Here is a 56,784-nt window from a genome sequence, read left to right as displayed (position 1 = left end):
TCCTCGATCATCGCGATACAGGCCACCTCGCGCGCCTGCGCGTCCATGTGGTCGGTGAACCCCACGCTGCCGTAGTCGCCGGCCCGCGTCGTGTTGGCGAAGCCCCGGCTGCCGGGGCGATAGCGGCAATGCGCCACGATGGCCTCGGCCGTCTGCCGGTCGGCCACATGCGGCACCAGAACCCCCGCCGCGCCCGCGTCCAAGACCGACTGGATCGCCGCCGCGCTGCCCTCGGCCACGCGCACCACGCCGGCCACGTTCGCCGCCCGCGCGGCCAGGATCATCGTGTCTACCGCGCCCAGGTCGATGGCGGCATGCTCCATGTCGAAGACCACGAAATCGAAGCCCAGAAGCCCCAGTTGCTCGGTCGCGTGGGCCGTCGGGGTCTTGACGAAGGTGCCCACCAGGTGCTCGCCCCGTCGCAGCCGCGCCGCGAACGCCCTGTATCCCGCTGTTTCGGACAAGATGCCGCCTCCTCGTTTCCGGTCCGAGCGTTACCCGATGCGGCCGGCGCCGCGCGAACCGGACGACCTTGTTTCTCCAAGTGAAATTCCGGCATCGTCGGGTTGGGCACGACGCGCGTTTCCGCAGAGTCGCGTAGGCAAAGCCGGAGGAGCGCATGGCCGCCAGAAACGACAAGATCATCATCACCTGCGCCGTCACCGGCGCGATCCACACGCCGACGATGTCGGACGCCCTGCCGGTGACGCCCGACGACATCGCCACCCAGGCGATCGCCGCCGCCGAGGCCGGCGCGGCGATCCTGCACCTGCACGCCCGCGACCCGGCCACCGGCGAGCCGACGCCCGACCCGGAGGTCTTCAGGCAGTTCCTGCCGCGCATCCGGCAGGGCACCGACGCGGTCGTCAACATCACCACCGGCGGCGGGCTGACCATGACGGTCGAGGAGCGGCTGGCGGGCCCGCTGGAGCTGAAGCCCGAGATGTGCTCGCTCAACATGGGTTCGATGAACTTCGCGATCTTCCCGATGGCCGAGCGCTACCAGGGCTGGAAGCACGACTGGGAGCTGCCCTACCTCCGGCGCACCGACGACCACATCTTCCGCAACACCTTCCGCGACATCGACCATATCCTGCGCGAGCTGGGCGAGGGCTGCGGCACCCGGTTCGAGCACGAATGCTACGATGTCGGCCACCTCTACAACCTGGCGCATTTCGTCGACCGCGGCGCGATCGAGCCGCCGTTCTTCGTGCAGATGATCTTCGGCATCCTGGGCGGCATCGGCGTCGACATGCGCCACCTGATCCACATGAAGGAAACCGCCGACCGGCTGTTCGGCGACGCCTATCGCTGGTCGGTGCTGGCCGGCGGGCGCCACCAGATGAATTTCTGCACCCAGGCCGCGATGATGGGCGGCAACGTGCGGGTCGGGCTGGAGGATTCGCTCTGGATCGGCCGGGGCGAGCTGGCGGCGTCGAATGCCCAGCAGGTCGCCAAGATCCGCCGCATCGTGGAAGAGCTGGGCCACGAGATCGCCACCCCGGACGAGGCGCGCGAGATGCTGGCGCTGAAGGGCGCGGGCCAGGTCGGGTTCTGACGATGCGGCTGTCGGCCAATCTGGGCTTTCTGTTCACCGACCTGCCGCTGACGCAGGCGGTGGCGGCGGCGGCCGGCGCGGGCTTCGGCGCGGTCGAGTGCCACTGGCCCTACGACACGCCGCGCGAGGCGCTGAGGGCCGCCTGCACCGAGGCCGGCGTCGCCCTGCTCGGCCTGAACACCCGCAAGGGAGGCGAGGGCGAATTCGGCCTCGCCGCCCTGCCCGGCCGCGAGCCGGCGGCGCAGACCGAGATCGACCTGGCGATCCGGTACGCGCGCGCCGCGGGCGGCACGGCGGTGCATGTCATGGCCGGCCTCGGCGGCGACGCGCGGGTCTTCGCCGACAACCTCGCCTATGCCGCCCAGGCCCGCGACCTGACGATCCTGATCGAGCCGATCAACACGCGCGACGTGCCCGGCTATCACCTGGCCTCGACGCGGGACGCGATGGCGCTGCAGGACCGGGTCGGCGCCGACAACCTGAAGATCATGTTCGACTGCTACCACCAGCAGATCATAGAGGGCGACCTTTTCACCCGCGCGACGTCGATGCTCGACCGGATCGGCCACATCCAGATCGCCGCGGTCCCGGATCGCGGCGAGCCGGATGCCGGCGAGGTGAACTACCCGTGGCTCCTGCCCGCGCTCTGCGACGCCGGCTATGCCGGCTGGTTCGGCGCGGAGTACCGGCCGCGCGCGGGGGGAACCGCCCCGGGCCTCGGCTGGCTGGACAGGTTCGCCTGACGCTCATCGCGCTGACCGCGCTCTTCGCGAGGAAGGGCCGCAGGGCCTGACGAGCGCCCGGTCACACCCGGAACCGCGACCAGGCGATGTGCCGGACCCCGCCATTCAGCTGCACCGGGTCGTCCGCCCGGTTGAAGTAATAGACCGCCAACAGCTCCCCCGGCGCGGGCTCCGTCACCCGGGGATAGCCCAGATCCCAGCTGCCGCCGTCGTCGCGCAGGATCCATTCGCGCCCCCAGGTCGCGCCGTCGTCCTCCGACAGCCGCATCCGCACCCCGTAGGGCGGCATCCGGCAGCCGTAGACGCAGGCGATCCGCCCGTCCGCCATGCGGCACAAATCCCCCGGCGCGCCCCAGTCGTTCACCCGGCTGAGAAAGCCCCATGTCCGCCCGCCGTCGTCGCTGGCATAGAGCTCGGTCCAGAAGACGGAGGTCGGATCGCGCTGGGCCCGCAGCGAACACAGGATCCGCCCCGAGGGCAGCCAGATCGGCCGGGGATAGAAGTAGCGATGCCCCGAGAACCGGATCGGCAGCGAGCGGTCGTGATCCGCCGCCCCGTCGTCAAAGGGCGAGGTGATGTAGGACATGAAGGCCCAGTTCGACCCGTCCTCCTTGGCGCGGAACACCGCCGGCCGCCGCGTCCAGCCGTCATCCGTCACCACCGTCATGAACAGCAGATGCACCCCGTCCGGCCGCACCAGCGGCGAGCCGCCCCCCGTGACCGACGGCAGCCCGTGCTGCTCGGCCAGGATCGGCGGCCGCCAGCTTTCGCCGCCATCGGTCGACACGCGGATCCAGGCCCGGCTGTCCGGCCGGAAGTAATCGGGCGTCCCGCCGGTCGCGACCAGCACGTCGCGGTCGGTCCAGTCCACCGCCCCGTACCCCGCATAGTCCCCCGGCCCGTCGCCCAGCAGCGCCGCCTGATCCGCCGAGAGGTCGTAGAGCAGCTGCAGGCTCTCCGCGTCCCATGTGCGCCCGCGGTCGCGCGAGCGGATGGTCAGGATCCGCGGCCCGTGCAGCGCCACCTCGTCGTGGTTGATCGCCGCCGGGTCGGTGTAGTCGGCCGGCTTTTTCTGGAACGCCACCAGGTAGTCGCCCGCCGCCGTCTCCCAGAACCCGTTGACGAAGGGCCAGCCGCAGAACGCCTGTTCGTCGCGATGCACGATGCCGTGCGCGATGCCCTCGATCCGGGCGGGGGGAAGAAAGGAATTCGCCATGTCACTCGCTCGTTGCTGCCGGACCGCCCGGTTATAGCGCGCCCCGCCCCGAAGCCGCATCTCCGGGCCGGCAATTTCGGCTTCCGAAATCCGGGCGCCGCCCGCGGCCCCCGCCCGCGCCTCGGCCCCGCGCTTTCGCCCCGGCCCGCGTGCCACGGGCGCCCGGCCCGCCGCGGCCCGCTCCCTGACGATTTTCGTCTCGCGAAACACGCCGCCGCCGCCGCTGCCGCCGCGTCATCCGGGCCTTAGGGTCGCGGCAGGCCGGTCACCGCACCCGGCGGGCTCGGCCCCCGAAACCCAGGGAGGAGCTCCATGTCTCACACGATAAACCTAACCCGCCGCGCCGCCATCGCGCTTGCCGCCGGGCTTGCCGCGCTGGCCGCCCCGGCCGCCGCGCAGGACTGGCCCGAGCGGCCCGTGACGCTGGTCGTGCCCTACGGCCCCGGCGCCAGCAACGACACCTTCACCCGGGCGCTGGCCGATATCCTGACCCAGACCAAGGACCAGCCCTTCGTGGTCGAGAACCGCGCCGGCGCGGGCGGCTTCACCGGCGCCAAGTCGGTGGTCGATGCCGAGCCCGACGGCTACACCTTCCTCGAGATCCCCAACAGCGTCGTCGGCTTCAAGCCGCTGATGAAGGTCGATCTCGACCCGCTGGAGGATCTCAAGCCCGTCGGCCTTCTGGCACGCGCGCCCACCGCGATGGTGGTGCCGGCGAGCCTGGGCGTGGACACGGTGGCCGAGTTCATCGAGCATGCCAAGGCCAACCCCGACTCGACCTTCTACGGCGCCGCCGGCATCGGCACGACGCAGCAGCAGCACGCCGAACTCTTCAACCAGAACACCGGGCTGAGCCTGTTGCCGGTGAACTACAAAAGCTCCTCGGACGCGCAGACCGACCTGATCGCCGGGCGCCTCGACGTGATGTTCGTCACCGTCGCCTCGACGCTGGGGCAGATCGAATCGGGGCAGCTGAAGCTTCTGGCCTATTCCGACGACAACTATCCCGACAGCGCCCCCGACGCGCCGACCCTGGCCGAGGAAGGGGTCGAGGGCATGGACATCGCCCAGATCTTCTGGGCCGTCTTCGCCCCCGCCGGCACGCCCGACGAGATCGTGGGCGCGATGAACGACGCGATCAACGAGGCGCTGCAGGACGAGGACTATGCCGACCTGATGGCCAAGTCCGGCGCCACGCCCGCGCCCGGCGAGCCCGAGGCGCTGACACAGGTGCTGATGGACGAGAAGAAGCTGGTGGAGGATTTCCTGAAGCTCGGGCTGATGGAATAACGCCCGCACTACGGGCGGGAACCGAGGGACCGGCGGAGCGATCCGCCGGCCCTTTTCTTTGCGCCAGATGTTTCGCGCGCGAAACATTTTCCATTTATTGACAGTGTGTTAACCCATCGCCCGGCGGTCACCTTCGGCCATGGAAGGCATAACCGGAGCCTCGCGTGAAGAGGGCGTGCCGCGCCACCGGCGCGGCGGGACCGAGGAACGCGCCGCCCTACTCCTCCTCGATGAATATCTCCTCGCGCCGCCGCGAAATCGCCGGCAGCGCGATCAGCGCCAGCACCACCACCGCCACGCCCAGGAGCGTCGCGCTGATCGGATGCGTCAGGAACACCATCGGGTCGCCGCGCGAGAACACCATCGCCCGGCGCAGATGCTCCTCCAGCAGGCTGCCCAGGACGAAGCCCATCAGGAACGGCGCCGGTTCGCAGCCGACCTTGTGCAGCAGGTAGCCGATCAGCCCGAAGGCCGCGAGGATCTGCACGTCGAAGCCCGAGTTCTTCACCGTGAACACGCCGATGGTCGAGAAGGTCACGATGGCCGGGATCATCAGCTTGTAGGGCACCCGCAGCATCGCCACCCAGAGCCCGACCAGCGGCAGGTTCAACACCACCAGCATCGCGTTGCCGATCCACATCGAGGCGATGATGCCCCAGAACAGCCCCGGCTGCGTGTGCACCACGTTCGGCCCCGGCGTGATCCCCTGGATCAGCAGCGCCCCCATCATCAGCGCCATCAGCGGATGCGACGGGATGCCCAGCGTCAGAAGCGGCACGAAGGAGGTCTGCGCGCCGGCATTGTTGGCCGATTCCGGCCCCGCGACGCCCTCGATGGCGCCCTTGCCGAAGCGCTCGGGATGCTTCGAGATGCGCTTTTCGATCATGTAGGAGGTAAAGGCCGACAGGATCGACCCGCCGCCCGGCAGCGTGCCCAGCAGCGAACCGACGACAGAGCCCCGCGCCACCGGCCCGGCGGCGGCGCGCAGGTCCTTGCGCGTCGGCATCAGGCTGGTGATCTTCGCCGTCTCGACGATCTCGCCGGTCTTGTTCTCCAGGTTCTTCAGCACCTCGACGATGCCGAAGATGCCCAGCGCCACGGCCACCACCGACAGCCCGTCGATCAGCTCGACGATGCCCAGCGTGAAGCGGTAGGCGCCGGTGTCCACGTCCGTGCCCACGATGCCGAACAGCATCCCCGCGATGATCATCGCGATGGCCCGCAGGACCGAGCCGTGGGCCAGCGCCGTCGACGTCACCAGCCCCAGCAGGATCAGCGCGAAATACTCCGCCGAGCCGAATTTCAGCGCAATGGCCGAGAGCGGGATGGCGACGACGGCGATCAGGAAGGTGGCGAAGGTGCCGGCGCAGAACGAGCCGATGGCGGCGATGGCCAGCGCCTTGCCGGCCTCGCCCTGCCGCGCCATCTGGTAGCCGTCGATGGCGGTGACCGAGGACGACACCTCGCCCGGCAGGTTCACCAGGATCGCCGTGGTCGAGCCGCCGTATTGCGAGCCGTAATAGATGCCCGCCAGCATGATCAGCGACGCCTCGGGCGACAGGTAGTAGGTGACCGGCAGCAGCATCGCGACGGTCGCCGTCGGCCCCAGCCCGGGCAGCACACCGATGAAGGTGCCCAGCAGCGCGCCGGCGAAGCAATAGAACAGGTTGGCCGGCGTCAGCGCGGTGTCGAAGCCGATGGCGAGATTGGCGATCAGGTCCATGGTGTCACCTCACCCGCCCAGCCAGCGGCCGATGATCGGATAGGGCAGCCCCAGCGCCTCGACGAAGACGCCGATGGAGAACGCCGTCAGCACCGCCGCGACCGCTGCGGCCATACGCCAGCCCATCCGCCCCGAGGACAGGCCGGCCATGAAGACGCACAGAAACAGCGACGGGCCGAAGCCCAGCCCGCGCACCGTGGCGCCGAAGACCACGATGGCCCCGATCACCAGCGCGATGCCGCGCCACGAGACCTCGCCGAACCCCTCGGCCGGCTTGCCGATTCCCTCGGCCGCGATGGCGATGCCCAGAAGGACCAGGATCGCGCCCAGCACGACCGGGAAGAAGCCCGGCCCCATGTTCAGCGTGGACCCCATCCGCAGCGTCAGCGCCGCGTTGCCGGCGAAGAAGCCGCCGATGGCGACGAACACCGCCCCGGCCGCCAGGTCCTTGGGGTTGATCTTCACTTGGTCGTCCTCCTGTGCTGCGTTGCGGCAAAGCCGGAGCCTCGGCCGGTGGGGGCCGAACGGTCGCCCCGCGCCGCCGTTTCTAGAGCAGGCGGCGCCGCTTCGACTACGTCGCCACAGCCAGTTTCGCGCAACGAAATCGGCCCGCGCGCCGGGGCAAGGCGCCCGGGGCGCCCGGAGCGCCCGGCCTCACTCCCACTCCACGTCGAAGCTGCGCACGATGTCCTGCACCTGCGCCTCGCTCAGAAGCTGCGGGCGCAGGCCGCGGGTCAGCAGCGTCAGCTTCGCCGTCTCCTCCAGCTCTTCCGTCGCGTAGACCGCCGCCTGCAACGTCTTGGCCGCGACGACCGGCCCGTGATTGGCCAGCAGCACCGCCGAATGCCGCCCCGCCAGCCCGCGCACCGCCGCGCCCATGGCCGGGTCGCCGGGGCGGAAGTACGGCAGGAGCTTCACCTTGCCGAGCTGCATCACCGAATAGGCGGTGAGCGGCGGCAGCACGCTGTCCGGGTCGGTCTCGGGCAGCACCGACAGCGCCACGGAATGGGTCGAATGCAGATGCACCACGGCGCCGGCCCTGGCGCCGCGCGTGTCGTAGAAGGCGCTGTGCAGCGGCATCTCCTTGGTCGGCCCGTCGCCGCCCGTCTGCCGGCCGTCCGCGTCGAACCGCGCCAGCCGGCCCGGGTCGAGCGTGGCAAAGGACGACCCCGTGGGCGTGACCAGCAGCCCGCCGTCCTCCGTGCGCACCGAGATGTTGCCCGACGCACCATGCGTCAGCCCCCGCGCGTGGATCGAGGCGGCGAAGCGGCAGATCGCCTCGCGCAGCGCCGCGTCGCTCATCGCCCCAGCCTTTCCGCCGCCTTCGCGAAGAAATCCTCCGCCCCGAAATTCCCCGATTTCAGCGCCAGCCCAAGCGGCTGGCCCCGTGCCTCGGTCCGCATCGCCGGCACGCCCGGGTCGATCTCCGGCCCGATCTCCAGCGCCTCCAGCCCCAGCGCCGTCACCACCGCGCCCGAGGTCTCGCCCCCGGCGACCACCAGCCGCCGCGTCCCGTCCGCCACGGCCAGCCGGGCGAGCTCGGCGAAGAACCCCTCGAACGCCGCCGAGAGCGCCGCCTGGTCGCGGCCTTCGCGGGCGGCGGCCACCGCGTCTGGCGCCGCCGAGGTGGACACGAGCGGCAGGCCCTCGCGATGCGCCGCGATCCAGTCCATCGCCGCCGCCGGCGTCATCCGCCCCTGCAAGAGATCGTCCAGTGACACCTGCAGCACCGGATGGTCGCGCTCGTGCCGCGCCACCTGCGCCCGCGTCGCCGTCGAGCACGACCCCGACAGCGCCACGCAAGGCCCCGCCACCGGCCGCCACGGCGCCGCGCCGCCCCGGATCGCGCCCGCCGCCCGGAAATTCTCCGGCAGGCCCAGCGCGATGCCCGAGCCGCCGGTCAGCAACACGCGGTCCGCCGCCGCCGCGCCCAGTTCCACCAGATCCGCGTCCGCCACCGTGTCGCAGACCACCAGCGGCGCCGGGTCCGCCGCCAGCTCCGCCAGCCGCGCGCGGATCGCCTCGCGCCCCGCGGCCACCACCGCCTGCGGCAGATGCGCCACCGGCGCGCCGCCCTGGCGGTCCAGCCAGCGGCGGATGTCGGGGTCGGTCATGGGATTCAGCGGATGCGCCTCCATCCCCGATTCCGAGAGCAGCCGGTCGCCGACGAACAGGTGCCCCTGGTAGACGCTGCGCCCCAGCGCCGGAAAGGCCGGCGCCACCGGCACCGCGCGGGCGTCCAGCGCCCTGGCCAGCGCCCGCGCGACGGGGGCGATATTGCCCTCGGGCGTGGAATCGAAGGTCGAGCAATACTTGAAGAGGTATTGCCGGCAGCCCTGCGCCCGGAGCCAGGCCAGCGCGCGGAGCGACGCCGCCACCGCCTCGGCCGCCGGCACCGAGCGGGTCTTCAGCGCCACGATCCCCGCCTCGCAGCCCTCGGGCGCCGGGCCGTCCGGCACGCCGCAGAACTGCACGCAGGCCATGCCGCCGCGGGCCAGGGTGTTGGCCAGGTCGGACGAGCCGGTGAAGTCGTCCCCTATGCAGCCCAGAAGGATCAGCCCGCTCCCGGCAGGGCCACGCCCGCTTGCCGCGCGAAGACCTTGGCGACGGCCGCGTCGTCCTCGCGCCCGAGCCCCTCGGCCTGCGCCGCACGGAACGCCGCGGCCGCGGTTTCCGCCAGCGCCGGAGAGAACCCCGCCGCCCCCGCCGCCTCCAGCACGATGCCCAGATCCTTCACGAAGATGTCCACCGCCGACAGCGGCGCGTAGTCCCCGGCCACGATATGCGGCACCCGGTTCTCGAACATCCAGCTGGTGCCGGCGCAGCGCGAGATCACTTCGAGGGTCTTCGCGGGGTCGATCCCCTGGGTGATCCCGAAGACGACCGCCTCGGCGGCGCTGGCGATGTGGATGCCGGCGAGATGCTGGTTGACCACCTTCATCGCCGCCGCCGCGCCGGGGGCGTCGCCCAGCCGGAACACCGTCTCGGCCACCGCGTCCAGCACCGGTTCGGCCGCCGCGAACGCCGCGCCCGCGCCGCTCGCCATCACGGTCAGCGCGCCCTCGGTCGCCTTCGCCGCCCCGCCGGAGATCGGCGCGTCGAGGTAGAGAAGCCCCGCCTCGCCGGCGCGCACCGCGAGGTCGCGGGCGTCGTCGGGGCTCATCGTGGGACAGGCGATCACCAGCGCGCCGGCGGGCAGCGCCGCCGCCAGCCCGCCCGCGCCGAACAGCACGTCGCGCGCCTGCGCGGCCGTCACGGTCACCAGCACGGCGATGTCGAGGTCGCCGGCCGCGTCTAGCGACCCGCCCTGCCCGCCCGCGGCGACAAAGGCCTCGACCCGGTCGGGCGCCACGTCGAACCCCCGCACGGGCAGCCCGGCCCGCAGGGCGGAGAGCGCAATGCCCATCCCCATCGAGCCGAGGCCTATCACGCCGACAGTCGGCATCGCCCCGCCCTCAGCCCGGCTTCTGCCAGCTCAGAAGCGTGCCGCCGGTCTTCGCCTCGCCCGGCTCGGCGCCTTCGGGCAGCGGGTACTCGTCCTCGTTCAGGCAGAAACCGGGCTTCAGCGCAAAGTCGAGCCGCGGCGGGCAGAAGATGTCGTAGAGCGAACTCTCCGGTCCGTCCGGGCCGATGTCGCGGCTGGTGTGGATGGCGCGGGCCGGGATGATGATGACCGAGGGCGTGCCCATCTCGCCATGGTCGTCCGGCACCCATTGCGACAGGTCGGCGCCCCAGTTGTAGCGCATGTGGTGGATCCAGCGGCCCTTGAGCGTCAGCGACGCCTGCTCGAAGTCGTCGTGCCAGTGCGGGCTGAGCCCCGTCGTCTCGCGCCGGGTCGTGTAATAGCCGAACAGGTTCACCAGCATGTTGGTCGACCGGAAACAGCGCGGCTGGATGCGCGGGCCGTCCGGGTCGATATGTTGCGCGAGCGGATAATGGCGCAGCCTGTAGCCGCCGACGGGTTCGGGCCAGAGATCGACGGGCGCCAGTTCCGGGCCGCCGTCGGCGTAGACGTCGGCATTGATCGCCTTCGCCATCACGTCGGCGTTGGCCTTCGACACGATGCGGGCGATCACCCCCTTGGTCCTGGCGGTGATCTTCGAGGGGCCGGGCGGCACGATGGTCAGGGAGTCGGCGCCGGCCTCGACGGTCTCGCCGCCGGCCTCGAAGGTCGCCTCGGTGCCGTCAGGCGGCAGGATCGCCATGTATTCCTCGGGGCTGTCCAGCTCCAGCACCGCGCCCGGCTCGACCTCGGAGTAGCACACGGCGAAGTTGCCGCCCCGGGTGATCCAGGTGCGCGACAGGCCGTCGGCGCCGGTCTCCTGCGGCGGCTGTTCCGGGAAAACCGATTTCGAGGCCAGTCTCAGGGATAGATCGCTCATGGGGTCACTCCGCGTCGTGCTGCCGGGCGGCGGGAGACCGCCCGTTGTCCACGCCGAGTGTGAAATCGGGCGGGGCGGCGAACCACGCGCAACAAGGGCGTTTTCATGCTGCGAAATTGCGGGCGGGCGGTTTCGGACCGCTGCGCGGTCCGACCCGCGCGGCGGGCTGCGCCCGCCGCGCGATCGGGTCTCCGGGCCCGGGCGGTGTGCGGGATGGCGATTGCCGGAATTGCGTATTTGGAACGAGAAGAAGCAGGGGGGCGTGCCTCGGGGGTCAGGAGGGCTCGCTGGCCGGGTCCGGCAGCGGCAGGCGCAGGCCGAGGGCAGCGCCGGCGCACATCAGCACGGCGGCGGCGACCAGGGCGGTGGCGGTGCCCTGCGCCTCGGCCACCAGCCCCCAGGCCCAGGCGCCCAGCGCCATGCCGCCGAAGATGCCGGTATAGTGGACCGAGAGCGCACGGCCGACGATGGCCTCGGGCGCCATCAGCTGGATCGTCACGTTGAACAGCGCATTGGCCGTCACCCAGCAGGTCCCCGCCAGCAGCGCGCCCGCGAAGGCGGCCCAGGCGGCGCCGGAGACCAGGAGCAGGCAGGCGGCGGCCATGGCGGCAAAGGCGAGGCGGACGATCGCCTCGTTCGACATCCGCGCGCGGAGCGGCGGGTTCAGTATGGCGCCCAGCACGGCGCCGGCGCCGAAACTGGCCAGGAGCGTGCCGAAGAGCGCCGCATCGCCCGCCAGGAGCCGCGCCGCGACCACCGGCAGCAGGGCGAGGACCGCGACGCCGCTGGCGCAGAAGACGGCGCCGCGCAGCATGATCCTGAGAAGCGCCGGCGTGCCGGCCGCCTGCCGCAGACCGTCGGTCAGCGCGCGGTGCAGCGGGCCGGCAGGGGGCGGGCCGGCGCGGGGTCCGGGGCGCCAGGCCAGGAGCGCGGCGACCGGGGCGAGGTAGGTGAGCGCGTTGGCCGCGAAGACCGCCGCCGCGCCGGTCGCGGCCAGGAGCGCGCCGCCCACCGCCGGGCCGACGCTGCGCATCACGTTGAACCCCATGCTGTTCAGCGCCACCGCCTGCGCCAGCTCGCGCCGGCCGACGATGTCGCGCACCGAGGCGTGCCAGGCCGGGATATGCACCGCGCCGCCGCAGCCGATCAGGAAGGTGAAGAGCAGCACCCGCCCCGGCGTCAGCGCGTCCGCGAAGGCCAGCCCTGCCAGGACTGCCGAGACGAGCCCCATGACGCCCTGCGCCGCCAGCATGATCCGGCGCCGGTCGTAGACATCCGCCAGCACCCCCGCGATCAGCGAGAAGGCGACGAGCGGCAGGGTGATGCAGGACTGCACGAAGGCCACCATGGCGGGCGAGCCCGTCATCTCCATCATCAGCCAGGCCGCCGCCACCGCCTGCATCATGCCGCCCAGCGTCGCCGTCAGATAGGCCGCCCAGAGCCGCAGGAAGACGGCATTGGCGAGCGGGGCGAGGAGCCGGCGCACCGGGGCGCTAGCCGAAGTAGAACCGCAGCGCGGTCTCGTCGATCCGCCGCCGCACCGCCGCATCCGGCACCAGCGCGCGGTAATCGGCGAGCGCGCGGGCATAGTCCACCGACCCCTCGAAGGCCGCGAACGGCCAGTCGGAGCCCCAGAGCACGCGCTCGGTCCCCGCGACGCGCAGGATCTCCTCGGCATAGGCGCGCGCGGCGTCATGCGCGTCGATGCGGAACGCGCCGGAGATCTTCACCCAGGTGTTGCCGCGCTCCACCGCCGCCAGGATCGCGCGGAAGCCGTCGTTGTCCACGCCGCCGGGCATGGCCAGGTCGCCCACCCCCATGTGGTCGATGACCAGCGGCGCACCGGCGGCCTCGACCGCGGCGATGCCGTCGGCGATGCGGTCGTGCCGGTCGATCAGGTGGACGTGCCAGCCGAGCTCGGCCACCCGGCGCAGGAACATCCGCTCGTCGCCGCCCATCGGCGCCGGGGCCGCGTCGAAGGCGCGCATCAGGCGGACGCCGACAAAGCCCTCGGCCGCCATCCGCTCCATCCGGTAGATGTCGGTCGTGGGGGCCAGAACGGCGGTGGCGCGCAGCCGCCGATGCGCCTGCAGCGCGGCGCGGACGTAATCGGCATACTCGCCGTGGATACTCGCCGCGGCCACCACCGCGAAGATCACCCCGTGGCGGTCCAGCTCGGCCAGGCAGGCCCCGACCGAGGCATCGGCGGGCGGCGCGTGCCACGCCCTGTCGGTCAGCGGATCGTCCCGCCGCCACAGGTGCAGATGGCTGTCGATGATCGGCGCCTCGTCGTCGCGCATGGTCCCTCCCGGCACGGTTTTTGCTGCATGCGCACCTGCTTAGCGCGCCGCATCGTGGGCAGTCTACCACGCGCGCGCGGCCCGCGCGCGGGTCCGCCCCGCCGCATTTTCGCCCGCCGAAATAGACCGAGCGCCGCCGCCGGCGGCCGCGCCGCCGCCGTTACGGTGGCACATGTTCGGCCCCGAACACGGGCCGCAAGACCCAAGGGAGGATACCATGACCGACTTTCGCCCGAGCCGCCGCGCCGCGCTCTGGGGGGCCGCCGCGCTGGCCGCGCTGGCCGCGCTGACCGGCGCCGCCCAGGCCGCCGACTGCCCCGAAGGCTTCCCCGAGAAACCGATCACCTTCATGGTCGGCTTCGGCGCCGGCGGCGGCACCGACGCGATCGGCCGCTCGATCGCCGCCGCCATCGAGGAGCAGCAGGGCTGGGACATCGTCGTCGAGAACCGCCCCGGCGCCTCCGGCGGCGTGATGGCCGCCGCGCTGATGGAGATGCCGCCCGACGGCTATACCATCGGCATGGCCGGCACCGACACGGTGACGGTCAACCCCTACGAGACGGCCGATAGCCCCTATACCCACGCGGACTTCGACTATCTCGGCTCGGCGATGCAGATCAACTTCGGCCTCGTCGCGCTCGAGGAGAAGCCCTACGACACGCTGGAGGAGTTCATCGAATACGCCCGCGAGCAGGGCCGCGCCACCGTCTCGGTCGCCGGCGTCAGCCAGACCGTCGCGGTGCGCCAGATGGCCGAGCATTTCGACGTCAACCTCGTCCCCGTCCCCGGCAAGGGCGCGGCCGACGCGCTGCAGCAGGCGCTCGGCGGCCATGTCGACGCCACCACGCAGGGCTCGCAGCATGTCCAGCAGATCAAGGCCGGCAACATGGTCCAGCTCGCCTCGCTGATCGGCAAGCGGGTGCCCTACGCGCCCGACTCCAAGACGCTGATCGAAAGCGGCATGGATGTCAGCCTGGAGGCGCATACGACCTTCCTGGTGCCCAAGGGGATGGACGCGGAGATCAAGACCTGCCTCGCCGAAGCCATCGACGAGGCGACCCAGTCCGAGGGCTATGCCGAGCTGATGGAGAAGTTCCAGAATCGGGCGCTGAACCTCGGCCCCGAGGGCGTCGAGGAGGTCGTCGCGCGGATGGCGGCCTTCTACGAAGAGGCCCTGTCGGACTAGGCGCGGGACGGACGGAGCCGGAGATGACGGTCAATCGCCTTCTGGGAGCCATCGTGGTCGCCTTCGGCGCGACGCTCCTGCTCTGGCTCATCCCGGCCAACGTGTCGGCGGCGCCGGGGTCCGTGATGGACCCGGCGCTGTTCCCGCGCCTGGCCGCCTGGCTGTTGATCGGGCTGGGCACGCTGCAGCTGATCGTGCCGTCCGAAGCGCCGCAGGTGCCGCCCCTGTGGGAGGTCCTGCGCCTCGCCGGGGTCGCGGCCCTCACGCTCGCCGCGGTCCTGCTGATGCCCGAGACGGGGTACATCCTGACCTCGGTCGTGCTGATGGCGGCGCTGGCGGTCCTCGTCCACGAGCGCCGCATCCACTGGCTGGCGGTGATCGTCGCGGGGCTGCCCGTCGCGATCTGGCTGCTGTTCGAGATCGTCCTGCAACGCCCCCTGCCCTAAGAAAGACCGACCCAAGTGCCCGAACTCGCCACCGTCCTCGCCGGCCTGACCGACGCCTTCACGCTGCACAACCTGCTGTTCGTGCTGGCCGGCGTCACCATCGGCCAGATCGTCGGCGCGATCCCGGGGCTGAACATCCTGATGGCGCTGGCCATCGCGATCCCGCTGACGCTGACGCTCGACACGCTGACCGCGGTGGCCTTCCTGATCGGCGTGAACAAGGGCGGCACGGTGGGCGGCGCGATTCCGGCGATCCTGCTGAACACGCCCGGCACGCCGGAAAGCGCCGCGACGGCGCTCGACGGCCACCCGATGGCGAAAAAGGGCCGGCCGCTGAAGGCGATGAAATACGGGCTGTATTACTCGGTCTTCGGCGATATCTCGTCGGACATCGTGCTGATCACCGTCTCGGTCCCGCTGGCGATGGTCGCGCTGAAGATGGGGCCGGTCGAGATCCTCTGCCTGATGATCTTCGCCTTCACCATCATCACCGGGCTGGTGGGCAACTCGATGGTCAAGGGGCTGATCGCGGCGACGCTGGGCTTTCTGCTGGCCGCCATCGGGCTGGAGCCGGCGCAGGGCACGCCGCGCTTCACCTTCGGGATGCTGGAGCTCTACGACGGGCTGCCGCTGTCGGCGATGGCGGTGGGCTTTCTGGCGGTGTCCGAGATCTTCCACCAGATCGCCCGCTCGACGCGCGCGCAGTCCGGCGCGGCCACGGTCTCGATGCGCTCGACCGACCCCGCGGACCGGCGCGTGACGCTGCGCGAGGTTCTGGCGAACAAGTACGTCGCGCTGCGCGCCTTCCTGATCGGCACCGTGATCGGCGCGATCCCCGGCCTGGGCTCGGCCACGGCGGGGTTTCTGAGCTATTCCATCACCAAGCAGGCCGCCAAGGATCCCGAGAGCTTCGGCACCGGCGACCCGCGCGGCATCGCCGCCTCGGAATCGGCGAATTCCGCCGTGGTGGGCGCCAACCTGATCCCGCTTCTGACGCTGGGCATCCCCGGCAACATCGCCGCGGCGCTGCTGGTCTCGGCCTTCATCATCCACGGCATCCAGCCCGGCCCGCTGCTGTTCGAGCAGCAGGGCCAGCTGATCTACGGGCTGTTCGGCGCGATGCTGATGGCGAATCTCTGCAACCTCGGGGTCGGCCAGATCGGCATGCGGCTCTGGGCCTTCGTGGTCGGCGCGCCGAACACGGTGATCTATCCCGGCGCGCTACTGCTTTGCGTGACCGGCATCTACTTCACCGAGGGCGGGCTGTTCGGCGTGATCGTCATGCTGGTCTCCGCCGTCTTCGGCTACCTGATGAAGACCTTCGGCTACTCGGTGGTCGCCTTCATCATCGGCTTCGTGCTGATGGCACAGCTGGAGCGGTCGCTTCTGCAGACCATGCTGATCACCGACTCGAACCTCTGGGTGGTGTTCCAGCACCCCATCGCCGTGGTGCTGCTGGTGCTGTCGGCGGTGTCGGTCCTCTATCTCGGCCCGAAGCGGAAGGGCGCCCCGCGCGCCGGCTCGGAAGCGGAGGTCGAGTGACCCGCGTTCATCGGGCCGTCGCCGCGCCCCGGGCGCGACGCGCCCTCTTCACGCCCCCCGGCCGCCGCGCGGACACCCACGGACAGGGCACGGCCAGTTAGCGCTATCTGCAGCGATTTCAGCTACTTGACACCCTGTCCAACCTCGGACACCTGCCGCCGCCGGCCGAAGTCCAGCACTTTCGCCCCGATCTCGCCGGCGCATTCCCAGCCGGCGCAGACCCGGCCGCCGGCCAGGTCGTGCGCCTCCGCCAGCCTTTCGCCCAGCGCCGCGACGATCTCCGGCAGCCGCTCGCGGAAATAGAACCGCTCCGTGGTGAACAGCTGCACCGGGTGCCGCGCGGCCCGCAGCCCCTCCAGCATCGGATACTGCGCCAGCGCCGTCAGCGCCTGCCACCGGTTGCGCCCGCACTCGATCTGGGCCCGGTTCACCCGGTCCATCCAGTCCACCGTCGGGTGCAGCGGCGCGTGCTTGGGATCGTTCTCCAGCATCCACTCCACCGTCCGGAGCGCGCCGAAGCCCGAGGGGTCCGCGGGCCGGTATCCGGCCTTGAACGGCGCCAGGATTTCTTCCGGCGTGCCCCGGTTCACCGGGCAGTTCACCAGCGCGATCCAGTCGACGCGCTCCGGCCAGCCCTTCGATATCTCCAAGGCCACCGCCGCCCCCGTCGCCTCGCCCAGCACCGCCGCGCGGGCCACCCCGGCGGCGTCCATCACCTCGACGACGGCCCGCGCGTAGTCGGCGATCGTCGGCTGCCAGTCGATGTGATCCGAGGCGCCGTGGCTCGGATAGTCCGGCGCGACCGCCCGCATCCCCGGCGCCAGCGCCGCCATCATCTCCAGCCACAGGGCCGAGCTCTGCTGGTTCGCGTGCAGCAGCACGACGGGCGGCCCGGCCCCGGCCTCGCGCCAGTGGAGGTGACCGAAGGAGGTCTCGGACAGGTGCCGCCGGACCCGCAGCGCCTCAGCGGAGGAATTCATCCATCCGCTCCAGCAGCGCGTCGCGCCCCCGCTCGGGCCGGTCCAGCAGGATGTAGTGGGTCGTGTCGGGCGGGTTCCAGTAGACCACCGCCTCGGCATTCACCAGGTCGTCGATGAACGCCTCCATGTCGGCGGGGCGCGAGAGCTTGTCGTACTCGCCGCGCACGATCATCACCTTGCAATAGACCTGCGTCGCGCTGAACAGCGTCTCCACCCGCGCGGCCATGGTGTAGAGATCCTCCAGCATGCCGTTGGGGCTGCGATACATCGGCGGGTCCATCTCGGCGCCCTTCGGGTCGCCGTCGATCAGCGCCTGGCGGAACGCCTGGAACATCGCCGGGTCGCGCCAGGCGTCCTTGTCCGCGATGGGGATCTGCTCGTTCCAGTGCCGGTCCAGAAGCTCCAGCCCGTTCCAGGCGTAGTTGCCGAAATCCTTCTTGTTGAACCGTCCGGGATGCTCGGGGTCGTCCCATTTCGAGCCGATGTGGAATTCCGGATGCCCCGACGCGCCGCCGTAGATCATCATGTAGGGCACGATATGGCTGACCTTCTCGGGCCAGAGCGCGGCATACATCGCCACGATGGTGCCGCCCACGCCCCAGCCCAGAAGCCCCACCTTCGCCTGCCCGGTGGCCGCGATCAGGTGATCGGCGGCGGCGTCCACGTCGCGGGTGATCTCGATGGAGCGCGCCAGCGACTTCGCGTAAGGTGCCGGCGGTTCGTCCATCTCGGCCGGGCGTTCGGACCGGCCGAAGCCGCGGGCGTCGAGGATGTAGACCACGTGCCCCTTCGCGGCGAGATCGGCGGCGAGCGAGCCGTTCGGGACGTTAAGGTCGAACTCGCTGAGCCCCGGAATGCGGGTGCCGTGCAGCAGGATCATCGGCACCCGGTCGGCGGGGCCGTCCGGCCGGACCTCGCGGATCGCCACCTTCACCCCGTCCACGCAGTCGACGTGGAAATCCTTGCGCGTTATCGCCGTCATTCGCGGTTCTCCCCAAGATTGCCGGGCGAGCCTAGCAGCCGCTGCCGCGCGCCCCGCGGCACGCGGCGCGGTATTTCAGGGACTGAAATCCGGGGCCGGTGCGGCGTCGAGCGTCAGCGTCGTGGTCCAGAAACAGACCCCGCCATCCGCCTCGAAGGCATGCCGGTTCAGGAGGCTCAGCCGCCCGTCCCCGCCGATCCCGAAGACCGCGAGGCCGGGCGGCACGCGCCGCACCGCGCCGTCCGAGCGGATCCAGAACGGCTCCTGATTGCCGACGACCAGCGCCCGTCCCGCGGCGTCCATGCCGAAGGTGCGGGGAAAGATTCCGCCCGTGTCGACCTGCTGGATCGGGCGCGGTTCGCCGGTCTCCGGGTCCAGCGCGAAGGCCGCGACGGTGTTGGCGCCGCCGACGAAGACGGCGCGGTCGCCGTCGGGCTCGGTCTCCCAGGCCCGGTTGGTGACATAGAGAAAGCGGCCGCCGGGATGCACATGCACCGCGCTCGCCAGCTGCCGCGACCGGCCCGTCGGCGCCTCCGCCAGCGTGCCGGCGACGTGGCGCGGGCGCGGGCCCGGCAGGCCACCCGCGATGTCGTAAAGCTGCACCTCGTTCTGCGCCTCCAGTACCAGGTACATCCACGGCCGCGTCGGGTGGAACGCGACATGCCGCGCCGCGAAGCCCTGCGCCCCGTTGCGCACCCCCCGCCAGGCGGGTGCGCGCGCCGGGTCTGCGCCGATCCGCCCGCGCGGCGACAGCCGCCCGGCGGCATAGCCGAACAGGTCGAGGCAGCCGGCGGGAATGCCCGCGGGGTCGTGCGCGCAGGCCGGCACGAAGGCCACGTCGCCGCGCGGCGACACGCGCACCTGATGCACCGTCGTGCCGAAATAGAGCGGATCCTGCGGCACCTCCTCGGCAACCGCGCCGGCGGCGTCGAGCCGGTGGACCGTCACGTCCGACGGCGCGTTGTAGGCGATCAGCAGGAACGCCTCCCCGGCGTCGAGCGTCGCGAAGAGCGGCCGGTTGCGCAGGCGCACCGGCTCTTGCAGCGGGGTCAGCCGGCCGTCGGTGCCGATGGCATAGGCGCGGACGAAATGGTCGGGCCGCTTCGGCGCCGTCATCGGGCCGGAGCCGCTCGTCACCACGTAGAGCCGGCTGCGCGCCCGGTTGGCCCAGCCGTGCTGCACGACCTCGTCGCAGTGCAGCTCCTGCCGCCGGGTCAGGGCGCCGGTGCCGGTGTCGAGCCCGAAGACCCGCAGCAGCGGCCCGAGCGAGGCGTAGACGACATCGCGGCCCGCCATCACGCGCCCCCGTCCGCCCAGGCGCGGAAAGCGTCGCGCATCGCCACGGTTTCGGTCAGCACGTCCTCGGTATAGCCGTGCGGGCCGACCGGGTGCAGGTACTCGATGGCCAGCGCGCCGTCGTAGCCCGCCTGGCGCAGCGCCGCGAAGAACGCGGGAAAGTCGATCGTGCCCTCGGCCATCCGCGCCTGCAGCGCGCCCGGGCGGGCCTGCCGCAGATGGACATGGGCGGCATGGGCCGCCAGCGGCTCGATCGTCTCCTGCGGATGGCCCAGGCAGATCAGGTGCGACGGGTCCAGCGCCAGCCGCACGCCGGTCCGGTCGACCAGCGCGCGGACGGCCGCGGGGCTGTCGGCGACGGAATGGACGACGGGCTCGATGCAGAGCTCCGCCGCGAAATCCCGCGCCACCGCCAGCAGCGCCGAGAGGCTGTCGGCCGCCGCCTCCAGCGCCTCGGCCCGCGACTGGCCCGGATTGACGCGGCCGGGCAGGACGAAGACCGTGCCGATCCCGGCCGCGTCGCAGAAGGTCAGCACCTGCGCCAGATCGCGCGCATTGGCCTCCACGCTGCCCGGCAGCGCGAGGTTGCGGTCGGCGTGATCGGCGCCGAAATGGTGGAAATAGTTCGGGCAGGCCACGCCCAGCCGCCGCACCCGGTCGGCCGCCGCCCGCGGGTCGGCAAGGATCTCGGCCTTGTCGAGCCCCGGGCGCCCCTTGGTACTGATGTCCAGCGCGCCGATGCCCAGCGCAAGCGCCACCTCCGCCGCCTCCGGCAGCGTCAGGCGGGGGACCGACCAGGAGGCGAGCGACAGGCGCACGGCCCCTACGCCTCGTCCCTTGCCGGCGCCGCACCGCGGTCCGGCGGGTCGCGCCGGTCGCCCTTGGCACGCCGGCGCGGGCCGAGATAGAGGATCGACACGATCGACAGCGCGAACAACGCCAGCGCGATCGGGTGGTTCAGAAGCTCCGACCACTCGCCGTTGGTCAGCAGGATCGTCTGGTTGATCGAGCGCTCCAGCATCGGCGTCAGCACGAAGGCGACGATGAAGGCGATGATCGAGTAGCCGAAGACCCGCATCGCGTAGCCGAAGACGGAGGCCACGATCATGATGACGATGCCCAGCGTGCCGCCGGTGGCGAAATACATCCCCGTCGCGCACATCAGAAGCGCCCCGGGATAGACCACCGAGGCCGGCGCCGACACCACCCGCGCCCAGAGCCGCATGCCGAACTGCCCGACCGCGAGGTTGCAGAAATTGGCGATCAGCATCGCGCCGAACAGCCCGTAGATCAGCTGGCCCTGCTGCTGGAACAGAAGCGGCCCCGGCTGTACCCCGTGGATGATGAAGGCCGACACCAAGAGCGCCGCGGCGATGTTGCCGGGAATGCCCAGCGTCAGAAGCGGGATCATGTTGGCGCCCACGACCGAGGAATTGGCCGCCTCGGAGGCGGCGATGCCGCGCGGATCGCCGGTGCCCAGTTTCTCGGGATCCTTCGCGGACTGCTTGGTGATGGAATAGCTCAGGAACCCGGCCGTGGTGGAGCCGAGCCCCGGGATCGCGCCGATGACCGTGCCGATCAGGAAGGCGCGGAAGGCCACGTAGCGGTTGGCCAGCAGCTCGCGCAGCGTCAGCCGCTGGCTGCCCTTGTCGCGGAAGGTCAGCGCCGCGCCGACCACGTCCTGCCCGCTCTGCGCGCCGCGCTCGGACAGCCGGATGAAGATCTCCGACACCGCCAGCATCCCGATCGTCAGCGCCGTCAGCGGCAGGCCGTCCAGCATCTCGACCGAGCCGAAGGTGAAGCGGGCCGAGCCCATCGCCGGGTCGATCCCGACCGAGGCCAGCAGGAAGCCCAGCGCGACCGAGATCAGCCCCTTGATCATCGACTCGCCCACCAGCCCGACGATCACCGTGAAGGCCAGCATCATCAGGAAGGTCACCTCGATCGGCCCCATCTTCAGCGCCACCAGCGCCAGCGGCGCGGAGACGGTGATCAGCACGATGTCCGACGAGATGTCGCCGAAGACCGAGTAGTAGAGCGAATATTTCATCGCCTTGCCGCCATAGCCCTTGCGGGCCATCGGGTGGCCGTCGAGCGCCGTCGCGGCGCTTTCCGGCGTGCCGGGCGTGTTCAGCAGGATCGCGGGGATCGCCCCGCCGACCGTGCCGCCCTTGTTGACCGAGATCAGGAAGGCGACCGCGGTCAGCGTGTCCAGCGTGAAGGTCAAGGGGATCGCGATGGCCAGCGCCATCAGGATCGACAGCCCCGGGATCGCGCCGGCCAGCTGGCCCACGGCCACGCCCAGCACGATGTACATCAGGTTGGTCAGCGTGAAGACGTCGGCGAACCCGGCGAGGATGACGGACAGCTCGGGCATGTCTCGGCGTTCTCCTTTCAGGGAAGCGGGCGCTGCAGCACCTGCTCGAACAGAAGCCAGGTCCCCACCGGCAGAACGACGATCACGACGCCCAGCCACAGCGGCCGCCGCTCGCCGGTGATCAGGCAGACGGCGGCCATCAGACCGATGGAGACGGGCAGATAGCTGAGCTCGTCGATCAGCAGCATCGCGACCAGCGTCGCCGCGGCCGCCGCCGCGAACAGGCCCAGCTTCTTCCCGCCGGGCAGCTCGGACCTGGTCTTCACCAGCACCATCTGCAGCACGCCCAGCAGGATCAGCAGGCCCGCCGCGATCTGCGGAAACAGCGCCGGGTTGGGAAAGACCAGCAGCCCCGGCACCGTCTGCACGTTCGCCGGGATCGCGTAGGCGAGGAGGAATATTCCGAAAAGCGCGAATATCCCTCCCAGCAACCGGTCAATGGTCATGACTGGCCCGCCCGCCCGATCACTCGGAATACAGCGCGTCGTAATACTCCGCGCCCTTCTTGATGAAGGCCACCGCGCCCTCGGGGCCGAGGTTCAGCGCCTCGTTGTTGAAGTTCTTCATCAGCGCCGCGTAGCCCTCGGACTGCATCCCCTCGTCGATCGCCTGCTGCAGGCAGGTGCGGATCGCCGGGTCGACGCCCTTGGGCAGCGCGAACAGCACATGCGCGCCGGCGACGACGTCCAGCCCGTATTCCGTCAGCGTCTTGGCGTCCGGCGCATAGGGCACCCGCTTGTTGGTCAGCGTGGCGAGCTGCACCATGTTGCCGGCCTGGATCTGCTGGATGTGCTGGCTGCCCTGGATCGTCGCATCGACATGGCCGCCCAGCGCGGATTGCAGCGCGTCCGACGCGCCGCCGCCCGGCACCGGGATCAGGGTCACGCCGTAATGCTCGCCGATCTGCCTGACCACGTTCTCCAGGTGGATGGCCGAGGTCGAGATCGTCGCGCGCCCGTTCTCGCGCGCGTAGTCGATGAACTCTTCCAGGTCGTCATAGGGCGCGCTTTCCAGTGCGACGAGGCCGAAGATCACCTCCATCGCCGTGGCCGGATAGTCGAAATCCTCCCAGGTATAGTCGACGCCTTCGTTGGCCGCGGGGTCGATGGTGACCGCGTTGGTCGAGCTGACGCCGAGGAAATAGCCGTCGGGCTCTTCGTCGGTCAGCGCGGTCATCAGCACGTCGCCCCCGGCGCCGGGCCGGTTCGAGACGACGATGGTCCAGTCCTGCTGCTGCTCGATCTCGCTGGCCAGCCGCCGCGCGATGGCGTCGGTGCCGCCGCCGGCGGCATAGCCGACGACGAACTCGATCGGTTCCGAGGGGTAGCCCTCGGGGCATTCGGCCGCCGCGACCGCGGTCGCGCCCATGGCGGCGGAGCACAGCGCCGCCGTCATCGTCAGGTGTCGTGTCATGTCGTCCTCCCGTTGGTGTCCTTTCCGCAGCGCGTGCGGGCGGTCGGCCCGTCACCTGCGGATGCCGCGTCTTCGGCACGGACCCAGACTACGAACTCCGCCGCACCGCGCCCCACGGCTTTGGGCCGCCTTTTCACGAACTGAAATCCGCCAGGTTGGTCGCGCGGGCGCCCGGGCGACGAAGGTCGCCCTGCCGTGCGATGGGCCCTGCCCCGCCGCCGCGGCTGCGCACCGGCCGCGGCGACCCGTCGGGTGTGTGCTTGCACGCACCGTTTTCGGAAGGCGTTTGTCACCCGAAGGTGGCGGATGCGCACACGCGGCGTGGTGCGTGCGAGCACGCACGTGTCGACGAAGCGATAATCGTAGCCGTCGCCGGCCGCGCTCAGCCGGCCGGCCGTCGGGGCCGGGAAATGCACCGGCAGCAGCACGCTTCGCCGCTCGGCCGCCTCCTGCAGCACCGCGCGCCGCGAGCGGGCGGCCAGGTCCGGATCCCAGCAGACCCGCGTCGACCAGTCCGGCGCGTGGCATTGCAGAACCGAATGCACCATGTCGCCCAGCACCAGCGCCTCCTGCCCGCCGCTGGAGATGCGGATGCAGACGTGATGCGGGGAATGGCCGGGCGAGGGCACCAGCGAGACGTACTCGTCCAGAACGTGCCCGTCGTCGACCAGCAGCGCCTGCCCGGCCTCGGCCACCGGCAGGCAGTTCATCTCCCAGATACCGCGCGAGACCCGCGGCAGCTCGGCCCCGGAGCGGGCCAGCTTCTCCCAGTAGCGGTACTCGGCGCGGCTGAAGACGTAGGTGGCGTTCGGGAAGGTCGGCACCCATCGGCCGCGCTCCAGCCGGGTGTTCCAGCCGGTGTGATCGACATGCAGATGCGTGCACAGCACAAAGTCGATATCCGCCTCGGACACGCCCGCCGCGTGCAGCCCCTCCAGCCAGGCGGCGGTGGGATGGGGCATCGGCTCGGGCCGGAACTTGTCGGCGCCGCAGCAGGTGTCCACCAGGATCAGGTGGCGCGGCGTGCGCACGAGGAACGTCTGGAACGCCATGACGATGCGTCCCGTGGCGGCGTCGAAATGCCCCGCCGGCAGATCCGGCAGGTGCCGTGCCAGGCGCTCCGCGTCGAAGCCGGTGAAGAAGTCGGCCGCCACCGGCCCGGGCTTTTGGTATTCCATGATCGCCGAGAGGCCGACCGCGCCGATCCGCAGCGGCGCCATGACCCGGAACGGGGGTCCGGCGGCGGTCACGCCACCGCGGCCCGTTCCGCCTCGAGCGCGGTGGTCATGCGCGCGATGCTGTCGCCGATGGCGCGCGAGGCCGACTGAAGCTGCGGCACGTAGGTCTCGACGATCTGCTTCCGGCTCACGGCGCTCGCGTAATAGGTCAGCCCGATCGTGGCGATCACGGTCTGCGAGCCGGGCTGGTAGATCGGCACCGCCACGCTGGAGGACGCCTCCGGCGTCGCGGTGGCGACCCGTTCGGAAAAGCCCTCGCGCCGGTCGGTCGCGATCAGCTGCTCGACCGAGCCCGGCGCCCGCATCAGCGCGCTGTCGGGATGCTCGGTCGTCTCCAGAAGCCGCATCGTCATCGCCCGCTCCTCCGGCGGGCAGAAGCTGAGGAACGCACGGCCCAGCGCCTTGCTGACCAGCCCCAGCCGTTTGTGGATGATCGCGTGATACGGCGTCACCGCCGCCTCGGGCGCGGTCGTGTAGCAGATCATCACCGCCTCGCCGTCCGGCACCGCGATGGCCGCCGGCCACCGGTGCACCCGCGTCAGCGCCAGCGCCCAGGGGCGCCCGGCCTCCACCACCATCGGCCCGCCGTGGAAGCCGCAGCTCAGCGCGGTGACCTGGCTGGTCACGCGATAGCCCTTGTCCCATTCCTCCTTGGCGACGTAGCCGGCCTTCACCAGCGTCTCCAGGAACCGCACGATGGTCGATTTCGGCAGGCCCGTATGCTTGTGGATGTGATCGAGCGTGCAGACCCGCTGGCGGTTCAGCACCACCAGGATGTCCAGCGACCGCAGGGCGGAATTCACCGGCGAATAACAGCTCATGCCCAGTCCTCCTCCGCCGTCCCGGCTCAGGCGATCCGCTCCCATGTCAGGTCGCGGTAGTTGACGACCCCGTCGATCTCCACCGGCGGCGCGGTCAGCGTCACCCGATTCCCCTCGATCCGCGCCGGCCGCGTCTGCAGCGTGCCCACCCGCTCCGGCGGGAGCGAGCCGTCGACCCGCGTGCGCAGGGTCTCTCCGTCGAACGTGTAGCGCCCGGTATAGGAGCTGTACTCCCGCGCCCGCCCTTCCGGCAGTTCGTCGCGCCCGTCGCTGATCACCACCATCATCCGGTGGTCGTCGTTGAACGTGATCAGCCCCATCTTCCGCGGCCCGTAGGAGGACGGCAGGAGGTTGCCGTCGGCGTCGGTGTTGGTGATCTCCACCAGCCGCCACACGCCGATCAGCAGGTCGGAGCGGTCCTCGGCCATCACGCCTCCTCCCTCGCGGGTGCGAAATCGAACGCCTGCGGGTCGGGCGCGCGCGTCAGTTCCCAGTATTCCACCAGCTTCCAGGGCGAGTTCGTGGTGATCCGCCCGTCGCGGTTCTTGTACCAGTTGGTCAGCCCCGGGTCGGACCACACCATCCGCTCCAGCCGCGCGTCCATCTCGGCGTTGTAGGCATCATGCGCGTCCTGCCGCACCTCCATCGCCGCGCCGCCCCGGTCGAGCAGCAACTCCAGGCAGCGCAGGATGTAGTGCACCTGGCATTCCGCCTGGAAGATGATGCTGCCGCCATGGGCGAGGTTCGTGTTCGGCCCGTAGGTGACGAAGAAGTTCGGGAACCCCGGCACGCAGATGCCCAGATAGGCGCGCGGATCGTCGTCGCCCCATTCGCCGCGGATCGTGCGGCCGTCCCGGCCCTCCACCGCCATCGGATAGATCATCCGGCTGGCATGGAACCCGGTGGCGAAGACGATGGCGTCCACCGGATGGCGCGCGCCGGTCCGGTCGACGATGGCACCCGGCTCGATCCGCTCGATCCCGTCGGTCACCAGGGCCACGTTGTCCTGCTTCAGCATCCGGTACCAACCGCCGTCGCGCAGCGACCGCTTGCCGAAGGGCGGGTAGTCGGGCAGCACCTTGTCCCGCAGGTCCGGCCGGTCGGCGATCTCGCTGTCGAGATAGGCGGTCCAGATCTGCCGGATCTCCTCGTTCAGCGCCGAGACGGAGCGTTCCTCGGAGGTCCAGTCCGGATCCATCATCAGCGCGTCGTGAACCCCGTCGCCATAGGCCCAGAACAGCAGGAACCGGAACCACTCGGCGTAATAGGGCACCTCGCGCAGCGCCCATTTCACCGCCTCCGGCACCGGCGTCTCGTAGTTGTGGCGCGGCAGCACCCAGGGGGCGGAGCGCTGGAAGACGGTGAAATGCGCCGCCGTCTCGGCCAGCTTCGGCCCGGCCTGCAGCCCGCTCGCCCCGGTCCCGATCATCGCGACGCGCTTGCCGGCGAAGTCGTAGCCGTGGTCCCAGCGCGCCGTGTGCATCACCGCGCCCGCGAACCCGTCGAGCCCCGGCAGCGGCGGGATCGCGGGCTGGTTCAGCTGGCCGACCGAGCTGATCACCGCGTTCGCCGTCGCCTCGCGCCGCCCCTCGGGCGTGTGGATCGTCGCATGCCACAGGCAGGTTTCGGCGTCGTAGCGCAGCCGCTCCACCTCTTCGCCGAACCGGATCCGGCCCAGCACGCCGTAGCGCTCGGCGCAGTCCCGCAGGTAGCCCTTCAGCTCGCCCTGCTTGACGTAGTACCGCGACCAGTCGTGGTTCAGCGCGAACGAGTAGCAGTAGAGGTGATTGGCCGAATCCACCCCGCAATCGGGATAGGTGTTCTCGTGCCAGACCCCGCCCACGTCGTCGTTCCGCTCGATCACGTCATAGGGGATGCCCGCCGCGCCCAGCTTGATCCCCGCGCAGATGCCCGAGGCGCCGGCGCCCACGATCAGCACCCGGAACCCTTCCGCCCGCGCCCGGGTCGCCGTGTCGGCGGCGGCCAGCGGCGCCGGCGCCTTGCGGAACCCCAGATCGTCCAGCAGCATCGGCACGTAGCGGTCCGACACCGTCTCGCGGCAGAAGGCGTTCAGCATCCGATGCAGCCCCGCCTCGCCCGTCACCGCCGGCGCCGGCCGCGGCGTCTCGGCCACAAGCCGGGCCAGCCGGCCGCGGATTTCGCCGGCCTGCGCCTCCGGCACCGGATGCTCGAACACGCCGGGCTTCGCGAGGTTCGGGGTCACGCGGCCCAGAAGCTCCATGTCGCCGGTCAGCTGCACCAGCACCATCAGCAGGACCGAGATGTCGCACGCTTCGAGCCGGGTTTCGATCTCCGCCTGTCCGGGCGAAGGGGCTATGGCAGTCGCATGGCGCATGGCGTCGTGTCGGGCTTTCGTATCTGAATCGGCGTTGCGGAGGTCAGGCTAGTCCGATCGGCCACGACCGGAACGGGCGACAGAGAGCCATTTCACATACTGAAAATGGCCGCCCCCCGCGTTGGAGTCGGACGCCCCGCGGCCGTCTTCTCCGGGCAGGCCCACCGGATCGAGGACACGCCCGCATGACCCTGCCCCGCCCGCTCGTCGACGCGCATTTCCATGTCTACACTCAGGACATGCCGCTGGCCGACGGCGCCTGGCACCACCCGGGCGAGGACGCCTCGGTGGCGCGCTGCCTGGACATGCTCGACCGGTTCGGCGTGACGCTGGGCGTCGTCTCGGCCGCCAGCCTCTACGGCACCTACAACGACTATGTCCTCTATGCCCTGCAACAGCATCCGCGGCTCCGGGCCACGCTGATGCCGGATCTGGGCTGGGACATCACCCAGCTTTCCGCCTATCACGCCGCCGGGTTTCGCGGCGTCCGCTTCCTGTGGCGCCCGCGCGAGACGCGCCCCGACATCGACAGCGAACCCTACCGCCGCCTGCTGCGCCGCTGCGCCGATCTGGGCTGGCACGTCCACCTCACGGACAGGCCGCACCGGATCGACGGCACGATCCGCGCCATCGAGAACGCGGGCTGCGACGTGGTGCTCGACCACCTGGCGCTGATCGACACCGAGGCCGGCGTGAACGACCCCGGCTTCCGCGCGGCGCTGGCGGCGGTGGAGCGCGGCCGCACCTGGGTGAAGCTCTCGGGCGGCTTCCGCTTCCTGCAGCCGGGCCTCGCCGACGCCGCCGCGCGCGACCTGGTGGCCGCCGCCGGCTGGGAGCGGATGGTCTGGGGCAGCGACTGGCCCTTCGCCGGCTTCGAGGACCGGGTGAGCTACGAAAGCACCCTCCACGACCTCGCCCGCTGGGTCCCCGACCCGGCGATGCAGGCCGCGGTGACGGCGCACACGCCGGTGAAGTTCTTTTTCACCTGAAGGCGCGCGCGCCGCCGGCGGCGTCGAGCGCAGGGCCGCAGGCGGCCCGCGTTGCCGAAACGCCATATGCCGGCTCTGCAAGGGATCCGCGACGGCCCGCCGCCGGACCGCGCCGGAGATGGCGGAGCCCTGTATGAGCCCTGCCGATCACGATCCGCCCGCGCGCCCTTGCATGGCCCGGCGCGGACCGTCACGTCTGGGGCATATGGCCAAACACGGAGGTCGTCATGCATTTGCACCATGTCTTCCGGGCGCGGCCGCTTCTGACAGCGCTCTTCGCGGCGCTGGTTGCGGCTCCGTCCGCCATCGCTCAATCCAACAGCATGCAGGTCACGCCGCCGGTTCCGATCGAGCCCTTCGAGGGCCGGTGGAACACCAATCACGGCGAGTTGCGCCTGCACCAGGTCCGCCGCGATCCGGCCAGCTACATCATCGGCGATTATGCGAACCGCGGCATCATCGTCGGCCTCGTCTCGCCCGACGGGCAATGCGCCCACGGCGTCTTCACCAACGGCGCCGAAAGCGGCGGTTTCCAGTTCGTGCTGGACCAGGGGGGCGAGTTCAGCGGCCTCTGGGCCTGGCACGGCGAGCCGCCGGCCGGCGAATGGACCGGCACCCGCGTCGGCGACGCGCCCCGGCAGCTGAGCGGCTTCACCCGCGGCGGCGGCACGCTGCAGGTCATCGACCAGCCGCGGGCCATCATGTCCGGGCTTTACGACAGCCGGCACGGCACGCTGGACCTCGCCTCGCGCGACCTGTTCCTCTGGGGCGCCTATGCCGACAAGGGGATCATCGCCGGGCAATGGGACGGCAACGGCTTCGTCGGGCAGTTCACCAATGACGGCCGGGTCGGCTGGTTCGATTTCGACGTGCTGTCGAAGACCGGCACCGTGCGCGGCGGCCAATGGGGCTGGCACGGCGAGGGCAAGCGCGGCGCGTGGACGCCCTCGGACTACACCGGCCAGGTCACGCCGATCCTGGACGCGGTGGATGTCGGCGGCCACCTGAGCTGCTGACCGCCGGCGCCGCCCCGGCCGGACCGGGGCGGCGCGCGATTCATGCCCGTCTCATTCGGCGGCCGAGACCGCCCGGCCGGTCATCACCTTGACCAGATGCGCCCGGTAGTCCGGCGTCCCGTGCAGATCGCCGATCATGCCGTCGGCCGACACCGTCAGGCCCGAGATCGCCTCCGCCGAGAAATTCGACGACAGCGCCTGCTCGGCCTCGGTCCAGCGGAACACGCCGTCCTCGGACGCGCCGGTCACGCCCACGCGCACCTCGTCGGAATGCTTGGCGACGAACACCCCCACCAGCGGAAACCGCGAGGCGGGCTGCTCGAACTTCTGGTAGTTGGACTTTTCCGGAATGTTGAACTTCACGACCGTGATCAGCTCGCCCTCTTCCAGCGCGGTGGTGAACATGCCCTCGAAGAAGTCGTCGGCCGCGATCTCGCGGGCGTTGGTCACCACCGTCCCGCCTGCAGCCAGCAGCGCCGCCGGATAGCAGGCCGCCGGGTCGTTGTTGGCCAGCGACCCGCCGATCGTGCCGCGGTTGCGCACCGCCGGATCGCCGATCTTCGCCGCAAGCCCGGCGAGCCCCGGAAAGGCGGACGCCGCCTCCTTCGCCACGGTCCCGTGGGTCGTCGCGCCGCCGACGGTCATCACGCCGCCGTCGGTGCTCACCCCCTTCATCCCGTCGATGTCATGGGTCGAGACCAGCACCGCCGGCGCCGCCAGCCGCTGCTTCATCGTCGGGATCAGCGTCTGCCCGCCGCCCAGGGGCTGGGCATCCTCGGCCGCCAGCGCGCTGACCGCCTCGTCCACGCTTTTCGGTTTCACCAGTTCGAAGTCGTACATCGGTTCATCTCCCTGCGAAGACTCTGCATCTTCTTCTCGTTCACAAATACGCAAATCCCGGCGGCCGACGCCAGCGCCGCCGCCGGGAGATCCGTCACTGCATCGCCGCCCAGACCCGCGCCGGCGACAGCGGCATGTCGATATGGGTCACGTCCTTGCCGCCCCGCTGCAGCGCGTCCACCACGGCATTGACCAGCGCCGGCGGCGAGCCGATGGCCCCCGCCTCGCCGCAGCCCTTCACGCCCAGCGGGTTGTGGGTGCAGGGCGTCTGGCAGGAGTGATCCACCTGGAAGCTCGGCAGGTCGTCGGCGCGCGGCATGGCATAGTCCATGTAGCTGGCCGACAGGAGCTGGCCGGTCTCGTCATAGGTGCAGCCCTCCAGCAGCGCCTGGCCGATGCCCTGGGCCAGCCCGCCATGGACCTGGCCCTCGACGATCATCGGGTTGACGACATTGCCGAAATCGTCCGCCGCGGCGAACCGGTCGACGCGGACCTTGCCGGTCTCGGGGTCGACCTCGACCTCGCAGACATAGGCGCCGGCCGGGTAGGTGAAGTTCGACGGGTCGTAGAACGCCGTCTCCTCCAGCCCCGGCTCGATCTCGTCCAGCGGGTAGTTGTGCGGCACATAGGCGGCGAGCGTCACATCGCCCCAGGCGATCGACTTGTCGGTGCCGGCCACGCTGAACTGGCCGTCCTTCAGCTCGACGTCCTCGGGCGCGGCCTCCATCAGGTGGGCGGCGATCTTCTTGGCCTTGGCGATCACCTTCTCGGCGGCGCGCACCATGGCCGAGCCGCCGACCGCGATGGAGCGCGAGCCGTAGGTGCCCATGCCCATCGGCGTGTTGGCGGTGTCGCCGTGGACGATCTCCACCTGGCTTTCGTCGATGCCGATCATGTCGGCGATCACCTGCGGGAAGGCGGTCTCGTGCCCCTGCCCGTGGCTGTGGCTGCCGGTCATGACCACCAGCCCGCCGGTGGCGTTGACCCGCACCGTCGCCGACTCGTAGAGGCCCGCGCGCGCGCCCAGCTGACCGACCAGCTGCGACGGCGCGATGCCGCAGGCCTCGATATAGCTGTTGATGCCGCGGCCGCGCCACAGGCCCTTCTTGGCGCTCTCGGCGGCGCGCGCCTCGAACCCGTCCCAGTCGGCCATCTCCAGCGCCCGGTCGAGCGTGGCATTGTAGTCGCCGGTGTCGTATTCCACCGCGACCGGCGTGGCATAGGGGAACTCGGTCACGAAGTTGCGGCGGCGCAGCTCCACCGGGTCGATCCCCATCTCGCGCGCCGCCTTGTCGATCACGCGCTCCAGCTGGAAGGTCGCCTCGGGCCGCCCGGCGCCGCGATAGGCGTCGACCGGCACGGTGTTGGTGAAGACGGCCTTCACGTTCACGTAGATCAGCGGCGTGCGGTAGTTGCCCGCCATCAGCGTGCCGTGCAGCCAGGTGGGCACTGAGGTCGAGAAGGTCGACAGATAAGCGCCCATATTGGCGTAGGTCTCGGTGCGCAGCGCCTGGAAATGGCCCTCGGCGTCCAGCGCCAGTTCGATCCTGGTGACGTGGTCGCGGCCCTGGGCGTCGGACAGGAACGCCTCGGAGCGGCTGGACACCCATTTCACCGGCCGTTTCAGCGCCTTGGCGGCGAAGGTGCAGAAGGCTTCCTCGGCGTAGTGGAAGATCTTGGAGCCGAAGCCGCCGCCCACATCCGGCGCCACCACGCGCAGCTTGTGCTCGGGGATGCCGAGCACGAAGGCGCCCATCAGGAGCCGGATGACATGCGGGTTCTGCGAGGTGGTGTAGAGCGTCGATTCGTCGGAATGCGCCGCATAGTCCCCGATCGCCACGCGCGGCTCCATCGGGTTGGCGACGAGCCGCTGGTTCACGAGCTCCAGCGTGGTGACGTGATGCGCTTTCTCGAAGGCCGCGTTGGTGGCTTCGCGGTTCTCCTCGACGAAACCCCAGTCGTAGCAGAGGTTCGAGGTCAGGTCCTCGTGCACCTTGGGCGCATCCGGCTTCAGCGCGGCCTTCATGTCCATGACGGCCGGCAGCTCCTCGATATCGACGGTGATCTGCTCGGCGGCGTCGCGCGCCTGTTCGTAGGTCTCGGCGACCACGGCGGCGATCGGGTCGCCCACATGGCGCACCTTGCCCTGGGCCAGGACCGGGTGGGCCGGCTCCTGCATCGGGTTGCCCTCGCGGTCGGTGACCTGCCAGCCGCAGGGCAGACCGCCCACGCCCTCGAAATCGGCGCCGGTGAAGACGCGCAGCACGCCCGGCGCGCTTTCGGCGGCCGAGGTGTCGAGCCCGTTGATCTTCCCATGCGCCACGTCCGAGCGCAGGAAATGCACGTAGGCCTGGCCGCGGATGTTGATGTCGTCGGTATAGCGGCCCTTTCCGGTCAGGAACCGCACGTCCTCGCGCCGCTTGCTGCTGGCGCCTATCCCATGATCCTTCGGCATGTCCTCTCCTCCCTGAGAAAACGAATTTTCGTCGAAAATTCGGGCCGCCGCGCCTATTCGGCCGCGATCGCGGTCACATCCTGCCCGCTCGCGGCCATGATCGCCTTCACGATGTTGTGGTAGCCGGTGCAGCGGCAGATATTGCCTTCGAGGTAGTCGCGCACCTCCGCCTCCGACGGCTTGGGGTTGTCCTTCAGAAGCGCGGCCGCCGACATCACCATGCCGGGGGTGCAGAAGCCGCATTGCAGGCCGTGGTGGTCCTGGAACGCCTGCTGAATCGCGTTGAGCGAGCCGTCGGGGTTGGCCATCCCCTCGATGGTGGTGACCTCGGCGCCGTCCGCCTCGCCGGCGAACATGGTGCAGGCCTTCACCGCCTCGCCGTTCACATGCACGACGCAGGCGCCGCATTGCGAGGTGTCGCAGCCGACATGCGTGCCGGTCAGCCCCAGCTCGCCGCGCAGGAACTCGACCAGAAGCGTGCGGCCCTCCGCCTCTCCCGACGCAGGCTTGCCGTTCACGGTCATGGAAATCTTGGACATCGTCATACCTCCCTAGATCGGATTTGCGGCGAGCTAAGCACGGCGCCGCGGCTTTGGGAACAGCGATCTGCGCCGCGCGCGAAATTTAACCGGTGCCCGCCCCGCCCGGCAAGCGCCCGGAAAGGCAGGGAAAGACCGCGCTGGCCTCGGCGCGTGGCTGCGCTATTCTGCCGCCCGACGCCACCATCCCGGGACCCGAGATGCGACAGTTCCTGCCGATTTCCGCGCTGCTTCTGGGCTCGGCCTTCCTGCTTTTCGCCGGCGGCATCAACGCGCTGATCCTGCCGGTCCGGGGCACGGCGGAGGGTTTCTCGTCGCTGGCGCTGGGCCTGCTGGGCACCGGCTGGGCCCTGGGCTACGTCACCGGCTGCCTGTTCACGCCGCGGCTGGTGGCGCGGGTGGGGCATATCCGGTCCTTCGGGGTGATGTGCGCGCTGGCGGCGATCGCGATTCTCGCCTCGCTGCTGATCCTGACGCCCTGGGCCTGGGTGCCGCTCCGGGCGATCTCGGGGGTCTGCTTCGCCGGCGCGGCGATGATCGTGGAAAGCTGGCTGAGCGAGCGGGCGGCCCCGAAGGACCGCGGCAAGGTCTTCGGCATCTACACGATGGTGAACCTGGTGGCCTCGACGGCGGGGCAGCTGGTGCTGACCCTGGGCGACACGCGCGGCTTTCTGTTCTTCGTGCTGGGCGCGATCTTCTACAGCCTCGCGCTGGTGCCGACGGCGGTGTCCTCCTCGGCCTCGCCCAACCCGCTGGTCAATGTGCGGCTCGATCTGCGCGGGCTCTGGCGCAACTCGCCCGTGGCCGTCTTCGGCGTGTTCCTGGTGGGCATCTCCAACAGCGCCTTCGGCACGCTGGGCGCGGTCTATGCCGAGCGGGTGGGGCTTGCGCTGTCCAGCATGGCGCTCTTCGCCTCGCTGCCGATCCTCGCCGGGGCGCTGGCCCAGGTGCCGGTGGGGGCGCTGTCGGACCGGACCGACCGGCGCTGGGTGCTGGTCGGGCTGGCGGCGCTGGCGGCGGCGACCGACGCGGCCTTCATCCTGCTGGCGCCGACGAGCCTGTGGGCGAATCTGGCGCTGGCGGCGGCGTTCGGGGCGGCGGTCTTCTCAATGTACCCGGTGATCCTGGCGCATGCCAACGACCACGCCGCCGAGGGCGCGGCGATCCAGACCTCCGGCGGGCTGCTCATGATCTTCGGCGTGGGCGGCATCGCCGGGCCGCTGATCGCCGGTCTCGGGATGACCCGGATCGGGGCGGCGGGGCTGTTCTGGACCTCGGTGGCGGCGCATGTCCTGCTGATCCTGTTCGTGATCTGGCGGATCAGCGTCCGGGCCGGCCTGACGGAGGCGCAGAAGGGCCATTTCACCGCGACGCCGATGGGGCGGACCACCACGCCGGAGACGGCGATGCTGGCCGCGACCGAGGAAGAGATGCAGGACGAACTGGAGGACGCGGCGGAAGCCGAAAAGGGGCCGTGACTTCGGCGCGCGCTCGCCTATCTGGTAACAAATCCGCGGGATCGTGCTATTTGTTGTAGCCGAGTCACCTCTTGCGGACGTAGGTTATCAACAACTCCGCCAGACGCGGGGATAACAGGGGGCAGAGAGTGGGCATGAAGCTCACCGTTGTTTTCAGGCGGTTATCGGCGGCCATTCTGGCCATCGCGGTCATCTCCGGCCCGGCGGCGGCGCTGGACCGGATTCGGATCCACGTCTCGGGCACTAACGAGGCGCTGCAAGAGACGCTGATCGAGGCGTCGCTCGTCGTGGCGGCGAAGCGCGAGGGGCGCACCCAGCCCGAGACCGTCTTTGCCGCGGCGCTGTCGGATTATGCGCGGCTGCTCGATGCGCTCTATGCCGAGGGCTATTATGGCGGCGTCGTGCATGTCTACGTCGACGGGCGCGAGGCGGCGGAGATCCCGCTGCTGCGCGCGCCCGACACGATCCGCGAAGTGGCGATCAACGTCGCGCCCGGCCCGCCCTTCCGCTTCGGCGAGGCGCGGATCGCCCCGCTGCCGCCCGGCACCGAACTGCCCGAGCGCTTCCGCAGCGGCGCGCGCGCCCGGGCGCCGGTGGTGCGCAACGCGGTCGAGGCCGGGATCGACGGCTGGCGCGCCGCGGGCTACGCCAAGGCCCGCACCGCGGGCGAACGGGTCTCGGCCGACCACCGCACCGCCACGCTGGATTCGGTGGTGGCGCTGAACCCCGGCCCCGTCGCGCGTTTCGGCAGCCTCGTCATCGAGACGCCGAGCGCCGTGCGCGCCGCCGCCATCCGCCGCATCGCCGGCCTGCCCGAGGGCGAGCGCTTCTCTCCCGCCGCGATGGAGCGGGTGGCCGACCGCTTGCGCCGCACCGGCGCCTTCGCCTCGGTCTCGCTGAAAGAGGCCGAGACGCTGGGGCCCGGGGGCGAGATGGACATCCTGCTGTCGGTCGCCGACCAGAAGCCGCGCCGCTTCGGCTTCGGCGCGGAACTGTCGTCGCTGGAGGGGCTGACCGTCTCCGGCTTCTGGATGCACCGCAACATCTTCGGCGGCGCCGAGCGGCTGCGCTTCGACGCCGAGGTGGCGAATATCGGCGGCGAATACGGCACCGACTTCCGCCTCGGCGCCCGGCTGGAGACCCCGGCCCCGTTCGGCCCGGACACCCGCGCCTTCGCCTTCGTCGGGCTGGAACGGCTGGACGAGCCGGATTTTCTCTCGGACCAGGTCGAGTTGGGCTTCGGCGTGGGCCGGCGCTTCGGCGACTCGATCGAGACCGAGCTCGGCCTCAGCTATCTCTACTCGCAGACCGAGGACGATTTCGGAAACCGGACCTTCTCGCTCCTGAAACTGCCCGCCTCCGGCATCTACGACACCCGCGACGACACCCTCGACCCGACCGAGGGCTTCTATCTGGAGGCCGAGGTGACGCCGTTTCTGGGGCTGAACGACGGCACCGGCTCGGGCGTGCGGACCTATGGCGACGCGCGCGCCTATTACGGGCTGGGCCCGGAGCGGCGCTTCGTGCTGGCGGGGCGGGTGCAGGTCGGCTCGGTCGCCGGCGCCGCGATCGGCGCGGTGCATCCCGACCTGCTGTTCTATTCCGGCGGCGCCGGCACGGTCCGGGGCCAGCCCTACCAGTCGCTCGATGTCGACCACGGCGGCGGCACCGAAAGCGGCGGGCGCAGCTTCATCGGCCTGTCGGCCGAGTTCCGCGCCCGGATCAGCGAGCGGTTCGGTGCGGTCGTCTTCGCCGATGCGGGCTATGTCGGGGCCGAGAGCTTCTATGACGGCTCGGGCGCGTGGCATTCCGGCGCCGGCGCCGGGCTGCGCTATCTCACCGGGATCGGCCCGATCCGCTTCGACGTGGCCGCGCCGGTCGGCGGCAACACCGGCGACGGCGTGCAATTCTACCTGGGTATCGGGCAGGCCTTCTGATGCGACTACTGGCTGTTCTTCTCGTCCTCCTCCCCGGCCTCGCGCTGGCGCAGACGACCGAGGAGGAGGAGCGCGACCGCGGCATCCTGCAGGCCTTCCTTGAGGACAACCTGTCCGATGCCGGCCGGACGGTGCGCATCGACGGGTTCGAGGGCGCGCTGTCCTCGCGCGCCACGCTCGACCGGCTGAGCATCGCCGACGACCAGGGCACCTGGCTGATCCTGGAGGGCGCGGTGCTGGACTGGAACCGCTCGGCCATCCTGCGCGGCGAGGTGCAGGTCAACGAGCTGTCGGCGGAGCGGCTGGTGCTGACGCGCCTGCCCGCGACCGAGGCGGACGCCCCGTCGCCCGAGGCGCCGGGCTTCTCGCTGCCCGACCTGCCGGTGTCCATCGACATCGCAACGCTGCGGATCGCGCGGGCGGAGATCGGCGCGCCGGTGCTGGGCGAGGACGTGGTGCTGCGGCTGGAAGGCTCGGCGGCGCTGTCGGGCGGCTCGGGGCAGACACAGCTGTCCATCGAGCGGCTGGACGGGCCGGAGGGCCGGATCTCCGTGGCCGGCGCCTATGACGCCGGAAGCGGCGATCTGGACCTGTCGCTCGACTTCCGCGAGGCGCCGGGCGGGATCGCGGCGTCGCTTCTGGGCCTGCCGGGCGAGCCGGCGGTCGAGTTCACCGTCGAGGGCGACGGCACGATCGACGACTTCACCGCGCAGATCCTCCTGGTCACCGACGGCACGACGCGCGCCGAGGGCACGGTGACGCTGGGCGCGGAGACGGCCGGCGAGGACGGCGCCACCGACCGCCGCTTTGCCGCCGACATCACCGGCGACATCGCGCCGCTGCTCTTGCCGGATTACCGCGACTTCCTGGGCGACCGCGTGGCGCTGGACGTCTCCGGTGTGGCCCATGCCGACGGCCGCCTGACGCTGGAAGAGCTGGCGCTGGAGACCCGCGCGATGTCGCTGAGTGGCGCGCTGGCGCTGGACGGCGACCAGTGGCCGGTGCGCATCGACCTGGCCGGGCAGATCGCCTCGCCCACCGGGCGCGAGGTGCTGCTGCCGCTTGCCGGGCCCCGCACCTATGTGCGCGGGCTGGACCTGTCGGTGCAGTACGACGCCGCCGACGACGACGCCTGGACCGCCGCGATCGAGGTCGCGGGCCTCAGGCGGTGGGACCTGGCCGTCGAGCGCACGGCGCTGACCGGTGAGGGGCGGATCGTGCCCGGCGAAGGCGCCAGCGTGGGCCGGGCGGACGGCCGGCTGGAGCTGGACATCTCCGGCATCGCGCCGGCGGACGCGGAACTGGCGCGCGCCCTGGGCGACCGGATCACCGGCGCGATGGCCTTCGCCTATACCGAGGACGCGCCGCTGGACCTGTCGGACCTGTCGCTGGGCGGCAGCGACTATCGCCTGACCGGCTCGGCCACCGTCGCGGGGCTGCGCGACGACCTGGACCTCGGGATCGATGCCACCGTGGGGCTGGCGGCCGAGGACCTGTCGCGCTTCGCCGGGCTGGCCGGGCTCGACCTGGCGGGCGCGGCCGAGTTGCAGATCGCCGGGAGCGTGGCACCGCTGGCCGGCGCCTTCGACCTGACGCTCGACGGGGAGACCACCGACCTCGGGCTCGGGATCGCCGCGCTCGATCCGCTGATCGGCGGCCAGGGACAGCTCGACGCCGCCCTGGCGCGCGACGAGGACGGCTTTACGGTCGACCGCTTCGCGATCACCACGCCGGAGACCCGGCTGACCGCCTCGGCCGACCTGGCCTCGGGCGCCGGCACCGCGCGGTTCGACCTGTCGCTGCGCGACGGCGGGGTCGTGGCCGAGGGGCTGGACGGCCCGGTCAGCGCCACCGGCACCGCCAGCCAGACCGGCGACGACTGGACGATCTCGGCCCGCCTGGAGGGCCCCGGCGGCGCCGCGGCGCAGGTCGACGGGACCGTCGCCCTGCCCGACGGCGCGCCCGGCGCGGTCACCGGCATCGCCGAGGTCGGGATCGACAGCCTGTCGCCCTATGCCGCCCTCGCCGGCCGCGACCTGGGCGGCGCGCTGGACGTGACCGTGGCGGGCCGCGGCGACCTGGCGGAGCGGAGCTTTGAGGTCAGCGTGACCGGCACGGCGCAGGACCTGGCCCTGGGCGTCGCGCCGGTGGACAGGCTGCTGCAGGGCGAAACCACGCTGACCGCGGACGTGGCAAGCACGGGCGCGGGCGAGATCACCTTCGACGGCGCCCGGTTCGAGACGCCGCAGCTCACGGCGACCCTGGCAGGCAGCGTCGGGCCGGCGCAGGGCCGCGTCGGCTTCGACGCGCGGCTGGCGGATGTGGGCCTGTTCGTGGACGAATTGAGCGGCCCGGCGACGCTGCGCGGCGTGGCGACCCGGTCGGGCGGCGACTGGCGGCTGCAATCGGGCTTCTCGGCGCCGGGCGGCGCGGGCGGCACGGTGGATGCGACGCTGGCCATGGGGCCGGACGGTCCGCGCCGGGTCTCCGGCACGGCGGAGGCGGCGGTGCCCGACCTCGCGCCCTATTCCGACCTCGCCGGGCGGAGCCTTGCGGGGGGCGTGGATCTCACCGTGACCGGCGGCGTCGACCTGACCGACCGGAGCGCGGAGGCGACGCTCGACGGCACCGCCACCGACCTGGCGCTCGGCATCGCGCCGGTCGACCGGCTGCTCGCCGGCGAGACCGCCCTGTCAGCCTCGCTCTCGCGCGCCGCGGACGGGCTGCTCACCCTGTCGTCGGCGAAAATCGCCAACGACCAGCTCACCGTGACTGCCGCCGGCACCGTCGGCGCCGACAGCGCCGACCTGACGCTCGAGGCCGCGCTGACCAGCCTCGGCACGCTGGATGCGCGGGTCTCCGGCGCCGCGACCCTGCAGGGCAGCGTGACGCGCGACGGCGACGACTGGCGCGCGCAGGCCGGGTTCTCCGGCCCCGGCGGCGCGGCCGGCTCGGTGAATGCCACGCTCGCCGTGCCCGGCGGCACGCCCGGCGCCGCCACGCTGACGCTGGAGGCGCGGTTCGACGACCTCGCCCCCTACTCCGCCCTCGCGGGCGTTGCGCTGGACGGCGCGCTGTCGGTGACCGCCGAGGCCGAGGGCGACCTGTCGGACCTGACCGGCCGCGCCGACATCTCGGCCGAGGGCGACGGGCTGGGCGTCGGCCTGGCGATGGTGGACCCGCTGCTGCGCGGCGACAGCGCGCTGGAGCTGGAGCTCCGGCGCACCGAGGCGGGCGACGTGGTCTTCGACCGCGCCGATTTCCGCTCCGGCCTGATGACGGCCGACCTGACCGGCCGCGTCGGCCCCGACGGCGGCACCGCCGAATACGACATCCGCATCGCCGATATCGGCCCATTCGGCACCGGCCTGAGCGGCGCGGCCACGGCGCGCGGCAGCCTGCGCTCGGACGGCGGCGGCTGGCAGGTGAACAGCGCGCTGACCGGCCCCGGCGGGATCGCGGCGGATGTCTCGGGCCGCCTCAGCCAGGACTTCGCCCGCGCCGACCTGTCGATCGGCGGCAATGCGCCGCTGGAACTGGCCAACCGCTTCATCCGGCCCAACCTGATCGCCGGCCGCGCCGATTTCCGCCTGTCGCTGAACGGCCCGCTGGCGCTGTCCTCGCTGTCGGGCACGGTCAGCACCTCCGGCGCCGGCTTCACCCTGCCGGCGCTGCGGCTGCGGCTGACCGACCTTGGCGCCACGCTGTCGCTCTCCGGCGGCCGGGCGAGCCTGAACGCCGGCGCGGCGGTCGCGACCGGCGGGCGGGTCGAGGCGTCGGGCACCGTCGGGCTGAGCGCGCCCTTCTCCGGCGACATCACCGCCCAGCTGATCGGCGTGAATGTCGAGGAGCCGGGCCTCTACGAGACCAGCGTGGACGGCCGCGTGACCGTCTCCGGCCCGCTGTCGGGCGGCGCGACGATCGGCGGGCGCCTGCAGCTCGGGACGGTGGAGATCCGCATCCCCAGCTCGGGCGGGCTGGTCTCGGGCGATCTGCCGGAGCTGAAGCACATCGCCGAGCCCGCCGCCGTGCGGCAGACCCGCGTCTACGCGGGCAAGCTGGGCACGGCCGGCGGCGGCGGAGGCGGCAGCGGCGGGCCGGTCTACGGGCTGGACATCGTCGTGGACGCCCCCAACCAGATCTTCGTGCGCGGCCGCGGGCTGGACGCGGAGCTCGGCGGGCAGCTGCGCCTGTCGGGCAGCACGGCCAATGTCGTCACCGCCGGCGGCTTCGACCTGATCCGCGGGCGGCTCGACCTTCTGGGCGAACGGCTGACCCTGACCGAGGGCTCGGCGCGGCTGCAGGGCGATTTCGATCCGTTCATCCGGCTGGTGGCCACCACCGTCTCCGGCGACATCACCGTGCGGATCGAGATCTCCGGCTTCGCCTCGGCGCCGGAGCTGACGGTGACCTCGGAGCCCGACCTGCCGGAAGAGGAAGTGCTGGCGCAGCTTCTGTTCGAACGCCCGCTGTCGGACATCTCGGCGCTGCAGGCGGTGCAGCTGGCCAACGCGGTGCGGACGCTGGCCGGCGGCGGCGGCGACGGGATCGTGGGTCGGCTGCGGTCGAGCTTCGGGCTGGACGACCTGGACGTGACGACCAACGAGGAAGGCGACGTCGCGGTCGAGGCCGGCAAGTATATCAGCGACAATGTCTATACCGGCGTGACCGTGGACAGCCAGGGGCGCAGCGAGATCAACCTGAACCTCCAGGTGACGCCGTCGATCACCGCCCGCGGCTCCGCCTCGTCCGACGGCGAGACCGGGATAGGGGTGTTCTTCGAGCGCGATTACTGATCCGGTCGTTGGCCGCGGCTACTCCGCCGCCAGCGGCCATTCCTTCGCCACCATGGTCAGCACGTCGTATTGCGCCACGACCTCGTCCGTCTGGTTGGTGATGCGGGCGTCCCAGCGGACCTCGCCATAGACGGCGCCCTCGCGCGGGTCGATCTGCTTGCAGGTCAGCCGCACGGTCAGGCTGTCGCCGAAATAGACCGGGGCGAGGAAGCGCAGGTCGTCGACACCGTAATTGGCCAGCACCGGGCCCGGGTCGGGCTGCACGAACATCCCCGCGGCGAAGGAGACGATCAGGTAGCCATGCGCCACGCGGTCGTCGAAGAACGGGTTCGCCGCGGCCGCCGCGCTGTCCATGTGGGCGTAGAAGGTGTCGCCGGTGAACGCGGCGAAGTGCTCCACGTCGGCGCGGGTGATCTCGCGGGGGCCGGCGGTCAGCTGGTCGCCCAGGCGCAGCTCGGCCAGCGACTTGCGGAACGGGTGGTCGTCGGTGCGGGTGGCGGCGCCCTCGGACCATTGCCGGGTCACGGGGGTCAAGAGACGCGGGGTGCCCTGGACCGCGGTGCGCTGCATGAAGTGCTTGACGCCGCGCATGCCGCCCAACTCCTCGCCGCCGCCCGCGCGGCCGGGGCCACCGTGGACCAGCGGCGCCAGCGGCGCGCCGTGGCCGGTGGAGGATTTCGCCGAGTCGCGATTGCCGATCATCACCCGGCCGTGGAACGGGGCGAGGCCCAGGACGATGTCTTCGGCAACGCCCGGGTCGTCGGTGAAGAGCGAGGAGACGAGCGAGCCCCGGCCCTTGCGCGCCAGCGCCACGGCCTCGCCCGTGTCGGCATAGGGCATGACGGTGGCGACGGGGCCGAAGGCCTCGACGGCGTGCGGCGCCTCGGCCGACAGCGGATCGGCGCAGCGCAGCAGCACGGGGTTGAGGAAGGCGCCGGCCTCGGCATCGCCGGAGACGAGCGCCACGTCGGAGGGGGCGCCGCCGACCACTTCGGCCTCGGCGGCGATCTCGGCGATCCGGGCGCGGACGCCGTCGCGGTCATTGAGCGAGACGAGCGCGCCCATGCGCACGGCCTCGTCGTCGGGCAGGCCCACGGGGGTTTTCGCCAGACGCGCCGAGAGCGCGGCGACCAGCGCGTCCTCGTGGGCCGCAGGCACGAGGATGCGGCGGATGGCGGTGCATTTCTGGCCCGCCTTGGCCGTCATCTCGCGCGCGCATTCCTTCACGAAGAGATCGAATTCGGGCGTGTCCGGCCCGGCATCGGGGCCGAGGATGGCGGCGTTCAGGCTGTCGGCCTCCATCGTGAACCGGACCGAGTTGTCGAGGATCGCGGGGCGGGCGCGCAGGCTCCGGCCGGTGGCGGCGGAGCCGGTGAAGGTCACCACGTCTTGCCCGTCCACGTGGTCCAGAAGGTCGCCGGCCGCACCGCAGAGAAGCTGCAGGGCGCCGTCGGGCAGGATGTCCATCTCCAGGATCCGGCGCACGACCAGCTCGGTCAGGTAGGCGGTCTGCGAGGCCGGTTTCACCAGGCAAGGCATCCCGGCGATCAGCGCGGGCGCGATCTTTTCCAGCATCCCCCAGACGGGGAAGTTGAAGGCGTTGATATGGACCGCAACGCCGGTCAGCGGCGTCAGGATGTGCTGGGCGGAGAAGGTGGCGTCGGTCGACAGCGGCTCGACCGCGCCCTCGGGGATGATGCGGGCATTGGGCAGCTCGCGCCGGGCGCGGGAGGCGTAGGTGAGCATCGTGCCGATGCCGCCCTCGATGTCGATCCAGCCGTCGGCGCGGGTGGCGCCGGTGGCGAAGCTCTCGACGTAGAAGTCTTCCTTCTGCTCCATCAGCTTCAGGCCGATGGCCTTCAGCATCAGCGCGCGTTCGTGGATGGTGTGGCGGCGGAGCGCCGTGCCCCCGGCCGCGCGGCCCCAGGCCAGCGCGGCGGCAAGGTCCAGCCCCTCGGCGCCGACCCGCGCGTGCGGGGCGCCGGTGGCGGCGTTGGCGAGCGGGCGGCCTTCGCCCTGTCCCGCGCGCCAGGCGCCGTCCAGGTAGCTTTCAAGGCGGCGCGGCGGTCCGGTGTCGAGCATGAAGGCTCCTCAGGCGAGGCCGAGCGGCGCGAGGCGGGCGGAGAGATCGGCCCGCCAGGCCTGCCGCAAGGTTTCGTTGTCGGTGTGGCGCAGGCCCATGGCGCGCAGGCGGTCGAAGCGGTCGGAGCGCGCGGCGCCAAAAGTCTCGGCCACGCGCGGGGTCCAGTAGGCGACGGAGGCGCGGGCGGCCTCGGTGGCGCCGATCCTCTCCAGCCCCTCCAGCCCCAGTTCCATGTGCCGGCGTTCGCGCGGGAGGATGTCGCGCAGGACCTCGGCGAAGGGCTGATAGGAGCTGCGGCTCATCTCGCCCAGCGCATGACAGGTGGCCAGCCCCATCAGCACGTTCATCACCACCGCGTCGGTCCAGCCCGCCAGCGGGTAGTGAAAGACCGACAGGCGCATGTCGCCGCCCTGCCGCTTGGGGTCGACCGTGGCCTCGCGCGGGACGCGGGCGGCCCAGTCGTGGGCGCTGTTGTAGCGCGCCTTGTCGGTGCCGAAACCCTCCATCAGGTCCAGCACCCGTTCGGCATGATCGGCCTTTTCCAGCGTGATGCGGCTGGCGGCGATGCGCTCGCGGATGCCGGGCGCGTGGTTGATGGCGTCGGCGAAACCGGCCGATCCCGCCAGTTCGCTGTCGACGAAGGACGACATCAGCCGCAGGAGTTCGGCGCGGTAGCGGGGCGGGACGTTGTCCGGCGAGGTGAGCTTGCCGCCCTTGGCCAGGTAGTCGCCGATCTCCATCGTCTCATTCGTCATAGGTCAGCACCAGCTTGTCAGACAGCGGCACGCATTGGCAGGACAGGACATAGCCTGCGCGGATCTCGTAATCCTCCAGCGCGTGGTTGGTGACCATCTCGACATCGCCTTCCAGCACCTTGGCCCGGCAGGTGGAGCAGACGCCGGCCTTGCAGGCGAAGGGCGCGTCCATGTCGGCCGTCAGCGCGGCGTCCAGAACCCGGGTGCCGTCCTTGGGCATCCGGAACTGCCGGGTGGCGCCGTCCAGCGTGACGGCGACCTCGCAGGTGTTCGCCTCGTGGCCGGTATCGGCCGCCACGGCGGGGCGTTTGGCGCGGCCGGGCTGGGACGAGGCGAAGAGCTCGAACTTGATCCGGTCGTCGGTCAGGCCGTGGGCGCGCAGGCTGTCGGCGATGGTCAGCATCATCGGCTCGGGGCCGCAGATGAAGGCCATGTCCACGTCCCCGGGGTCGATCCAAAGGCGGAACAGCGTCTCCATCTTCTCGGCGTCGATGCGGCCGGCGAAGAGGTCGATGTCGTGGCCCTCTTCCAGCACGTGCAGCACCGAGAGGCGGCCGAGATGGAGGTTCTTCAGATCCTCCAGCTCCTCGCGGAACATGATCGAGGAGACGGCGCGATTGGCGTAGACCAGCGTGACGCGGGATTGCGGCTCGCGCGCCAGCACCGTCTTGACGATCGACAGGACCGGCGTGATGCCCGAGCCGCCGGCGAAGGCTAGGTAGTGGCGCGCGGCGGAGGCATCGAGCGGGGTGTGGAAGCGGCCCTGCGGCGGCATGACCTCCAGCACGTCGCCGGGCTTGAGGCTTTCGTTCGCCCAGGTGGAGAAGGCGCCGCCCTCGACCCGCTTGATGCCGACGCGCAGGGCGCCATCGTCGAGGCCGGCGCAGATGGAATAGGAGCGGCGCAGTTCCTCGCCGTCGAAGGTGCCGCGGAAGGTCAGGTACTGGCCTTGCGTGAAGGCGAAGGCGTCGGGGTCGTCGGGCGCAAGCGTGACGACCACGGCGTCGCGGGTGTCCTTGCGGACCTCGGTGACGGTGACGGGCAGGAATCTGGGCACGGTGTCAGGGCCTTGTCAGATGCACTTGAAGTAGTCGAAGGGTTCCAGGCAGTCGCGGCAGCGATAGGCGGCCTTGCAGGGGGTGGAGCCGTGCTGGCTGACCTTCTCGGTGTCGGTCGACCCGCAGCGGGGGCAGTCGACGGCGAGGTTCGACCGCCCGGCGAGCCGCGCGGCGCGGGCGGCGGTGCGGCCGTCGGGCGCGGTGCCGTCGATGGGCGGCGCGATGCCGTAGGCGCGGAGCTTCTCGCGCGCCTCTGGGGTCAGCCAGTCGCTCGTCCAGGGCGGCGACAGGCGGCGCTCGATGCGAAAATCCTCGATGCCCTTGTCGCGCAGCTTGGCCTCGATCTCCATGTTGATGAAGGCGGTGGCCGGGCAGCCGGAATAGGTCGGCGTGACGGCGACGACGAGGGTGTCGCCCTGCCAGCTGATGTCGCGCACGATGCCGAGGTCGGTGACGGAGATCACCGGGATCTCCGGGTCCGGCACCTCGCCCAGCCAGTTGCGGATGGTGTCGGTGGAGGGCAGCGTGTCGGTCACCATTCCGCCCCCGGATAGGCGCGCTGCAAGAACTGCATCTCGGCCAGGATATAGCCCAGATGCTCGGTATGCCGGCCCTGCTTGCCGCCCAGATGCACGTCGGCGCGGCGGTCGGGGACGGTCAGGGTGGCCTCGCCCATCACCTCGCGGAGGGTGGCGTCCCAGGGGCCCTGCAACTCGGAGGCGCGGGGGGCGATACCGGCCTCGGCGACGGCCTCGTCCACGGCGTCGTCGGTGAACAGCTCGCCCGTGTAGGGCCAGAGGTGGTCGAGGGCGGCCTGCATCCGGGCGTGGCTTTCCTCGGTGCCGTCGCCCAGGCGGATCACCAGGTCGGAGGCGCGGTCGAGCTGGTAGGCGACCTCCTTGCCGGCCTTGGCGGCGATCTCGGCAACGCGGGGGCTGCTGGAGTCGCGCAGCTTCAACAGCATCTCGTAATGCCATGCGTCGTAAAGGAATTCCCGCATCAATGTCCGGCCGATATCGCCGTTGGGCAGCTCCACGATCTGCGGGTTGCGAAAGCGCATGGCGTCGCGGAGATAGGCCAGGTCGTCGGCCGTGCGCCCCTGTGCCTCGACTTCGGCAGCGAGCTCCAGCCACAGCGCGGCGTGACCGATCAGGTCCAGCGCGGTGTTGGCCAGCGCGATGTCCTCCTCCAGCGCCGGGCCGTGGCCGCACCATTCCGAGGTGCGGTGGCCGAGGATCAGCGCGCCGTCGCCCATCCGGCAGAGCCAGTCGAACAGCGCGGGCTTCAGCGCCACGTCGGTGATATGCGGATCGGCCGGCTGCGCGGCCTCCTGCGCCAAGCGCTCCGCCTCGGGCGTGGCCATGTCGGGCAGCGAGGGCATCACATGTGGCCCACTTCGTCGGGGATGTCGAAGAAGGTCGGGTGGCGATAGACCTTGTCCTCGGCCGGGTCGAAGAGCGGGCCCTTGTCCGACGGCGCCGAGGCGGTGATGTCGGCGGATTCCACGACCCAGATCGACACGCCTTCCTTGCGGCGGGTATAGACGTCGCGGGCGTGATTGATCGCCATCTCGGCATCCGGCGCGTGCAGGCTGCCGACATGGCGGTGGTTCAGCCCGTGCTGGCCCCGGATGAAGATCTCCCAGAGCGGCCATTCCTTTTTCATGGCGTCCTCCCTATTCCGCCGCCAAGCGCCGCGCCGCGGCCTTCTCGGCATGGGCCGACAGCCCCTCGCGGAACCAGGCGCCGTCCTCCCACGCCTTCACGCGGGCGCCGAGGCGTTCCTCGTTGCAGGGGCCGTTGCCCTTGAGCACGTCGAAGAACTCGGTCCAGTCGGGTTCGGTGAAGTCGTAGTGGCCGCGACCCGCGTTCCACGCGAGGTCCGGGTCGGGGACGGTCAGGCCGAGATATTCGGCCTGCGGCACCGTCTCGTCCACGAACTTCTGGCGCAGCTCGTCGTTGGTGTTGATCTTGATCTTCCACGCCATCGACTGCGCGGAATGGACCGAGTCCTTGTCGGACGGGCCGAACATCATCAGCGAGGGATACCAGAAGCGGTTCAGCGCATCCTGCGCCATTTCCTTCTGCTCCGGAGTGCCGCCGGCCATCTTCATCATGATCGAGTAGCCCTGCCGCTGGTGGAAGCTTTCTTCCTTGCAGATGCGGATCATGGCGCGGGAATAGGGCCCGTAGGAGGTGCGCTGCAGCGGCACCTGGTTCATGATCGCGGCGCCGTCGACCAGCCAGCCGATCGCGCCCATGTCGGCCCAGGTCAGCGTGGGGTAGTTGAAGATCGAGCTGTATTTCATTGCGCCGGAATGCAATTTCTCGAACAGCTCGTCGCGCGAGACGCCCAGCGTCTCGGCCGCGGAATAGAGGTAGAGGCCGTGGCCCGCCTCGTCCTGCACCTTGGCGAGCAGGATCTGCTTGCGCTCCAGCGTCGGCGCGCGGGTGATCCAGTTGCCCTCGGGCAGTTGGCCGACGATCTCGGAATGGGCGTGCTGGCCGATCTGGCGGATCAGCGTCTTGCGGTAGCCCTCGGGCATCCAGTCCTTCGGCTCGATCTTCTCGCCCCGGTCGATGCGCGCCTGAAAGGCGCGATCCTCGGGGGTCTGCTCCCCGTCGGCGGCTTCGGATTTGACCATCTGTGCGTACATGCGAAGCTCCCGTCAGCTGCGTTCGAGGATCATGGCGATGCCCTGCCCCACGCCCACGCACATCGTGCAGAGCGCATAGCGGCCGCCGCTGCGGCGAAGCTGGTGGGCGGCGGTCAGGACGAGGCGCGCGCCGGACATGCCCAGGGGATGACCCATGGCGATGGCGCCGCCGTTGGGGTTCACGTGGGGCGCGTCGTCGGGCAGGCCCAGCTCGCGCAGGACGGCGAGGCCCTGGGCGGCGAAGGCCTCGTTCAGTTCGATGAGATCCATCGCGTCGAGTCCGAGGCCGGCGCGTTCCAGCACCTTGCGGGTGGCGGGAACCGGGCCGATGCCCATGACGCGCGGCGGCACGCCGGCCGAGGCCATGGCGACGATGCGGGCCATCGGGGTCAGGCCATGGGCCCGCGCGGCGGATTCGGAGGCGACGACCGCGCCGGCCGCGCCGTCGTTGACGCCGCTGGCGTTGCCGGCGGTGACGCTCAGGTCGGGGCCGTTGACGCCCTTGAGCCCCGCGAGTTTCGCGACATCGGTGCCCGGGCGCGGGTGTTCGTCGGTGTCGACGACCAGCGGCTCGCCCCTGCGCTGCGGCACCGTCACCGCGACGATCTCTTCGGCGAAAAGCCCTGCCTCCTGCGCGGCGGCCCAGCGGGCCTGGCTGCGGGCGGCGAAGGCGTCCTGGTCCTCGCGCGAGACGCCGTAATCGGCGGCCACGTTGTCGGCCGTCTCGGGCATCGAGTGGCTGCCATGCGCCGCCTTCAGCTTCGGGTTGGTAAAGCGCCAGCCGATGGTGGTGTCGTAGATCTCGGCGTTGCGGGAAAACGGCGCGGTGGCCTTCGGCATCACGAAGGGGGCGCGCGACATGCTCTCCACCCCGCCGGCCAGCAGGAAATCGGCGTCGCCGGCCCGGATCGCGCGGGCCGCCATGCCGATGGCCTCCATGCCCGAGCCGCAGAGGCGGTTGACCGTGCTGCCCGGCACCTCCACCGGCAGGTCCGCCAGCAGCGCGGCCATGCGGGCGACGTTGCGGTTGTCCTCGCCGGCCTGGTTGGCGCAGCCGAGGATCACGTCATCGAGCCGCGCCCAGTCGGCGCCCGCGTTGCGCTCCGCCAGCGCCCGCAGCGGGATCGCGGCCAGGTCGTCCGCGCGCACGGAGGACAGCGCCCCGCCATAGCGGCCGATCGGTGTGCGCACCGCATCGCAGATGAACGCATCGGGCATGACGCCTCCTCCCCTGCGGTCGGACCCGGCGCCTCCCGCACGCCGCCGACCTGTCCGTCAATATAGACGCGAAAGCATCACGTTTGAAGAGCCGATTTCTCATTTCCGTGACGCTTTCCCGACACCGCGCCAAGCTCCGCCCGAAGCAGGTCCACGCGCGCCGCGATGGGATCGGGGCGCGCGGGCAACGGCCCCTCGGCATCGCGGAAGGCCGCGCCGACATGGGCGTCGGCGGCCTCGGTGAGGTCGAGGTAGAGCCGCAGGAACAGCTGGCGCGCGGCCTCGGCCTGCCAGTCGTCGGGCCAGGCCTCGCGCGGGAGCCGCGGATCGGCCAGCGCCGCGTGGCGATAGTCGTGGACCAGGCGCAGACGCAGCGCCAGCGCCGTCGCCGGCGGCAGCGGCGGCGTCCCCGCGGCGGCAATGCCCGCATATTCCGCCACGACCGCGCGATAGGCGGCGCCGACCTCGTCCATCGGCCAGTGCTGCGCCGCGAGCGCCGGAAGCGATGCGCGCCCCGCGACGCTCCGGCCCGCCAGGACGACCGCGTCGGGCCGGGGGATGTCGGCGCGGTCGGGGGCGAGCGCGATCTGGGCCGAGAGCCGCGCCCAGCCGTCGGGCCAGCCTTCGGCGCGCGGCGCGGTCGCGAAGGCGGTCAGCCAGCCCTCGGGCACCGGCGACGGCGAGAACAGGATGCGCGAGGCGGCGCGGAACTCCGCCTGAGCGGCCGCGGTCAGGCGGTAATAGCTGCGCCGGCCGACCCGGTCGCCGACCAGCCGGCCGGCGCCCACGAGCCGCGAGACCGCGGTCCGCACCAGGCTCTCGCTGATCCCGTGATCGGCGCAGCATTCGATCAGCGTCCCGATCCAGAGCGCCCCGCCCCGCGGCTCCACCACGTCGCCGTAGATCGTCACGATGAAGGCGGAGGCGCGCGGCGGCGTCCGCCTGAGGCGGCGGGCGATGGCGTCGGCCGGATCGGACGGCGCAGTGTCGGGCATCGGCAGGCGCTCCGCAGATGTATCACGCGCCGGCGGCGCGCGTTCGGCAAAGCGTAGTGTTTCGCGGCGCCGCTGTCACGCGCAAGGCGGCGGCGGGGGCGTCAGCGCCCGGGCCCCCCGCACGCCCCGCCGTTTCGCGGCCCCGTCAGGAGTCCTCTGCGACCTTATGCGCCGCCATGGTTTCCAGGGCCTTCACCAGCCCGGAATGATCGAGTTCGCCGTCGCCCTGCGCGGCGCAGGCATTGAACAGCTCCTGGCACAGCGCCGTCGAGGGCAAGGACAGCTTCAGGCTGCGCGCGGCCGACAGGGCGTTGTTGATGTCCTTCTGGTGCAGCGAGATCCGGAACCCCGGCTCGAAGGTCCGGTCGATCATCCGCTGGCCGTGCATCTCGAGGATCTTCGACGAGGCCAGCCCGCCCATCAGGGCCGAGCGCACCTTCGCCGGATCGGCCCCCGCCTTCGAGGCAAAGAGCAGCCCCTCGGACACCGCGCCGATGGTCAGCGCGACGATGATCTGGTTGGCGACCTTGGCGGTCTGGCCGGCCCCGACATCGCCCACCAGGGTGATGTTCTTGCCCATGGTTTCCAGAACCGGCAGCACCCTGTCGAAGTCCTCCTGCGTACCGCCCACCATGATCGACAGCGACGCCGCCTTGGCCCCGGCCTCGCCGCCCGAGACCGGCGCGTCCAGGTAGGCGCAGCCCAGTTCCGCGATCCGGCCGGCGAAGTCCTGGGTCGCCACGGGCGAGATCGAGCTCATGTCGATCACCGTCTTGCCGGCGCTGAGGCCCTCGGCGACGCCGTCCTCGCCGAACAGCACGGCGTCGACATCCGGCGTGTCGGGCACCATGAGGATGACGATGTCGGAGGCTTCGGCGACGGCCCTGGCGGAGTCCGCGGCCTGCCCGCCCTGCTCGACCAGCGAGCGGGACTTCTCCTTGACGCGATACAGGTGCAGCTCGTGGCCCGCCGCGATCAGATGGCCCGCCATGGGCAGCCCCATGACGCCGAGCCCGATAAAGCCGATTTTCATGTTCCTGTCCTCCGTTCGATTGTCCTTTCGGCCCGGGGTCGCCCCGCGGGCCGCGTTCGCTCAGGCCTCGGCGCCCGCTTGCGGCTCCGACTGGAACCGGGTCCGGTGCAGCATGCGCTTGTTGCGCGGGTCCGGGTTCGGGATCGCCGAGATCAGGGCCTGGGTGTAGGCCTTGCTCGGGGTCGTGCAGACCTGTTCCGCCTCGCCGATCTCCACCAGCTTGCCCTTGTGCATGACCAGCACGCGGTCGCAGAAATAGCGGACGACGGAAATGTCGTGCGCGATGAAGATGAAGCTGAGATCCAGCCGCTTCTGCAGATCCAGCAGCAGATCGAGGATCTGCGACCGGATCGAGACGTCCAGCGCCGAGGTCGCCTCGTCCGCGATGATGATGCGCGGGTCCAGCGCCAGCGCCCGCGCGATCCCGATGCGCTGCCGTTGTCCGCCCGAGAAGGCGTGCGGATAGCGGTCCATCATTTCCGCCGACAGCCCGACCATCTCCAGAAGCTCTGCGACGCGGTCGTCGCGCGCGCGTCCGCTTGCGATGTTGTTGATCTTCAGCGGATCGCCCACGATCTGCTTCACCGTCATCCGCGGATTGAGCGACGCGAACGGATCCTGGAAGATCATCCGCACCGCGGCATGGTATTTCTTCAGCCCCTTGCGCTGCAGCGCCAGGACGTCCTGGTCCTTGTCGTCGCTGCCGGTATAGATCACCTCGCCCGAGGTCGGCTCGATGATGCGCATGATCATCCGGCCCAGCGTGGTCTTGCCCGAGCCGCTCTCGCCCACGATCCCGAGATTCTCGCCGCGGTGCAGGTCGAAGCTCACGTCGTCGACGGCCCGGATCGACGGGCCGGCCCGGGAAAACCAGCCCCCGACATGGCCGAAATGCTTGCTCAGGTTGCGGATCTTCAGGATCGGCTCGGAGGCGGGATCGTAGGTGCCGGCCTTGTGATCCGACGCATGTTCCAGCTTCAGGGTCGCGCCCAGAAGACGCTTCGTGTAGGGGTGCTTCGGCGTATAGAAGATCTCGTCCGCCGTGCCGTGCTCGACGATCCGGCCCTTCTGCATCACCGCGACCTCGTCGGCCACCTCGGCCACCACGCCCATGTCGTGGGTGATCAGCAGCACGGCGAGGCCCCTTTGCTCCTGCAGCCGCTTGATCAGGTCGAGGATTTCCGCCTGCGTCGTCACGTCGAGCGCCGTCGTCGGCTCGTCGGCGATCAGGATGTCGGGGTCGCAGGCCAGCGCCATCGCGATGCAGACGCGCTGCCGCATGCCGCCCGAATACTCGAAGGAATACTGGTCGGCCATGCGCTCGGGGTTCGGGATCTCGACCTGCCGCAGCAGCTCGACGGTGCGCTTGCGCGCCGCCTTCTTGTCCAGGCCCAGATGGATCTCGATCGCCTCGTCGATCTGGTCGCCGATCTTGTGCATTGGCGACAGCGCCGACATCGGCTCCTGGAAGATCAGCCCGATCCTGCCGCCGCGGATCGCCCGGATATGCGGGCTCTTGGCGCCCATCGCGGTGATATCCGCCGCGGTCCCGTCGACAAAGAGATTCACCTTGCCGGAGACGATCCGTCCGGGGCTGTCGACCAGCTGGATCAGCGAGCGCGCGCTGACCGACTTGCCGGAGCCGCTTTCGCCGACGAGCGCGAGCGTCTTGCCGCGCTTGATGTCGAGGTTCACGTCGCGCACCGCGTGCAGGACGCCCTTCTGCAGCGGAAAGTCCACCGACAGGTCGCGCACCGACAGCACCGTGCCGTTCTCGGATGTCTGGGTCATCGCTTGCGTTCCCTACTTCGAATACGGATCGGCCGCGTCGCGCAGACCGTCGCCCAGGAAATTCAGGGCCAGCACGGTGATCACCACCGCCATCCCCGGCAGAAGCAGCCACGGCGCAGTGGCGACGGTGCGGATGTTCTGCGCCTCCTGCAGAAGCACGCCCCAACTGACCACCGGCGGCCGCAGGCCGATCCCCAGGAAGGACAGCGCCGTCTCGCTGAGGATCATCACCGGAATGGCGAGCGTGACGGCCGCGATGATGTGGCTGGCGAAGGACGGCAGCATGTGGCGCAGGATCAGGCCGACCTCGCTGGCGCCGTCGAGCCGCGCGGCGGTCACGAAATCCTCGTTCCGCATCGCCAGGAAGCGTCCGCGCACCACCCGCGCCAGCCCGGTCCAGCCCACCAGCGACAGGATGATGGTGATCATGAAATAGACCTGGACCGGCGGCAGGGTCGGCGGGATCGCCGCGGCAAGCCCCATCCAGAGCGGGATCGTCGGGATCGCCAGCAGGAACTCGATGATCCGCTGGATCACGTTGTCCACATGGCCGCCGTAATAGCCGGACAGGCCGCCCAGGAGGATGCCGAAGAACAGGCTGAGCGCGACGCCCACGAGCCCGACGGTCATCGAGATGCGCGTGCCGTAGATGATCCGGCTCAGCATGTCGCGCCCCAGCCGGTCGGCGCCCAGAAGGTACATCGGCTGATCTGGATCGAGCGGGCCGAACAGGTGCCGGTCCCATTCGAACAGCCCCCAGAACTCGTAGCTGGAGCCGCGCACAAAAAAGCCCACCGGGATCTTCTGTTCGGGGTCGTTCACGAACTCGCGCGCCAGGCTTTCGGGGTTCACCTCGACCTTGTAGCCGGTGACGTGGAGCCCGAATTCCTCGCCGTCCCAGATCCGCAGCGTCTGCGGCGGGGCATAGGTGTAGCGGGCGGCATAGTCGCCGGGCGCGGCGGGCGCCAGAAACTCGGCGAAGGCCGCGACGAAATAGATCAGAAGCACCAGGATGCCGCTTGCGACCGCAAGCTTGTGGCGCTTGAACTTCCACCAGGCCAGGCGCCAGGCCCCGGCCCGTTCCAGCCCCATCAGGCGGCCGTCGGCCTCCGTGCCGTCGTCTTCCATCTCCGCGAGCGCGGGATCGTCCGGGTCGTGGCCCAGCTCCCGGGGCGCCACGTCGTCAGTCGAATACTGTCCCATGGCGGGCTCCTATTTGTACCGGATGCGGGGATCGAGCCAGGCGAGAAGCAGGTCCGAGATCAGCGTGCCGATGACGGTCAGCACCGACAGCATCAGGATCATCGCCCCCGCCAGGAAGACATCCTGCGCGATCAGCGCCCGCAGCAGGAGCGGGCCGGTGGTGGGAAGGTTCAGCACGATGGCCGTCACCGTTGCGCCCGACACGAGCTCGGGCAGCGCCCAGCCGATGGTCGAGACGAACGGGTTGAGCGCGGCGCGTACCGGATAGCGCAGGATCAGCCGCCATTCCGACAGGCCCTTGGCGCGCGCCGTCGTCACGTAGGGCTTGTAGAGCTCGTCCAGCAGGTTGGCCCGCATGATCCGGACGAGCGCGGCGGTACCGGACGTGCCGAGGACAATCACCGGCACGATCAGGTGCTGCGCGAGGTCGAGCACCTTGCCGCCGCTCCAGGGCGCGTCCTCGTACTCGGCCGAGAACAGGCCGTCGACGGAGATCCCGAAGAACTTGTAGGCCAGGTACATCAGGATCAGCGCCAGCAGGAAGTTCGGCACGGCCAGCCCGACGAAGGCCAGGAAGCTGGCCACGTAGTCGCCGACCGAGTACTTGCGCACCGCCGAATAGATCCCGATCGGCAGCGAGATGACCCAGGTGAAGATCAGCGCGCACAGCGACAGGACGAGCGTCAGCCCGAGCCGGTTCCAGATCAGGTCGGAGACCGGAACGTCCCAGTCGAAGGAGCGGCCGAAATCGCCTTCCAGCACGATGTTGGAGATCCACAGCCAGTATTGCGTCCAGATCGGCTCGTCCAGGCCGTACTGTTCCCGCAGCATCCGCAGCGTCGTCGGGTCGACCGTGTCGCCCTGCTGGGACATCTCCGCCGCCAGCGTCGTCACGAAGTCGCCGGGCGGCAGCTGGATCAGCAGGAACGCCACGATGGAGATCGCGATGAGCGTCGGGATCATGTAGAGTACACGTTTGACGATGTAGGCAAGCATTGCGCTCTTCTCCTTGCGGCCAGGCAGCCGACGCCGCGCGTCAGCTCTTGGTCCAGAGATCCTCTTCGCTGATCCGGTTGAGCATGTCCTCGCCCGCGCGGTAGCGGCACAGGTTCTCGATGATCATGTCCAGGGACCGGTCGTTCTTGTCCGGCAGGGCCGCCGTGTAATGGGGCGTGATCAGCACGTTCGGCATGTCCCAGAGCGGGTGCCCCTCGGGCAGCGGCTCGGGATCGGTGACGTCCAGGCCGGCACCGGCGAGGCGCCCCGCCTTCAGCGCGGCCAGCATCGCGTCGTGGTCGACGATGCCGCCGCGCGCCAGGTTGACGAGGAAGGCGCCCGGTTTCATCCGCGCGAACTGGTCGGCCCCGATCATGTGGTGGGTGGCGTCCGACAGGTTCAGGACCAGCGCCAGGATGTCGGCCTGCTCCAGGATCTCGTCGATGCCCTCGCCGCGGTCGCTGCTGTACATCCGGTCCACGCCCTCCGGCGCCGGAAGGTCGCGGCGACGGTAGCCGAGCACGGTCATGTTGAACGCCTTGGCACGCACGGCGAGCGCCTGGCCGGTATGGCCCATGCCCAGGATGCCCATGGTCCGGCCGTAGACAGCGCGCAGATCGGCCATTTCGGGCACCCTGCGCCATTCGTGACGCTTCTGCGCCTCGTAGAAGTCGCGGTATCCGTGACACAGCATCAGCGAGAACATCATCACGTGTTCCGCCAGCGCCGGCCCCGAGCGCCCCGCCGAGCCGGTCACGACCAGGCCGCGCCGGAACACTTCGGGCCGGGCGGATTTCGTAAGGCCCGCATGGTTGCAGTGGACCCATCGCAGGTTCGGCGCGTTCAGGAACCGCTCGTCCAGGTCGCTCTTGAGGATCGCGATCTCTGCGGTTTCGAGCGCCGAGGCCAGGGCCTGTTCGTCGGTCGTGTCGACGCGGACGAAATTTTCGCGGCCCAGGGCGTCGATCAGCTTCGCCCATTGCGCCCCGTCGAAGGGCAGGTCATCGGAAACCAGGATGGAAGGTCTTGCCATGTGCGGGACGGCCTTGCGTTCTGCGAGCTTCGGTTTTGCCTAAGAAGGGGACGTGGGCGGCGAT

Annotated in this window: 48 protein-coding genes and 1 pseudogene (1 of these 49 only partly in view); 11 read left to right on the top strand and 38 right to left on the bottom strand. The window is 70.7% G+C overall.

Going from position 1 to position 56,784, the window contains the following annotated elements:
- A protein-coding gene (locus P1J78_RS06955; RefSeq protein ID WP_275566608.1) for an HpcH/HpaI aldolase family protein crosses the window boundary here: on the bottom strand, positions 1-464 show its 5' portion. The gene continues 322 nt to the left of window position 1, outside the view; the window shows 464 of its 786 coding nt (coding positions 1-464); its start codon is at positions 462-464; its stop codon lies off the left edge, out of view.
- A gap of 155 nt (positions 465-619) precedes the next feature.
- Here P1J78_RS06955 and kce point away from each other — a divergent pair, with 155 nt between their 5' ends.
- Together kce and P1J78_RS06945 are read left to right on the top strand one after the other, a co-directional pair.
- Positions 620-1,558 (top strand): 3,5-dioxohexanoate:acetyl-CoA acetone transferase, encoded by a 939-nt coding sequence (kce, locus tag P1J78_RS06950; protein WP_275566607.1) that lies wholly within the window; start codon positions 620-622, stop codon positions 1,556-1,558.
- 2 nt (positions 1,559-1,560) lie between these two features.
- On the top strand, positions 1,561-2,301 hold the full coding sequence (locus P1J78_RS06945; protein ID WP_275566606.1) for a hydroxypyruvate isomerase family protein: 741 nt from the start codon (positions 1,561-1,563) through the stop codon (positions 2,299-2,301).
- 61 nt (positions 2,302-2,362) lie between these two features.
- On the opposite strand, the gene P1J78_RS06940 is transcribed toward P1J78_RS06945, so the two are convergent.
- Positions 2,363-3,517 (bottom strand): sialidase family protein, encoded by a 1,155-nt coding sequence (locus P1J78_RS06940; RefSeq protein ID WP_275566605.1) that lies wholly within the window; start codon positions 3,515-3,517, stop codon positions 2,363-2,365.
- Between the two features lie 312 nt (positions 3,518-3,829).
- Here P1J78_RS06940 and P1J78_RS06935 point away from each other — a divergent pair, with 312 nt between their 5' ends.
- Complete coding sequence (locus P1J78_RS06935; protein WP_275566604.1) at positions 3,830-4,807, top strand: Bug family tripartite tricarboxylate transporter substrate binding protein; 978 nt, start codon at positions 3,830-3,832, stop codon at positions 4,805-4,807.
- Positions 4,808-5,024: 217 nt separating this feature from the next.
- On the opposite strand, the gene P1J78_RS06930 is transcribed toward P1J78_RS06935, so the two are convergent.
- From P1J78_RS06930 to P1J78_RS06895, 8 genes are all read right to left on the bottom strand, one after another.
- Positions 5,025-6,530 carry a tripartite tricarboxylate transporter permease gene (locus P1J78_RS06930; protein ID WP_275566603.1) on the bottom strand — a complete coding sequence of 502 codons (1,506 nt, stop codon included), beginning with the start codon at positions 6,528-6,530 and terminating at the stop codon, positions 5,025-5,027.
- Between the two features lie 9 nt (positions 6,531-6,539).
- On the bottom strand, positions 6,540-6,995 hold the full coding sequence (locus P1J78_RS06925; protein ID WP_275566602.1) for a tripartite tricarboxylate transporter TctB family protein: 456 nt from the start codon (positions 6,993-6,995) through the stop codon (positions 6,540-6,542).
- A gap of 189 nt (positions 6,996-7,184) precedes the next feature.
- Positions 7,185-7,832 carry a 3-oxo-tetronate 4-phosphate decarboxylase gene (otnC, locus tag P1J78_RS06920; protein WP_275566601.1) on the bottom strand — a complete coding sequence of 216 codons (648 nt, stop codon included), beginning with the start codon at positions 7,830-7,832 and terminating at the stop codon, positions 7,185-7,187.
- The gene (gene otnK, locus P1J78_RS06915) at positions 7,829-9,070 is read right to left on the bottom strand and encodes a 3-oxo-tetronate kinase (protein WP_309568108.1); all 1,242 of its coding nucleotides are present in this window, start codon (positions 9,068-9,070) and stop codon (positions 7,829-7,831) included. The genes otnC and otnK overlap by 4 nt, the downstream gene beginning before the upstream one ends.
- A 14-nt stretch (positions 9,071-9,084) precedes the next feature.
- The gene (gene ltnD / locus P1J78_RS06910; RefSeq protein ID WP_275566600.1) at positions 9,085-9,975 is read right to left on the bottom strand and encodes an L-threonate dehydrogenase; all 891 of its coding nucleotides are present in this window, start codon (positions 9,973-9,975) and stop codon (positions 9,085-9,087) included.
- A 10-nt stretch (positions 9,976-9,985) separates the two neighbouring features.
- The gene (locus P1J78_RS06905) at positions 9,986-10,912 is read right to left on the bottom strand and encodes a hypothetical protein (protein ID WP_275566599.1); all 927 of its coding nucleotides are present in this window, start codon (positions 10,910-10,912) and stop codon (positions 9,986-9,988) included.
- A gap of 274 nt (positions 10,913-11,186) precedes the next feature.
- Positions 11,187-12,398 carry an MFS transporter gene (locus tag P1J78_RS06900; protein ID WP_275566598.1) on the bottom strand — a complete coding sequence of 404 codons (1,212 nt, stop codon included), beginning with the start codon at positions 12,396-12,398 and terminating at the stop codon, positions 11,187-11,189.
- 7 nt (positions 12,399-12,405) lie between these two features.
- Complete coding sequence (locus tag P1J78_RS06895; RefSeq protein ID WP_275566597.1) at positions 12,406-13,212, bottom strand: amidohydrolase family protein; 807 nt, start codon at positions 13,210-13,212, stop codon at positions 12,406-12,408.
- Positions 13,213-13,429: 217 nt separating this feature from the next.
- Between P1J78_RS06895 and P1J78_RS06890 the strand changes: the two genes are divergently transcribed.
- Genes P1J78_RS06890 through P1J78_RS06880 form a run of 3 tightly spaced genes read left to right on the top strand, consistent with a single transcriptional unit; the run spans position 13,430 to position 16,386 of the window.
- Positions 13,430-14,398, top strand: a complete 969-nt coding sequence (locus P1J78_RS06890; RefSeq protein WP_275566596.1) for a tripartite tricarboxylate transporter substrate binding protein — start codon at positions 13,430-13,432, stop codon at positions 14,396-14,398.
- A 23-nt stretch (positions 14,399-14,421) separates the two neighbouring features.
- A complete protein-coding gene (locus P1J78_RS06885; RefSeq protein WP_275566595.1) occupies positions 14,422-14,844 on the top strand; it encodes a tripartite tricarboxylate transporter TctB family protein in 423 nt (140 codons plus the stop codon).
- A 15-nt stretch (positions 14,845-14,859) separates the two neighbouring features.
- Positions 14,860-16,386, top strand: coding sequence for a tripartite tricarboxylate transporter permease (locus tag P1J78_RS06880; protein WP_275566594.1), 1,527 nt, complete (start codon positions 14,860-14,862; stop codon positions 16,384-16,386).
- 122 nt (positions 16,387-16,508) lie between these two features.
- On the opposite strand, the gene P1J78_RS06875 is transcribed toward P1J78_RS06880, so the two are convergent.
- The 11 genes from P1J78_RS06875 to P1J78_RS06825 all read right to left on the bottom strand — a co-directional run bounded on the left by P1J78_RS06875 (position 16,509) and on the right by P1J78_RS06825 (position 27,849).
- The gene (locus P1J78_RS06875) at positions 16,509-17,366 is read right to left on the bottom strand and encodes an alpha/beta fold hydrolase (protein ID WP_275566593.1); all 858 of its coding nucleotides are present in this window, start codon (positions 17,364-17,366) and stop codon (positions 16,509-16,511) included.
- The gene (locus P1J78_RS06870) at positions 17,350-18,348 is read right to left on the bottom strand and encodes an alpha/beta fold hydrolase (protein WP_275566592.1); all 999 of its coding nucleotides are present in this window, start codon (positions 18,346-18,348) and stop codon (positions 17,350-17,352) included. The genes P1J78_RS06875 and P1J78_RS06870 overlap by 17 nt, the downstream gene beginning before the upstream one ends.
- 75 nt (positions 18,349-18,423) lie before the next feature.
- Positions 18,424-19,644 carry a lactonase family protein gene (locus tag P1J78_RS06865; protein WP_275566591.1) on the bottom strand — a complete coding sequence of 407 codons (1,221 nt, stop codon included), beginning with the start codon at positions 19,642-19,644 and terminating at the stop codon, positions 18,424-18,426.
- Positions 19,644-20,462, bottom strand: coding sequence for a sugar phosphate isomerase/epimerase family protein (locus P1J78_RS06860; RefSeq protein ID WP_275566590.1), 819 nt, complete (start codon positions 20,460-20,462; stop codon positions 19,644-19,646). Before P1J78_RS06860 ends, P1J78_RS06865 begins: the two co-directional genes overlap by 1 nt.
- Positions 20,463-20,467: 5 nt before the next feature.
- A complete protein-coding gene (locus tag P1J78_RS06855) occupies positions 20,468-22,021 on the bottom strand; it encodes a tripartite tricarboxylate transporter permease (RefSeq protein ID WP_275566589.1) in 1,554 nt (517 codons plus the stop codon).
- A 17-nt stretch (positions 22,022-22,038) separates the two neighbouring features.
- Positions 22,039-22,467: a tripartite tricarboxylate transporter TctB family protein gene (locus tag P1J78_RS06850; protein WP_275566588.1), complete on the bottom strand. Its 429-nt coding sequence runs from the start codon at positions 22,465-22,467 to the stop codon at positions 22,039-22,041.
- Between the two features lie 19 nt (positions 22,468-22,486).
- Positions 22,487-23,434 (bottom strand): tripartite tricarboxylate transporter substrate binding protein, encoded by a 948-nt coding sequence (locus tag P1J78_RS06845; RefSeq protein WP_275566587.1) that lies wholly within the window; start codon positions 23,432-23,434, stop codon positions 22,487-22,489.
- Complete coding sequence (locus P1J78_RS06840) at positions 23,431-24,684, bottom strand: MBL fold metallo-hydrolase (RefSeq protein ID WP_275566586.1); 1,254 nt, start codon at positions 24,682-24,684, stop codon at positions 23,431-23,433. The genes P1J78_RS06845 and P1J78_RS06840 overlap by 4 nt, the downstream gene beginning before the upstream one ends.
- Positions 24,681-25,493, bottom strand: a complete 813-nt coding sequence (locus P1J78_RS06835; protein ID WP_275566585.1) for a helix-turn-helix domain-containing protein — start codon at positions 25,491-25,493, stop codon at positions 24,681-24,683. Before P1J78_RS06835 ends, P1J78_RS06840 begins: the two co-directional genes overlap by 4 nt.
- A 26-nt stretch (positions 25,494-25,519) precedes the next feature.
- The gene (locus P1J78_RS06830) at positions 25,520-25,921 is read right to left on the bottom strand and encodes a lipocalin-like domain-containing protein (protein ID WP_275566584.1); all 402 of its coding nucleotides are present in this window, start codon (positions 25,919-25,921) and stop codon (positions 25,520-25,522) included.
- Positions 25,921-27,849 carry a flavin-containing monooxygenase gene (locus tag P1J78_RS06825; RefSeq protein WP_275566583.1) on the bottom strand — a complete coding sequence of 643 codons (1,929 nt, stop codon included), beginning with the start codon at positions 27,847-27,849 and terminating at the stop codon, positions 25,921-25,923. The genes P1J78_RS06830 and P1J78_RS06825 overlap by 1 nt, the downstream gene beginning before the upstream one ends.
- 185 nt (positions 27,850-28,034) lie before the next feature.
- On the opposite strand from P1J78_RS06825, the gene P1J78_RS06820 reads away from it, so the two are divergent.
- On the top strand, positions 28,035-28,838 hold the full coding sequence (locus P1J78_RS06820) for an amidohydrolase family protein (RefSeq protein WP_275566582.1): 804 nt from the start codon (positions 28,035-28,037) through the stop codon (positions 28,836-28,838).
- Between the two features lie 227 nt (positions 28,839-29,065).
- Entirely contained in the window at positions 29,066-29,854 is a 789-nt protein-coding gene (locus tag P1J78_RS06815) for a hypothetical protein (RefSeq protein ID WP_275566581.1), read from the top strand.
- Positions 29,855-29,905: 51 nt separating this feature from the next.
- Here P1J78_RS06815 and P1J78_RS06810 read toward each other — a convergent pair whose 3' ends face one another.
- The 3 genes from P1J78_RS06810 to P1J78_RS06800 form a co-directional block, all read right to left on the bottom strand.
- Positions 29,906-30,694: an FAD binding domain-containing protein gene (locus P1J78_RS06810; RefSeq protein WP_275566580.1), complete on the bottom strand. Its 789-nt coding sequence runs from the start codon at positions 30,692-30,694 to the stop codon at positions 29,906-29,908.
- A gap of 94 nt (positions 30,695-30,788) precedes the next feature.
- Complete coding sequence (locus tag P1J78_RS06805; RefSeq protein WP_275566579.1) at positions 30,789-33,149, bottom strand: xanthine dehydrogenase family protein molybdopterin-binding subunit; 2,361 nt, start codon at positions 33,147-33,149, stop codon at positions 30,789-30,791.
- 53 nt (positions 33,150-33,202) lie between these two features.
- Entirely contained in the window at positions 33,203-33,688 is a 486-nt protein-coding gene (locus P1J78_RS06800) for a (2Fe-2S)-binding protein (protein WP_275566578.1), read from the bottom strand.
- Positions 33,689-33,888: 200 nt separating this feature from the next.
- On the opposite strand from P1J78_RS06800, the gene P1J78_RS06795 reads away from it, so the two are divergent.
- The 3 genes from P1J78_RS06795 to P1J78_RS06785 all read left to right on the top strand — a co-directional run bounded on the left by P1J78_RS06795 (position 33,889) and on the right by P1J78_RS06785 (position 41,899).
- On the top strand, positions 33,889-35,166 hold the full coding sequence (locus P1J78_RS06795) for an MFS transporter (RefSeq protein ID WP_275566577.1): 1,278 nt from the start codon (positions 33,889-33,891) through the stop codon (positions 35,164-35,166).
- Between the two features lie 134 nt (positions 35,167-35,300).
- Positions 35,301-37,103, top strand: coding sequence for an autotransporter assembly complex protein TamA (locus P1J78_RS06790; protein ID WP_275566576.1), 1,803 nt, complete (start codon positions 35,301-35,303; stop codon positions 37,101-37,103).
- Positions 37,103-41,899: a translocation/assembly module TamB domain-containing protein gene (locus P1J78_RS06785; RefSeq protein ID WP_275566575.1), complete on the top strand. Its 4,797-nt coding sequence runs from the start codon at positions 37,103-37,105 to the stop codon at positions 41,897-41,899. Before P1J78_RS06790 ends, P1J78_RS06785 begins: the two co-directional genes overlap by 1 nt.
- Before the next feature lie 18 nt (positions 41,900-41,917).
- Here P1J78_RS06785 and paaZ read toward each other — a convergent pair whose 3' ends face one another.
- From paaZ to P1J78_RS06715, 14 genes and pseudogenes are all read right to left on the bottom strand, one after another.
- The gene (paaZ, locus tag P1J78_RS06780; RefSeq protein WP_275566574.1) at positions 41,918-43,981 is read right to left on the bottom strand and encodes a phenylacetic acid degradation bifunctional protein PaaZ; all 2,064 of its coding nucleotides are present in this window, start codon (positions 43,979-43,981) and stop codon (positions 41,918-41,920) included.
- Between the two features lie 9 nt (positions 43,982-43,990).
- Positions 43,991-44,737, bottom strand: coding sequence for a Phenylacetic acid catabolic protein (locus P1J78_RS06775; protein ID WP_275566573.1), 747 nt, complete (start codon positions 44,735-44,737; stop codon positions 43,991-43,993).
- On the bottom strand, positions 44,727-45,794 hold the full coding sequence (paaE, locus tag P1J78_RS06770) for a 1,2-phenylacetyl-CoA epoxidase subunit PaaE (RefSeq protein WP_275566572.1): 1,068 nt from the start codon (positions 45,792-45,794) through the stop codon (positions 44,727-44,729). The genes P1J78_RS06775 and paaE overlap by 11 nt, the downstream gene beginning before the upstream one ends.
- 15 nt (positions 45,795-45,809) lie before the next feature.
- Positions 45,810-46,334 (bottom strand): 1,2-phenylacetyl-CoA epoxidase subunit PaaD, encoded by a 525-nt coding sequence (gene paaD / locus P1J78_RS06765; RefSeq protein WP_275566571.1) that lies wholly within the window; start codon positions 46,332-46,334, stop codon positions 45,810-45,812.
- Positions 46,328-47,176: a 1,2-phenylacetyl-CoA epoxidase subunit PaaC gene (gene paaC, locus P1J78_RS06760; protein ID WP_275566570.1), complete on the bottom strand. Its 849-nt coding sequence runs from the start codon at positions 47,174-47,176 to the stop codon at positions 46,328-46,330. The genes paaD and paaC overlap by 7 nt, the downstream gene beginning before the upstream one ends.
- The gene (gene paaB, locus P1J78_RS06755) at positions 47,176-47,460 is read right to left on the bottom strand and encodes a 1,2-phenylacetyl-CoA epoxidase subunit PaaB (RefSeq protein WP_275566569.1); all 285 of its coding nucleotides are present in this window, start codon (positions 47,458-47,460) and stop codon (positions 47,176-47,178) included. Before paaB ends, paaC begins: the two co-directional genes overlap by 1 nt.
- 10 nt (positions 47,461-47,470) lie before the next feature.
- Positions 47,471-48,451, bottom strand: a complete 981-nt coding sequence (gene paaA, locus P1J78_RS06750; RefSeq protein WP_275566568.1) for a 1,2-phenylacetyl-CoA epoxidase subunit PaaA — start codon at positions 48,449-48,451, stop codon at positions 47,471-47,473.
- Positions 48,452-48,463: 12 nt separating this feature from the next.
- Positions 48,464-49,669, bottom strand: coding sequence for a 3-oxoadipyl-CoA thiolase (gene pcaF / locus P1J78_RS06745; protein ID WP_275566567.1), 1,206 nt, complete (start codon positions 49,667-49,669; stop codon positions 48,464-48,466).
- Between the two features lie 77 nt (positions 49,670-49,746).
- A complete protein-coding gene (locus tag P1J78_RS06740; protein ID WP_275566566.1) occupies positions 49,747-50,664 on the bottom strand; it encodes a PaaX family transcriptional regulator C-terminal domain-containing protein in 918 nt (305 codons plus the stop codon).
- Between the two features lie 145 nt (positions 50,665-50,809).
- A pseudogene (locus P1J78_RS06735) lies at positions 50,810-51,703 on the bottom strand (2-hydroxy-3-oxopropionate reductase); the annotation flags it as partial.
- A gap of 54 nt (positions 51,704-51,757) precedes the next feature.
- Entirely contained in the window at positions 51,758-53,488 is a 1,731-nt protein-coding gene (locus P1J78_RS06730; protein ID WP_275566565.1) for an ABC transporter ATP-binding protein, read from the bottom strand.
- Positions 53,489-53,500: 12 nt separating this feature from the next.
- Complete coding sequence (locus P1J78_RS06725) at positions 53,501-54,691, bottom strand: ABC transporter permease (protein WP_275566564.1); 1,191 nt, start codon at positions 54,689-54,691, stop codon at positions 53,501-53,503.
- 9 nt (positions 54,692-54,700) lie between these two features.
- The gene (locus tag P1J78_RS06720; protein WP_275566563.1) at positions 54,701-55,687 is read right to left on the bottom strand and encodes an ABC transporter permease; all 987 of its coding nucleotides are present in this window, start codon (positions 55,685-55,687) and stop codon (positions 54,701-54,703) included.
- Between the two features lie 40 nt (positions 55,688-55,727).
- On the bottom strand, positions 55,728-56,720 hold the full coding sequence (locus tag P1J78_RS06715) for a D-2-hydroxyacid dehydrogenase (protein ID WP_275566562.1): 993 nt from the start codon (positions 56,718-56,720) through the stop codon (positions 55,728-55,730).
- Positions 56,721-56,784: the final 64 nt, after the last annotated feature.

The organism is Psychromarinibacter sediminicola (genome assembly GCF_029168335.1).
GTDB classification, from domain to species: domain Bacteria; phylum Pseudomonadota; class Alphaproteobacteria; order Rhodobacterales; family Rhodobacteraceae; genus Psychromarinibacter; species Psychromarinibacter sediminicola.
This window is presented reverse-complemented; position numbering and strand designations above follow the sequence as displayed.

Bases quoted from the DNA above. Each gene is read 5' to 3' on its own strand.
- P1J78_RS06890 (WP_275566596.1), top strand. From the start codon at position 13,430: ATGACCGACTTTCGCCCGAGCCGCCGCGCCGCGCTCTGGGGGGCCGCC.
- paaA (WP_275566568.1), bottom strand. From the start codon at position 48,451: ATGTACGCACAGATGGTCAAATCCGAAGCCGCCGACGGGGAGCAGACC.
- P1J78_RS06795 (WP_275566577.1), top strand. From the start codon at position 33,889: ATGCGACAGTTCCTGCCGATTTCCGCGCTGCTTCTGGGCTCGGCCTTC.
- P1J78_RS06725 (WP_275566564.1), bottom strand. From the start codon at position 54,691: ATGGGACAGTATTCGACTGACGACGTGGCGCCCCGGGAGCTGGGCCAC.
- P1J78_RS06730 (WP_275566565.1), bottom strand. From the start codon at position 53,488: ATGACCCAGACATCCGAGAACGGCACGGTGCTGTCGGTGCGCGACCTG.
- paaD (WP_275566571.1), bottom strand. From the start codon at position 46,334: ATGGTGACCGACACGCTGCCCTCCACCGACACCATCCGCAACTGGCTG.
- P1J78_RS06930 (WP_275566603.1), bottom strand. From the start codon at position 6,530: ATGGACCTGATCGCCAATCTCGCCATCGGCTTCGACACCGCGCTGACG.
- P1J78_RS06785 (WP_275566575.1), top strand. From the start codon at position 37,103: ATGCGACTACTGGCTGTTCTTCTCGTCCTCCTCCCCGGCCTCGCGCTG.
- P1J78_RS06790 (WP_275566576.1), top strand. From the start codon at position 35,301: ATGAAGCTCACCGTTGTTTTCAGGCGGTTATCGGCGGCCATTCTGGCC.
- pcaF (WP_275566567.1), bottom strand. From the start codon at position 49,669: ATGCCCGATGCGTTCATCTGCGATGCGGTGCGCACACCGATCGGCCGC.
- P1J78_RS06845 (WP_275566587.1), bottom strand. From the start codon at position 23,434: ATGACACGACACCTGACGATGACGGCGGCGCTGTGCTCCGCCGCCATG.
- P1J78_RS06885 (WP_275566595.1), top strand. From the start codon at position 14,422: ATGACGGTCAATCGCCTTCTGGGAGCCATCGTGGTCGCCTTCGGCGCG.
- P1J78_RS06905 (WP_275566599.1), bottom strand. From the start codon at position 10,912: ATGAGCGATCTATCCCTGAGACTGGCCTCGAAATCGGTTTTCCCGGAA.
- P1J78_RS06775 (WP_275566573.1), bottom strand. From the start codon at position 44,737: ATGACGAATGAGACGATGGAGATCGGCGACTACCTGGCCAAGGGCGGC.
- P1J78_RS06825 (WP_275566583.1), bottom strand. From the start codon at position 27,849: ATGCGCCATGCGACTGCCATAGCCCCTTCGCCCGGACAGGCGGAGATC.
- P1J78_RS06855 (WP_275566589.1), bottom strand. From the start codon at position 22,021: ATGCCCGAGCTGTCCGTCATCCTCGCCGGGTTCGCCGACGTCTTCACG.
- P1J78_RS06875 (WP_275566593.1), bottom strand. From the start codon at position 17,366: ATGAATTCCTCCGCTGAGGCGCTGCGGGTCCGGCGGCACCTGTCCGAG.
- P1J78_RS06935 (WP_275566604.1), top strand. From the start codon at position 3,830: ATGTCTCACACGATAAACCTAACCCGCCGCGCCGCCATCGCGCTTGCC.
- P1J78_RS06945 (WP_275566606.1), top strand. From the start codon at position 1,561: ATGCGGCTGTCGGCCAATCTGGGCTTTCTGTTCACCGACCTGCCGCTG.
- P1J78_RS06720 (WP_275566563.1), bottom strand. From the start codon at position 55,687: ATGCTTGCCTACATCGTCAAACGTGTACTCTACATGATCCCGACGCTC.
- P1J78_RS06820 (WP_275566582.1), top strand. From the start codon at position 28,035: ATGACCCTGCCCCGCCCGCTCGTCGACGCGCATTTCCATGTCTACACT.
- P1J78_RS06715 (WP_275566562.1), bottom strand. From the start codon at position 56,720: ATGGCAAGACCTTCCATCCTGGTTTCCGATGACCTGCCCTTCGACGGG.
- P1J78_RS06815 (WP_275566581.1), top strand. From the start codon at position 29,066: ATGCATTTGCACCATGTCTTCCGGGCGCGGCCGCTTCTGACAGCGCTC.
- P1J78_RS06870 (WP_275566592.1), bottom strand. From the start codon at position 18,348: ATGACGGCGATAACGCGCAAGGATTTCCACGTCGACTGCGTGGACGGG.
- paaZ (WP_275566574.1), bottom strand. From the start codon at position 43,981: ATGCTCGACACCGGACCGCCGCGCCGCCTTGAAAGCTACCTGGACGGC.
- kce (WP_275566607.1), top strand. From the start codon at position 620: ATGGCCGCCAGAAACGACAAGATCATCATCACCTGCGCCGTCACCGGC.
- P1J78_RS06895 (WP_275566597.1), bottom strand. From the start codon at position 13,212: ATGCGCGACGACGAGGCGCCGATCATCGACAGCCATCTGCACCTGTGG.
- P1J78_RS06865 (WP_275566591.1), bottom strand. From the start codon at position 19,644: ATGGCGGGCCGCGATGTCGTCTACGCCTCGCTCGGGCCGCTGCTGCGG.
- P1J78_RS06805 (WP_275566579.1), bottom strand. From the start codon at position 33,149: ATGCCGAAGGATCATGGGATAGGCGCCAGCAGCAAGCGGCGCGAGGAC.
- P1J78_RS06810 (WP_275566580.1), bottom strand. From the start codon at position 30,694: ATGTACGACTTCGAACTGGTGAAACCGAAAAGCGTGGACGAGGCGGTC.
- P1J78_RS06830 (WP_275566584.1), bottom strand. From the start codon at position 25,921: ATGGCCGAGGACCGCTCCGACCTGCTGATCGGCGTGTGGCGGCTGGTG.
- P1J78_RS06850 (WP_275566588.1), bottom strand. From the start codon at position 22,467: ATGACCATTGACCGGTTGCTGGGAGGGATATTCGCGCTTTTCGGAATA.
- P1J78_RS06800 (WP_275566578.1), bottom strand. From the start codon at position 33,688: ATGTCCAAGATTTCCATGACCGTGAACGGCAAGCCTGCGTCGGGAGAG.
- otnC (WP_275566601.1), bottom strand. From the start codon at position 7,832: ATGAGCGACGCGGCGCTGCGCGAGGCGATCTGCCGCTTCGCCGCCTCG.
- P1J78_RS06740 (WP_275566566.1), bottom strand. From the start codon at position 50,664: ATGCCCGACACTGCGCCGTCCGATCCGGCCGACGCCATCGCCCGCCGC.
- ltnD (WP_275566600.1), bottom strand. From the start codon at position 9,975: ATGCCGACTGTCGGCGTGATAGGCCTCGGCTCGATGGGGATGGGCATT.
- P1J78_RS06835 (WP_275566585.1), bottom strand. From the start codon at position 25,493: ATGAGCTGTTATTCGCCGGTGAATTCCGCCCTGCGGTCGCTGGACATC.
- P1J78_RS06940 (WP_275566605.1), bottom strand. From the start codon at position 3,517: ATGGCGAATTCCTTTCTTCCCCCCGCCCGGATCGAGGGCATCGCGCAC.
- paaB (WP_275566569.1), bottom strand. From the start codon at position 47,460: ATGAAAAAGGAATGGCCGCTCTGGGAGATCTTCATCCGGGGCCAGCAC.
- paaC (WP_275566570.1), bottom strand. From the start codon at position 47,176: ATGCCCTCGCTGCCCGACATGGCCACGCCCGAGGCGGAGCGCTTGGCG.